The organism is Acetivibrio cellulolyticus CD2 (genome assembly GCF_000179595.2).
Lineage (GTDB): Bacteria > Bacillota > Clostridia > Acetivibrionales > Acetivibrionaceae > Acetivibrio > Acetivibrio cellulolyticus.
This window is the reverse complement of the sequence record NZ_JH556657.1, coordinates 807,359-865,029: the sequence shown is the minus strand read 5'-3', so window position 1 is coordinate 865,029 and position 57,671 is coordinate 807,359. Positions and strand designations below refer to the sequence as shown.

Below are 57,671 nucleotides of genomic sequence, written 5' to 3'. Positions count from 1 at the left end.
TCCTTACCCAAAAATGCTTAAATGTGTCATTATTTCATTATAAGGGGTGTGTTGTCCCCTCCCGAATCGATTTCAATAACATTATCTACAGTAGCCCTGTATTTCCAGTAATAGAATAGCACCGATCCTTTGGAATTTGGACCACGAAGGTCTTTTGCATTCCAGTATTGGGTCAGTGTAACTGTATAAACCCAATCGCTTTCCTTTTCAACCTTTGTCTCGAATTCTGCGGGGATGCTGAGGCCTGAGCTTTGCCACCGGCATTCAAAATGCCGCTTACTTTTCCCGGGCTATCAGGGAAACCACTGTGGGAATTCATTTCCAATACCTTTTTAATTGCGTCAAACTGGCTGAAAATACTGTATGAAATTGATTGGAGTTCTTTTCTGGTATTTGCGTCAATAAACACATTGGTGTCTGCAATTACCCCTTTTGACTCCTGTACGCCATATGCATTTTTAGGTCCGGCGTGGTTAGTCAGGTAGAGATTATCTCCTGAAGAATGTATTCAGCGTCTTCCCTGGAAAAAGTCATTTTATATATAAAATTATAAACAGTTGCTTTGCCGTGAACTTTTCGTTACTTCTGGCACATGCCTGCTGATTTTATAGGTTAAGTACATGTTTTCCCGTTTTCTGGAAAGTAACCATTAATATGAAGGGTAATAATTTCTACACCCATATAATAGACTAGACTATTATAAGGGGGGATTATGCTGAGTATGGTATTAATCATAATAAATAGAAAGTTACTAAAAGCTAGTGTAATTATATTGTTAGCAATTTCTCTTTGTGTTAACATCTACAACCATTACCATAGCATGGAACTTACTAACAAATATGAGTCATTGGTATGTTTATCAAATCAATTCTATCAAACCAGCCTTATAGCTTTTTTGGCTTCAGCACAAGAACTTGATACTCCAAATAAACCTATTGAGATTTTTGACATTACCAAAGGTGAAGTAATAAAAAAAGTGCATTCCACCAGAGTAATACAGAATGAAGCTATAAGTTACCTTAATGGGATATCAAGCATGTATATTAAGGTAAAAGCTTTTCCAGAGAAAGGCTATATAGTAAGAATTCCAATAACTCCCTCAGTTCAGGTAAAGAACCATTGGCTTAATGACTATAACATCAATTCTGTTGATGAAGTTTTCATTTTGCTACCAGAACAAGGGAATACATACTTGCTGGTATTAGATAACAAACTCAGACCATACTTCTACAACTTTATAGGAAATGTAGATGTATTACTAAAAAACTTGGAGTTTTTTCCTGTACCAACATAATCACAAGGTAAAATCAGGATTGTGTAATGGAAGGAAAAAACTAAATTATGGAAGCCAGTTACTAATATTATTTAGCTTTCATATAATGCAGTAGTGATTATATAGCATTATTTGAGGAGTAACCTATGATAATTGATATGAAAGTCGGAGACGTAAATGGCGATTTGATTCCAGATAAGGTGTACTTGACTGGTAATAAGAACCAAAATTCCTTTTATAGTGATTTCATGCTAGTCATTGATGATGGAAAGACCGGATATAGATATACGATACCTCTTTCACCTGATTATAACTACAGTGCGGCTCCATGGATTTTTCTCGGAGACTTCACCGGCAACATGGTGGAGGATATTTTTATAAGCTTGCCTTTAGGAGGAGCTAGAGCTGTTTACTATATGGTCTCTTTTTTAAATAATCAGGCAGTTTTTCTTATTGCTCCCGACAAACCACCTTTTGACTATGATACTCTTTCCAAAACACTGGGTTTTGATGTAATCTATAAGGATTTTTACAAGGTTGATATAACCAGTAAAGTGTTAAATCAAACCATTACTCTTGATGTAAGCGATAGGAAAGAAGTGTATGAAGGTGTGGTTTACAATAAAGATGGGACATTAATTAAGCCGTATAAAGGGTTTGTCCTATACTCGCCGTACCTTTATCCCATTAAAATCGATAGAAGTGTGCCATATAAATTGATGGCAATGGATGACATTGCAGGAATGTCTCACGCAGATCAGTTAGGGTCTCTGGTATATTACTGGAGATATTCAAACAGCCAGCAAACATGGCTACTTGATCCACAAATGGCTCAAGTGTTGATCGAATAGTGACACATAAAAGAGCAACTAATATTTAAACATATTTTTAAAGAGATTCTATACCGGTAACATCTTATGTTGATTTGAATATACTGCTAACAGGGGAGGTGATTCCATATGCCTTGGCAGCAAAAACTTCAGTTTTTAATAAATCAGCCTGTAGGGGTGTCTCTAATTAACGGGCAAGGTGTTTCAGGTATACTTTGCAACGTTGCCAACGGAGAAATATATTTACTGGAGTATTTATATCAAGCCCAATTCGCAACAAAGCATTATTCCTTTGGACAGATACAAGATATAAATCCATTTCCATCGTGTTATATTGGGCCATTGGTCTATTAACTTTGTTACAATATCTGGAGACTAAACATTGTGTTGTTAATGCAAAATTTAAGTAAAATGCTCCGGGTAGACCGACACGTCCTCAGAGCATTCAAAAAAGCATCAATATCCAATTATAAAAAAACCATTCCAAAAGTCGGTACGTCTGCTGCATATCGGCTTTTGTTTATATATTTATTATAACTCTTTTGATCTTCGTAATAGGTTTGTCACAAACCATTTCCAAGTCCTTTATAAGGCTGTCAAAAGGGAAATTTTTGCCCGGGCAATTAATGCTGGGTTTTGAAACCACTAGCTTGGATGAAGGCTTGTTGACTTTACCTGCATGCCATGCTGCATTTACCTCATCTACAAACTTAACTACCGTGCCATCCCTACAAACCAGATAATGTGCGCACTTACTTTCGATGCGGGATTACAAAACCAACTCTCTACACCGGATTTTTGTCCTGCTGTAATGTGGTTGACTATTGCCAGTATTCTTTGGTCATGCCTGCTGCCGTAATTTGAGCATTTTGGGGTTAAATCCTTGATTTTTAGTTCGTTCATATCTTTGACCTCCTTAGGGTTTGTAGTTATAATTTACAAATGTCTGAAAAGTTCATCAAATGATTCGTGAATTATACAGCCATAAGACAAATATTACCCAAATTATTGTCCTATGGCTGTATATATCAAACTAATTCATAAACGAGTTTTCCTCAGTTCAACAGCCTTAATTAAGAAACATTTGAAAAAAGGCTAGTTAATAAAAATGAGGTTCATTATAGTTGTTTTTGTGTTGAGATAGTCATTAAAGAAATCAGCTTACCTTTATTATCATACAATTCTGCTGTATCAGCATCATTGTTCCAAATGTTTGCGTTAGTCCATTTTAATGAAATGGATCCGTTATCATAAGCAGATTTTCCAGATGTAATTTTAACTGATGCTCTGGCCTTTAAAATAAATCCATTTGGGAAATTGTAATTCTGGTTGCCTATAACAGATACAAGTTTCCAACCGGTCATATTTACATCTGAAGTTGAATTATTTGTTATTAGTGCAACTTCACCATTTAAATCTATACTACTAATTATAACATCTAAACCCTGACTGACTTGGTCTGGTGAAGATTTTCTTGTTGTTACTTTTTCATCAGAAAATGGATAGTCTTTTTGTACTCCAAGTATCCAACCAACTGAATCTGTTGATGTCCCTGCTATAAGTTCTTGAGGTGGATTTAATGCTATGGTTACTGTTGAACTGGAAGAATCGCTTTTCACAGAATGTGAATAGGATGATTCGCTTCCACTAATTCCTAATGGAATCCCAAGGAAGGTGAGTCCAACTGAAGCTGATTGTTCAAAAGTTTTAGCAATTTGTTCGTATTCAGAACTCTGAATCTCTATGACCATACTTGGATAATTGCTTATAGCTGCTCCAGTTAAAAATCCAAAAGGCCCTGAAGCAGAAAAATCAATATGTGGATCAGGGTCGAACTTATAACCAGATACATCACCAGTGCCATTTTCAATAGATTTTGAAATCGGGTCTTCCCAGTACCAGTTCTTTTTCGTAGCTAAATCAAAATGTACAGGTCCGAAATTGACCAGTGTAACACCAGTGAATGTCATATTAATAGTCGTCTTTGTATCGGATACTGCCATTTTATCCTCAAAATAGCTTGCATTACCGCTTACATTTATATTGATGAAATCCAGCACAGGAATGTTAAATGAAGTACCGCCATTTATTTTAACCTGAAACTCCGATTCATTATGACGCTTTACAGTCATTGACAGATTGATTGAGTTTGACGACTTTAACCCATTTATTATATCGCTTAAAGGCGTTGATACAGCAAATGCAGGGTGATATGTTGTGTCACTGTCATTCAATATCATGCCCCCATTATCTTTGCCTGCCGATTGAAGTGCGGCAAGTGCCATTTCTTTATATGCATTATTCATTGTAGTACTGTTTTCAAGTGAAATGACCGAACTAATTGCATTAAGCCAATTTGCAAATACCGCAATAACGGGCTTGCCGCTGGCGGGAGTCAAGTTTAGCAATTTATACAAATTCACTGAGTTTTGTATATCTATCAGTGTTGTTGATGGTTTAGCCCATTTAGTACAAATTTCACTACAAATATTGTCGATTGGTTGCCCGGTTCCTTCCGGAAAACTTCCAAAAGCTTCTTCCCATGCCCTGAGTACGCTTCCTTGCTGATCGGTTGCATCACTCTTTGCCTTATTCAATTTTTCGATATCAGCTTTTGAAAGAAAATAAGATATTTTGCTAAAAGCTTGTAAAAAGAGATTTGTAAAGGGTTGATCAGTTTGCAGCGGATACGAATTAGCTTTTAGACTTGAATTTATCCAGTCATATGTCTTTTTGTTAAAACTAAGGTTTCTAGGATCCTGCCAATAATACGGCAGATTTCCTGAAGATCCTATACAGAAACTTTCAAGCTTTTTCGAGCCCAAAGACGTAGAAAGAATTTCATTTGCCTGTTTTTTTAATTCACTTATAATTTCATTTCCTTTTAATGTTTCACTCATAATTAATCACCTCAAATTATTTATTTTTAATTTCTGGATTAAAGATTCACAGCCTTACTGCTCACATTTTAAAAAATATACTCCAGCGGAGCGGAAACTGTATTGGTTGCACCTATAAAATTGATATTAGTATTTTGTGTAGTTTTGATAGTCAAAAAAGTTCCTCCTTTTTTATTGAGTAATTTATAAGAATTTGAAGGCCTTCGATAAACATTATACGAAATATAAATTCCAAATAATAGTAATGGTTGTCATTTGATACACAGTATATAATCATGGGTTCATGTGACAAACATCATACATGTTAATAATTTTGTAACAACTACTTGAATAAAACCCAATATAAATATAATATGGTAATAATAGTTATTTAAATGTAAAATTAAATAAGGGAGGTTACTATGTCAGAATTGAGATTAGCATTAATTGTAGGTATTGATGATTATCCTGGTAATAACAAGCTGGATGGTTGTATTAATGATGCAAAAGCCATGAATGATATTTTAAGGTTTCATGGAGATGAAAACGAAGGAGCAAATTTTGAAACTATCCTTAAGACATCCGATAGAGATTATATCAATCTTCCCATGTTAAAAAAGGAAATACAAGAACTCTTCAAAAGTCAGGTAAATATGGCCTTGTTCTATTTTTCCGGTCATGGAATTGTTGATGCTAATGGAGGCTATCTAGTAACTATGGACCAAACAGAGTATAATCAAGGAATTTCAATGAGAGACATTCTTGATTATATTAATCAGTCAAAAATTGAAAACAAAATAGTCATACTTGACTGTTGCCATGCTGGTAACTTTGGAAATCCGTCTTTAAGCGAAATGAATACATGCCATATTGGAGAAGGAACAATTATATTTTCTTCTTGTCATCATACTGAAACATCCAAAATAGAAAAAGATAAGAGCAACAGTGTGTTCACAAGGCAGCTTTTAGACGGGTTAAGAGGAGAGGCTGCCGACATTCTTGGTCATGTAACCCCTGGATACTTATATGCACTTATTGATGAATCAATGGGAGCTGCTACAGGACAAAGACCGATTTTCAAAGCTAATGTAAAAAGGTTTATTTCACTACGTGATTGTCCACCTCATATTGATTTAAAAACACTTAAAACAACTATGGGATATTTTGAAGCAGCAGATAGCAATTATATTTTGGATGCTGAACATGAGCCTACCTATGCTAACTGTATCAAGGAAAAGACTACTCGTTTTGCAAACCTGCAGAAATGCACTCGATTGAGACTTGTTGAGCCTATTGACTATGATCACATGTATGATGCAGCAATGAATAACGGTGCATGTCGTTTGACATCACTTGGAAAGCATTACTGGAAGGGTATAAAAGAAGGAAGACTCCGCCGCTAATATTATATGGAAAAGGATGATTGGGACATGTATAAAACTTATGAAATTAATATTACTTATCCAACCTATTTTACAGATGATGAAAAACAGGATATCAATAGTTTGTTTCAGGTGGAAACCTCTATTACGAAAGAAACAAAAGGGTTTGAAAGCTTTGTTGATTATTTAATGTCTTCACCTGTATCTGTCGTAATCTCTTTTGGTAGCGTAGCTATTGCATCATCCTTATTTAGTCAATTAGGAAAAGATTTGTACAATTGCACAAAGCAAAGAATCGAAAAATGCTTTAGTAAAAAGAATGATGCTCAAATGCAGTTTTTAGTTCCTATTGGCAAAGGCGAGATAATTATTATGGTTGATGCAAAAAATCAGGAACAAATTGATTTTTTCTTTAAAAATATTAATTCACTCATATCACATTATGAAACACAAGGTCTTGGAGACAGAACCATAGTAAGATTGATCACCGATGGCACACGTTGGGTTGAGGGAAAATCTTTGTCAGCACCAAATCTGGAAGAAAACTTGAAAGTTATCTTGTCAGAACAAAAGCCCTCAGATAATACCAATGATGAAGAACAACAATCCAAGTTTCTAAGACAATTTGCCATAACTGATAACCCTTTCAAAATTAAAATTCTTAATAAGAACCATGGTGATCAATTTGAAAAAATGCTTGAAATGAGAAAGAAAGTTTACATAGATGAATTGCATTGGATTGAAAATGAAGATAGTTTTTACGACAATAACGATGCTGTATATATATGTGTCAGCGATCCTGATGAAAAAAATATACTTGGAAGCATGCGTATATTAAAGTCTGAGAGTGACTGGATGATCAACAGGGAATTTAAGGAATTGCTTGGAGCAGAAAATATCAATAAAACAGGAGGCATTGAAATTACTCGATTGGCTGTTTCGGGCAGTAATCGTCATCATTTGGAATCAATGCAGATTAGTGTTTGCTTGTTCCGCGGCATGTATAGGTGGATGACTGAAAACAGTTACAGGTTTATTTATATGGTGGTAAGGAAGCCGTATTTTAGATTCTTTGATATCCAAGGATTTTGTCCAGTTTTACTTGGTACTACTTCTGAAAAATTTGGGGATGCGGTAGCCGGAAAAATTGATTTGGCAATTGCTATGAATTATATGAGGGAAAATAACAGAAATCTATGGCAATGGTTAATGGCTTAGTTTATTAAGGAGAGGGATCGTATAATGAAAAAAATAAAAATATTTCTTGCATCTTCTGAGGAATTTGCTGAAGAAAGAATTAAAATTGGAGACTTTATACGTAAGGAAAGTGATAAATATATTAATAAAGGAGTTTATTTGAGTTTAGTAAAATGGGAAGAGTTAACGCATTCTTTTAACTCAAATCGAGTTCAGGATAGTTTTAACGAGAAATTACTAGAATGTGATATTTTACTATGCCTGTTCTATAAAAAAGTGGGTATTCATACTAAGGAAGAACTTTATAGAGCAGTTGAAAACCTCAAGGAAGGTAAAAATCCCAAATACATTTATGTATTTTTCAAAAAGCCTCCTATAGATGACGAAAGTTTCAATGCAATTCAGGATTTTAAAGAACAAATCATTGAAGCTCAACAAATGTACAATGAGTATACTTATATTGATAATTTATTAATGCAGTTTGGAGATCAGCTTAGTTTAATTATTCCTCGGTATATAAATGAAATGGCAACTGAAACTCCTAAAGATTTAATAATTAATAAAGGAAGCCAGAATAAACATCATTTCTTATTTCTAAAAAATACTGTCTTTTGCAAATATTTGAGGATAATTACTGCAATACTCATTATTATAATCCTTGGTACATCATGTTTGTATGTTTTTTACAAACCTGATAAATCAAGTTTCATTCCAATGGCTACACCTAGCAAGTCATCAACAATTTATCCTTTAAATACTGTTCTACCTATAAGTATAGCTACAAGTAATTTACCAGTTAAATCAAGTACTCCTTCTAAAATGCTGTATAGTCTTGGTAGTGATTTTGATGGGCAGCCTATTGATTTGATGGATATCAAAATAGATAAAGATATTGATATTCTTGAAACGCCAATACTTAAATATTTCAATTACCACTGTTTTTGTTTAAAATTTCAATTAAAAATTGATACTTTGCCACAAGACTATTTAACTATATTCAAATGTGGGAAGTCGACAAATTGGTTTGAGTTGAGGATTAATAAGGATGGACAATTTATTCTAATAACTCACGATAAAAAAGTTCGTATATTAAAAAGTAGGGAAGGGGTACCATATAAAGTTGATGTAGGGAAAGATAATGATATATATTTTCAGAATCAGGGATTTAGTGTCGAAAGTGAAACAGATATAACTTTTCAAAGTGAAATGCTGATTGATAGGATCTCACCGTATAAGTTAGAACCTGACGAGGCAGTCTTTCAATTTTATGGTGATGTTAAAAATGTTTATGTGCATTCTGGCTGATTTTTTGACTAAAACTATTCATTAAGTTTATTGATCTAGTTTTTCAGATAGTAGAAATTACATATTACGTGCCTAAATTGCTGCATTTTAATTCGAAAAAGTCATAATTAAATAAAATGGAGATTATCATGAAAATAGGAATTGATTATTTCTTTGTAATACTAACTTTGTTTTTTGTAATATATTTTATCTACAGAATCATAGATACAAAGCACAAAACAGCCGTACACCTCACATTTTTGAGCTTTTTGGCTGCATTGGCACTATGGTTTTCCGGAGATATCTTATACTATTTTTATTCATATAATCCGTTATGCCAATACATATTTAACAACATTCGTTATATGGGTATTATCCTTGTACCTCCATCATTTTTTATGACAGCATATTCTTTTTTAAATAAAGATTTTAAATTTCATCTTTTGCATTTGTCTATTCTGGCGATACCTTTAATATCCATTATAATCCTTTGGACCAACCCAATACACCAACTGATGTTTGTTCATAACTCTTCAATATCAACAGATGCTCAATATGGTGAATATTTCTATTTACATACGCTATATTCCTATTTATTGCTTGTTTTAGCATATATAATTTTTATTTATTCAAGTATAAAAGACAGCGGTGTTTTATCCAAACAGTCTATGCTTATATTCCTAGGGTGTTTTGTTCCTTTTGTTACAAACATTTTAATTACTTTTAAGTTGATATCCGTTAACATAAATTATACTCTTATCACTATGGGAATTACAATGATATGCTACTGGGTAGCCATATTTAAATATGGCTACCTCAATATTATGCCGCTTGCTATTAAAATGATGATGGACAATATTCAAGAAGCTTTTGTGGCTATGGATTATAAAATGTTTATCATTGAAAACAACACTGCTTTCAACATTTGTTTTCTAAGACCAGAAAGATTAGGCCAAGCTCATAAACTTTCATTGAAGGACATTTTTCCATCTGAAGGGAATGCAGATATTGATTTTTCAGAATTTGAACAAAGTATTGATAAATCTATTCAAGAAAAAGCCCCTGTTACCATAGAAAAGTACTTTAAATCTATAGATAGGCACTTTGACGTAGAAGTAAGTGCTATACAAGCTAAAAATCACCATGTTGGAACTATTGTTATATTTAAAGATATTACTCAATTAAGAAAGTTATTAGATACGCTGCAGGAGAAAAATGAAAAGCTTACATTTATGAATAAACAATTGTCTGATTACGCTGCTACTGTCAGGGAACTGGTACTTCGGAAAGAACGAAGCAGACTTGAAACTGAAATACATAACCTAATGAGCCATAATTTAGTTGTTTTGCTAAGACTAATGGAAGTATGCACTATTACAATCGAGACAGAGCCTCAAAAAGCAGTATCTGTGATAAAAAATGCTGGAGATATAATTCGAAATACAATGAGTGATGTTAGAAAAATAGCTCGTGAAATTGCTAAAAGTGAAGAGGATCTCAACATGGAAAATAGTAAATTTCATCCACTTTCGAATATAGAGTTACTTATAGGAAATTTTATAAAAAACTCTGGGTTGAATGTTGAGTATTCTTTTGAAGGTGAATTTAACGAACTATCTCAGCTTCAGTTAAATGTTCTCTATAATTTATGTCAGGAGGCAATGACTAATGCTGTCAAACACGGTAAAGCAACATCTATTACAATTCTTTTAAGAACTCAACAAAACAATATCCAGCTGACTATTTTGGATGATGGCAGAGGATGTAATGTGATAAATAATTCAGGTTTGGGACTTAAAGGAATGACAGATATGGTTCAAAATTTATACGGAAGTATTGAATTCAAATCCGAAGAGAATGATGGATTCAAAATATTTGTTACAATGCCAATGAAGGAGTGTGTTGCTTAATGATTAGGATTATGCTTGCCGATGACCACAAAATACTTACTGAAAGCATGAAACTGCTTTTGGAAAAAACAGCAGAAGTTCTTGTGGCTAATATCAGTCACACTGCGGAAGATGCTATTAAAGCATATTCCGATGTAAAGCCTGATGTAGTATTAATGGACATTCATTTTTTTGATGAGAAAAACCGTACTTCCCTTATGAATGGAATAGAATGCACAAATCGCCTCAAGGCACTAAATCCAGAAGTAAAAGTTCTTATTCTTACTTCAGAAGTATCCTCTGATTTTCTTTCGCAGATTATAGCAGTAGCAGATGGCTATGTAGTTAAGGATGCTAGCATTGATGAACTAATCAATGCCATCAAATGTTGTCATAATGGTATGAAAATTTTTGATTCTACTGCCTTATCCAGAGTTCTGACTCCGCAAAGAGAAAAACTTAAGGACGAGCTTGAGGAAAAAATAAAAAGGCTTACAGAAAAAGAAATAGCTATAGTCAATTTCCTTGCCAAAGGACTTACGTGCAAGGAAATTGCAGAAAAGTATGATTCTACTGAAGGTTATATTCGTAATATTCTAATGAATTTATATGACAAGTTAGATATTGAATCTCGTAAGAGTACAGCATTAGTTGGGTTTGCTGCAAGAAATGGTATCTTAACTAATTAAACATTACTTCTTGGGGTACAGGCAACTTTTTAATTGCAAAAATCTGCCTGTACCCCTTGAATAGTATTCTATTTGCTATGCAATTTTCTATTTTTTATAGTGTGTAGGTCCTGCTGCTTTGCCTACTGTTAAATCAAATTTAGTGCCTTCATAAGAGATTCTTATAAGAATCTCTTATAAGAATCTCTGTAAATATCCATTACGTTCTTAACTGATATTTTCTTATCTGGCTTTACAGAAAAGGGATAAGCTTTGGTATAACCATTTTCAACCCATGGAGGCATGAAAAATTATTCATTTTATAAATCCGTTGACATATCAAATGCTGGAAATTATAATTTCATTTGTCTGGAATAGCTCTTATTGCATAGAGTTTTCCATCATAGCCAAAATCATTTATTAGGGGGATAACAATGAAAAACAAGATCTATCTATTCGTTTTAGTACTAGCAGTTGCAATCATTGGTTTTTGCAATATAGTTATGGCACAATCCTATGGAGATACAAAGGTTGTTGCTTCCATTGAAAATCTGGATGAAGAATGGATTGTAGTAGAAAAAAGTGAACAAAATTACACAATTAAGTATGTAGGAGGCGCAAAATACGGAGACATTGAAAGCACTATAAATAAGGACATGCTGCCTGAAAACTGGGTAGTTGTTGATCTCGGCAACACAAAGACTACAAGCTATATTATAAAGTATATCGAAGGGGCTGCTAATGGAGCTATACAGCCGGTTCGCTTTCTTGAGAATATTCCGAAGGAATGGAAAGAATACATAACGATAGACGGATATTGCACTATAAAATATGAAGGGCAGACCCCGGTAAATATAAATTCAGATACTGGGTTATACCGCTATAAATATGGAGATAAAGATGAAGGTTATGCTAACGATTGCGAAAACTATCATAATTTTTGGCTTGAGTATGGGTTTTATGATTATAAATTCATAGGCAATGTAAGTTATGGGACAATTGAGAAATTGGCACGTGAATGGTTAAAGTCCGGATGGATAAGCATCGGAGTTGATGAGTCTAATAACGAGTCAAAAATGAAGTGTATAAAAAATGCAAAACAAGGAGATATCGAATATTCAAAATTAACTGGTTATTATGATTATCGTGATTATGATTATTACTTGTCTGACGGATGGGTTGTTACACATTATAATTCAACTACAAGGGAAGCAGTTATTAAATACCTTGGAAAGGATTCATCGAAACAATACGCCTATGGAGACACACTGACTTCCCCACATATTAAACTAGCAAGTGATGGAACGCCCCTTCCTGAAAATTGGGTATCTATTTCGGCAGATAAAATCATGTACATAGGCGGTCGAAAGTCAATCGGAACAAAACTGGATATATATTTTTCAGAGGGTGAAGAATTTCGATTACCGAATTCTAAGAATTGGGTATGGTTTAAATACGGTAAAACAATCCTGTATGTAGGAACTCCCGCCTATGGTACGAAAATTGATATTGACGGATATAATAATTATTCCTTCTGGCGTTCTATTGATGAAATTCCTAAAGGGTGGGTTTACACTTTTGATGATAAAAGTGATTCCGAGAAGTTTACTATCAAATTTCTTAACGGTGCCAAATATGGTGATCAGGAAACCATAAGCTATGAATATACAGATGATTACTGTTATAATAAATTGCCAGAAGGATGGATTATTGACGATTATGATGAGGTCAAAAAAACATGCAGCATTAAATACATATTGGGTGGTGCTGATTATGGAACACAAATTATAATTAAAAATTATGTAGGAGATAAAGCCTCCCCAAAGCTTCCTATTGGATGGATTGTCACTACTGTTGATAGTGAGAGCTTAACAATTACCTGCATTGAGGGTGCCAAATTTGGTGATGTTCAATATATGTACTCTGAAACGATAAACACTGATATATTACCTGATGGATGGGTATGTCAGTCTTATGACGAATTAACCAGTCAACTTAAACTAACTTATATTAAAGGGGATGTACCACTTTATACTGAAGTATCTGCTTTTCATAACGGCTGCATAAAAAAATTCTGGGATGTCCTGCCTGATGGATGGGTTAGCTTTGCACGAAATGACAGTTATTATTTATCGGACTTAAAATATTTTGGTGAAAATTATCCTGAAATTGGCCAAACTATTGATTTTACATTAAAGGACTTGAACGGAAATGATGTTGATTTAAATACTTTCAAAGGAAGAAATACAATTATTGCATATAATTGGCAAAATACAAATTTAAATAGCATAATTGAAGAATTACCTGATGTGCAAGTTATCAATATATCCTCTTCAGAAGAGGAAGAGGACGAGGATATCTTTTCAGCAGTCAATTATATGCTAAAAGACACCGAAAGGGCATTTGCAGAAAAATACACATATGTTCGGGATAATGAAACTACAAACGGATATGCATATACAAATTGGTATGTTAACCCTGCGTATTTATTTGTAGATAAGGATATGAAAATTCTTTCAAAAAAAGTTCAGATATCTGAGAAAGAAGCAACAGTTGAAGGAAAAAGGCTGTTTGCCCCATCAACACCTGAAGAAGAGGAAACAAGTATTATATTAGGTGATATTGATAATACCGGTTCAGCAAACTCTATAGACTTTGGATTAATGAGACAATATTTGCTTGGTATCATTAATGAGTTTTCCTATGAAAACGGTCTTGAATCTGCTGATGTTGACGGCAATGGAAGTTTTAACTCCATTGATTTTGCTTTTATGAGACAGTACCTGCTTGGAATAATTAAAGAATTCCCAGCACAAAACAAACTTGTTGCTACACCTAAAGCAACTGCTACACCAACAATTACACCAACAATTACTCCAACGCCTTCCCCTTCAGGCGGATTGCAAATAGATTCTGTAAAAGCAAACCCTGATGCTTTGTTTGTCAACCAAGCAGAGGATGTTATTTTTACTGCTGGTATTTCTAATTTTGAGTATGATTCTGAACTGACAATAGAACTAAACAAGAGCGATGAAAATGGTAATATAATTGAAAAACTTGGTATTTTGAATGATGCTGGAGTAGACGGAGATGAAAAGGCTGGCGATAACATATACAGTTTTAAAAAGAACATGTCATATAGCACAACACAAACCTTGCATTTTACTGTAACAGCTACACAGGACAAAGTCCAAAGGACAGCAGGTGTTGACTTGCGTGTACTTAATAAGGTAACTGATGAGGAAATGAAAGAAAACTGTGCCTTCCAGGAAGAACAAGTGAAAAGGTATGTTGAATTAATAGCTTCTGAAGGGATAGAAAGTGCAAAAAATGTAATGCTTTCTGAGTTGAATAGCAATACCAAAATACAACAGGCAGGTGTGTCTGATGGCAGCGATAGTATATGGTTTGAATATAAAAACGGTATACTTGGAGCTATTTCCATAAGGAAGAAGGATGAGACTGACAGTACATCGGAAGAATCAGTTAATACACCTACAACTGACCAAACCTCAGCAGAAACTGTCACTACGGTTGACAGTAATGTTGAAAATACCGATACCTTAAGCAGTTCAGGCAGTAATGATAAATCCATATTATTCAGTCCCGAATCTCCTGCTGAGGTCAAAGGTCCAAGGATAGCAAACAGGAAAGTATTGATGTTATCACCAATGTTGCATGAGTTTGGAATTAATGATTCTAATGACATGAATTCATATACGCCTAATGTATATGAGACATTAAAGAAATATAAATATAACGACGCTGATGTGTTTAGAGATTCTGATATAACCTATCTTAAGGATAAGGAAGTAACAATAAGTTTTCTTAGAACAGAGCTTTATAAATACGGTGTTATCAGTTTATCTTCTCATGGAGAAAATTTATTTCAGACCCTCAGAAGTGAACCTTTATGGGGAATGCGTGATGGTGCTGTAGGAGGACAGGTTGGTTTTTTCTTGGCTCAAAGCTATGAAGACAGTGCTTCAACAGTTGAAAAGGACAAAATCTTGAGGGATTTGCAAATGCACAGGCTGGCAATTTTTACACTATATGATGAAGACAAAGAGAAAATAATTGGATCAAATTATTTTGTGCTTCCTTCGTTTATAGAAAAATATTTTCAAAACATATACGTAAATAACTTAGTATTAATGGGATGCTGTAAATCTGCATATAACGAAACCATGGCAAATGCCTTTATAAAATCCGGTGCAAGGACATACCTTGGTTTTTCCGACTATGTTGAACATTATATTGCAAGGGATAGAACAAGCCTCTTTTTGAGTAAATTTCTGGAGCAATCGGCTACAGCTAAATCTGCATATGATGCAGCAGAGGCTTCAGTATCCAGTAAGATGCCAACTCATCCTGGACAACCTCCAGCACAGAGCTTTCGCATTAAATTCTTAGGTGAGCCCAACTTAAAGCCCCCTGTACCTTTTCTTGATTTAGGGACTCTCGGAGGTAACTCTGAGGCCCGTAGCATAAACTGTAAGGGACAAGTGGTTGGAATGTCAAAAGTAGGTGATCAGGAATTTCCGGTTTTATGGGAAGATGGAGATATTTGCAAGTTGAACGATGATACTTCATGGGCTCAAGTAATTAATGATCAGAGTGAGATTTTTATGAGTTACGAGGGATTTGTTGATTGGGATGCGGATTATTTTGATTATTATTCCAAAATGTATACTAGAGGCTATATATGGAATAAAGGAGAGGTTTCATATTATAGTGATCACAGATATATTGACATTAATGACAAAGGTCAGAAAATCGGGTATTATACCGATCCTTTCACATATCAGATTACAGGCTTTTTAATAGATAATGGCACGTATAAAGATTTGGGAAATTTCATACCAACTGACATTAATAATAAAGGCCAAATAGTTGGAATTGCAAGAATTGCGGGATATGAAGGCGTAAGTGAACAGTATAGGAGCTTTTTATATGAAAATGGTGTTTTTACCGATTTGGGCTCATTAAATAGTAAAGTCAAAAAAGTCTCTTTCCCTGATGATTCTATAGAATCACAATTTAATTACATTTATTTCTCTCCATATGTGTCGTATCCCGATACATATGGAGATACATGTGCTGAAGCAATAAATGAGAAGGGACAAATCGTAGGAGCATCATACATTGGAGATGACTCTATGACACAGCATGCTTTTCTTTGGGAAAATGGAGTTATGAAAGATTTAAGTACACTGGGCGGTGAAAATAATTGGTCACAAGCTTATGACATAAATAATGAGGGAGTTATTGTTGGTGGGGCAGGAGATAGCTTTCTCACATGTCATCCTTGCATGTGGAAAAACTCTGTAATGACTGATTTAAGGGATGTTGGTACTTTTGGTGGTATATATTACAATAATTCTATAGCTTATTCGATTAATGATCTTGGGCAGATTGCAGGTAAAGGCTATTCGGGTAAAGCTGTTTTGTGGACTCCATAGAGTCAGGTTTTAGGTAAAAAACAAAACTTTTTTATAAGAAGACGGAGCTGTTCACTAATTCTTAGTGTTACAGCTCCTGATTTTTATAGTTTTATTTTACATGTCGGTTGCAAAGATGAATTACTTTCCAGAATATAAATCCGTTGACATATAAAATGCTGGAAATTATAATTTCATTTGTCGGGAATAACTCTTATTGCATAGAGTTTTCCATCATAGCCAAAATCATTTATTAGGGGGAGAACAATGAAAAACAAGATCTATCTATTCGTTTTAGTACTAGCAGTTGCAATCATTGGTTTTTGCAATACGGTTATGGCACAATCCTATGGTGATATAAAGGTTGTCGCTTCCATCGAAAATCTGGATGAGGAATGGATTGTAGTAGAAAAGAGTGATCAAAATTACACAATTAAGTATGTAGGAGGCGCAAAATACGGAGACATCGAAAGCACTATAAATAAGGACGTGCTGCCTGAAAACTGGGTAGTTGTTGATCTCGGCAACACAAAAACTACAAGCTATATTATAAAGTATATCAAAGGGGCTGCTAATGGAACTATACAGCCGGTACGCTTTCTTGAGAATATTCCGAATGAATGGAAAGAATACATAACCATAGACGGATATTACACTATAAAATATGAAGGTCAGACCCCGGTAAATATAAATTCAGATACTGGGTTATACCGCTATAAATATGGAGATGAAGGTTATTCTCAAGATTGCTATAAATATCATAATTTTTGGCTTCTTGTTGATGGGGATCGTAAATTTATAGGCGATGTAAGTTATGGGACAATTGAGAAATTGGAACGTGAATGGTTAAAGTCCGGATGGATAAGCATTGGAGTTGATGAGTCTAATAATGAGTCAAAAATGAAGTGTATAAGAAATGCAAAACCAGGAGATATCGAATATTCAAAATTAACTGAACTTAGTTATGATTATTACTTGTCTGACGGATGGATTGTTACACATTATAATTCAACTACAAGGGAAGCAGTTATTAAATACCTTGGAAAGGATGCATCGAAACAATACGCCTATGGAGACACACTGACTTCACCACACATAAAACTTACATATAGTGGAACACCCCTTCCTGAAAATTGGGTATCCATCTCGGCAGATAAAATCATGTACATAGGTGGTCGAAAGTCAATCGGAACAAAACTGGATATATATTTTTCAGAGGATGAAGATATTCGATTACCGAATTCCAAGAATTGGGTATGGCTTGAATACGGTAAAACAATCCTGTATGTTGGAACTCCTGCCTATGGTACAGAAATTGATATTGACGAAAATCCGAGCGGCAATTACCTCTGGGGGGCTATTAAACACATCCCTGAAGGGTGGGTTTTTACTACTTATAATAAAAATGCTTCAGTGAAGCCAACTATCAAATTTCTTAATGGTGCCAAATACGGTGATCATGAAAACATAATCTATGATTATATAACTTGTAGCCCTAATAGCTGTTATAATGAATTGCCAAAAGGATGGATTGTTGACAATTATGATGAGATAAAAAAATTATGCAGTATTAAATATATATCCGGTGGTGCTGGTTACGGAACACAAATGACACTCAAAAGATTCCCTAAAAATTCTTCAGGAGATATCGAAAACCCGAAGCTCCCTATGGGATGGATTCTAACTACTGTCGATAGTGAGACCTGTACAATTACCTGCCTTGAGGGTGCCAAATTTGGCGATGTGCAATATATGTACGCTAAAAGGTTTGAAACTGATATATTGCCTGAGGGATGGGTACCTCTGTCTTATGACACATTAACCAGTCAAGTTAAACTTACTTATATTAAAGGGGATGTACCACTTTATACAAAAGTAACTGCTCAACAATACTTCTGCATAAATGACTTCTGGGATCTCCTGCCTGATGGCTGGGTTTGCAATTCACGATGTGATGGTTCTGATTTATTAGACTTAAAATATTATGGTGAAAATTATCCTGAAATTGGTCAAACTATTGATTTTACATTAAAGGATCAGGGTGGACATGATGTTAATTTAAATACTTTTAAGGGAAGAAATATGCTAATCGTATATAATTGGTATGACGAAAATTTAAATAGCATAATTGAAGAATTACCTGATGTGCAGGTTATCAATATATCCTATTCAGAAGAGAACGAGTATCACTATGATGCAGTCAATTATATGCTAAAAGACACCAACAGCGCATTTGCAAAAAAATATACAGTTGTTCGGGATAATGAAACCACAAACGAATACGCATATACATATTGGTATCTTAACCCTACTTATTTATTTGTAGACAAGGATATGAAAATTCTTTCAAAAAAAGTCCAGATATCCGAGAAAGAAGCAATAAAAGAGGCAAAAAGGCTGTTTGACCAATCAACACCTGAAGAAGAGGAAACAGGTATTATATTCGGTGATATTGATAATAGCAGTTCAGCAAACTCTATAGACTTTGGATTAATGAGACAATATTTGCTTGGAAATATAAATGAGTTTTCCTATGAAAACGGTCTTAAAGCTGCTGATGTTGACGGCAATGGAAGTTTTAACTCCATTGATTTTGCTTTTATGAGACAGTACCTGCTTGGAATAATTAACGAATTCCCAGCACAAAACAAGCTTGTTGCTACACCTACACCAACAATTACACCAACAATTACTCCAACACCTTCAGGCGGATTGCAGATAGATTCTGTAAAAGCAAACCCTGATGCTTTGTTTGTAAACCAAGCAGAAGATGTTATTTTTACTGCCGGTATTTCTAATTTTGAGTATGATTCCGAACTGACAATAGAACTGAACAAGACCGATGAAAAGGGTAATATAATTGAAAAACTTGGTATTTTGAATGATGCTGGAGTAGACGGAGATGAAAAGGCCGGCGATAACATATACAGTTTTAAAAAGAACATGTCCTATAGCACAACACAAACCTTGCATTTTACTGTAACAGCTACACAGGACAAAGTCCAAAGGACAGCAGGTGTTGACTTGCGTGTACTTAATAAGGTAACTGATGAAGAAATGAAAGAAAACTGTGCCTTCCAGGAAGAACAAGTGAAAAGGTATGTTGAATTAATAGCTTCCGAAGGGATAGAAAGTGCAAAAAATGTAATGCTTTCTGAGTTGAATAGCAATCCCAAAATACAACAGGCTGGTGTGTCTGATGGCAGCGATAGTATATGGTTTGAATATAAAAACGGTATACTTGGAGCTATTTCCATAAGGAAGAAGGATGAGACTGACAGTACATCGGAAGAATCGGTTAATACACCTACAACTGACCAAACCTCAGCAGAAATTGTCACTACTGTTGACAGTAATGCTCAAAACTCAGATACCTTAAGCAGTTCAGGAAGTAATGATAAATCCATATTATTCAGTGCTGAATCTCCTACTGAGGTCAAAGGCCCAAGGATAGCCAACAGGAAAGTATTGATGTTATCACCAATGTTGCATGAGTTTGGAATTAATGATTCTAATGACATGAATTCATATACGCCTAATGTATATGAGACTTTAAAGAAATATAAATATAACGACGCTGATGTGTTTAGAGATTCTGATATAACCTATCTTAAGGATAAGGAAGTAACAATAAGTTTTCTTAGAACAGAGCTTTATAAATATGGTGTTATCAGTTTATCTTCTCATGGAGAAAATTTATTTCAGACCCTCAGAAGTGAACCTTTATGGGGAATGCGTGATGGCGCTGTAGGAGGACAGGTTGGTTTTTTCTTGGCTCAAAGCTATGAAGACAGTGCTTCAACAGTTGAAAAGGACAAAATCTTGAGGGATTTGCAAATGCACAGGCTGGCAATTTTTACACTATATGATGAAGACAAAGAGAAAATAATTGGATCAAATTATTTTGTGCTTCCTTCATTTATAGAAAAATATTTTCAAAACATCTATGTAAATAACTTAGTATTAATGGGATGCTGTAAATCTGCATATAACGAAACCATGGCAAATGCCTTTATAAAATCCGGTGCAAGGACATACCTTGGTTATTCCGACTATGTTCCAAATTATATTGCAAGGGATAGAACAAGCCTTTTTTTGAGTAAATTTCTGGAGCAATCGACTACAGCTAAATCTGCATATGATGCAGCAGATGCTTCAGTATCCAGTAAGAAGCCAACTCATCCTGGACAACCTCCAGCACAGGACCTTTTCATAAAATTCTTAGGTGAGCCCAACTTAAAGCCCCCTGTACCTTTTCTTGATTTAGGGACTCTCGGAGGTAACTCTGAGGCACGTAGCATAAACTGTAAAGGACAAGTGGTTGGGAAGTCAAAAGTAGGTGATCAGGAATTTCCGGTTTTATGGGAAGAAGGAGACATTTGCAAGTTGAACGATTATACTTCATGGGCTTTTAGAATTAATGATCAGAGTGAGATTTTTATGAGTTACGAGGGATATGTTGATTGGGATGCGGAGTATTTTGATTATTATTCCACAATGTATACTATAGGTTACATATGGAATAAAGGAGATGTTTCATATTATAGTGATCACAGGTATCTTGACATTAACGACAAAGGTCAGAAAATCGGATATTATACCAATCCTGGCACATATAAGATTACAGGCTTTTTAATAGATAATGGCACCTATAAAGATTTAGGAAATTTCATACCAATTGACATTAATAATAAAGGTCAAATAGTTGGAGATGCATTAATTGAAGAAACAGAAGGCGTGGATAGACAGCGTCGCAGCTTTTTATATGAAAATGGTGTTTTTACCGATTTGGGTTCGTTAAACAGTAAAGCCAAAAAAGTCTCTTTCCCTGGTAATTCGATAGAATCGGAATTAAATTATTTGGCTTGCCGTGAAAATGTGTGGTATCGCGATACATTTGGACGTACAGATGCTGAAGCAATAAATGAGAAGGGACAAATTGTAGGATCCTCATACATTGGAGATGACTCTATCACAAAGCATGCTTTTCTTTGGGAAAATGGAGTTATGAAAGATTTAGGAACACTAGGCGGTCAAAATAATAATTCATACGCATATGACATAAATAACGAAGGAGTTATTGTTGGAGGGTCAGGCAGCAGCATAGAAACATTTCATCCTTTTTTGTGGAAAGACTCTGTAATGACTAATTTAAGTGATGTTGGCACTTTTGGTATTTTAGATTACAAATCTTCTGCAGCTTATTCGATTAATGATCTTGGGCAGGTTGCAGGTAATGACTATTCGGGTAAAGCTGTTTTGTGGACTCCATAGATTAAGTTTATATCTGATTTAGAGTTCTATATTCACTTGGTTTTATTAGGTATACTAAAGGAGCGGTTCACTGTAAACCGCTCCTGATTTTTATAGTTTTATTTTCATCGTAAGATTATGCTATACGCTCTTAGAATGTAATGTTACGGATTGACCTCAGCATTGTAGTATTTTTATGATAATTTCTAAGATGAATTACTTTCCAGAATATAAATCCGTTGACATATCAAATACTGGAAATTATAATTTCATTTGTCGGGAATAACTCTTATTGCATAGAGTTTTCCATCATAGCCAAAATCATTTATTAGGGGGATAACAATGAAAAACAAGATCTATCTATTCGTTTTAGTACTAGCAGTTGCAATCATTGGTTTTTGCAATACAGTTATGGCACAATCCTATGGTGATACAAAGGTTGTCGCTTCCATTGAAAATCTGGATGAAGAATGGATTGTAGTAGAAAAAAGTGAACAAAATTACACAATTAAGTATGTAGGAGGAGCAAAATACGGAGACATCGAAAGCACTATAAATAAGGACATGCTGCCTGAAAACTGGGTAGTTGTTGATATCAGCAACACAAAAACTACAAGCTATATTATAAAGTATGTCAAAGGGGCTGCTAGTGGATCTATACAGCCGGTTCGCTTTCTTGAGAATATTCCGAAGGAATGGAAAGAATACATAACGATAGACGGATATTACACTATAAAATATGAAGGTCAAACCCCGGTAAATATAAATTCAGATACTGGGTTATACCGCTATAAATATGGAGATAAAGCTTATTCTGAAGATTGCTATAAATATCATAATTTTTGGCTTCCCTGTGAATATAGTGATAAATTTATAGGCGATGCAAGTTATGGGACAATTGAGAAATTGGCACGTGAATGGTTAAAGTCCGGATGGATAAGCATCGGAGTTGATAAGTCTAATAATGAGTCAAAAATGAAGTGTATAAAAAATGCAAAACCAGGAGATATCGAATATTCAAAATTAACTGGTTATTATGATTATCGTGATTATGATTATTACTTGTCTGACGGATGGATTGTTACACATTATAATTCAACTACAAGGGAAGCAGTTATTAAATACCTTGGAAAGTATTCATCGAAACAATACGCCTATGGAGACACACTGACTTCCCCACATATTAAACTAGCAAGTGATGGAACGCCCCTTCCTGAAAATTGGGTATCTATTTCGGCAGATAAAATCATGTACATAGGTGGTCGAAAGTCAATCGGAACAAAACTGGATATATATTTTTCAGAGGGTGAAGAATTTCGATTACCTAATTCTAAGAATTGGGTATGGTTTGAATACGGTAAAACAATCCAATATGCAGGAACCCCAGCCTACGGTACAGAAATTGATATTGACGAAGATAAGAGCTACTATTCCCTCACGAGTTCTATTGAAGACATCCCTGAAGGGTGGGTTTTTACTACTTATGATAAAAAAGCTTCAGGGAAGCTAACTATCAAATTTCTTAATGGTGCCAAATACGGTGATCAGGAAACCATAAGCTATGAATATATAGCTGATAGCTGTAATAATTCATTGCCAAAAGGATGGATTGTTGACAATTATGATGAGGTAAAAAAAATATGCAATATTAAATATATATCTGGTGGTGCTGGTTATGGAACACAAATGACAATTAAAAAATTACCTAAAAATTATTTAGGATATATTTTACCTCCCAAGATACCTATGGGATGGATTCTAACTACTATGGATAGTGAGACCTTCACAATTACCTGCCTTGAGGGTGCCAAATTTGGCGATGTGCAATATATGTACTCTAAAACGTTCGAAACTGATGTATTGCCTGAGGGATGGGTACCTCTGTCTTATGACGAATTAACCAGTCAAGTTAAACTTACTTATATTAAAGGGGATGTACCACTTTATACAAAAGTAACTGCTCATCAATACTTCTGCATAAATGACTTCTGGGATCTCCTGCCTGATGGCTGGGTATGCAATTCACGAAATGACGGTTCTGATTTATTGGACTTAAAACATTATGGTGAAAATTACCCTGAAATTGGTCAAACTATTGATTTTACATTAAAGGATCCGGATGGGAAGGATGTTAATTTAAATACTTTCAAGGGAAGAAATATGCTTATTGCATATAATTGGTATGACGAAAATTTAAATAGCATAATTGAAGAATTACCTGATGTACAGGTTATAAATATAACTCATTCGGAAAAGGAATACGAAGGGTATGATGCCGTCAATTATATGCTAAAAGACACCGACAGGGCATTTGCAGAAAAATATACATATGTTCGGGATAATGAAACCACAAACGGATATGCATATACAAATTGGTATTTTACGCCTACTTATTTATTTGTAGACAAGGATATGAAGATTCTTTCAAAAAAAGTCCAGATATCCGAAAAAGAAGCAATAAAAGAGGCAAAAAGGCTGTTTGACCAATCAACACCTGAAGAAGAGGAAACAAGTATTATATTCGGTGATATTGATAATAGCAGTTCAGCAAACTCTATAGACTTTGGATTAATGAGACAATATTTGCTTGGAAATATAAATGAGTTTTCCTATGAAAACGGTCTTAAAGCTGCTGATGTTGACGGCAATGGAAGTTTTAACTCCATTGATTTTGCTTTTATGAGACAGTACCTGCTTGGAATAATTAACGAATTCCCAGCACAAAACAAACTAGTTTCTACACCTAAAGCAACTGCTACACCAACTATTACTCCAACACCTTCCCCTTCAGGCGGATTGCAGATAGATTCTGTAAAAGCAAACCCTGATGCTTTGTTTGTCAACCAAGCAGAGGATGTTATTTTTACTGCTGGTATTTCTAATTTTGAGTATGATTCCGAACTGACAATAGAACTGAACAAGACCGATGAAAATGGTACTATAATTGAAAAACTTGGTGTTTTGAATGATGCTGGAGTAGACGGAGATGAAAAGGCCGGCGATAACATATACAGTTTTAAAAAGAACATGTCATATAGCACAACACAAACTTTGCATTTTACTGTAAAAGCTACACAGGACAAAGTCCAAAGGACAGCAGGTGTTGACTTGCGTGTACTTAATAAGGTAACTGATGAGGAAATGAAAGAAAACTGTGCCTTCCAGGAAGAACAAGTGAAAAGGTATGTTGAATTAATAGTCTCCGAAGGGATAGAAAGTGCAAAAAATGTAATGCTTTCTGAGTTGAATAGCAATCCCAAAATACAACAGGCAGGTGTATCTGATGGCAGCGATAGTATATGGTTTGAATATAAAAACGGTATACTTGGAGCTATTTCCATAAGGAAGAAGGATGAGACTGACAGTACATCTGAAGAATCGGTTAATACACCTACAACTGACCAAACCTCAGCAGAAATTGTCACTACGGTTGACAGTAATGCTCAAAACTCATATACCTTAAGCAGCTCAGGCAGTAATGATAAATCTATATTATTCAGTCCCGAATCTCCTGCTGAGGTCAAAGGTCCAAGGATAGCCAACAGGAAAGTATTGATGTTATCACCGATGTTGCATGAGTTTGGAATTAATGATTCTAATGACATGAATTCATATAAGCCTAATGTATATGAGACTTTAAAGAAATATAAATATAACGACGCTGATGTGTTTAGAGATTCTGATATAACCTATCTTAAGGATAAGGAAGTAACAATAAGTTTTCTTAGAACAGAGCTTTATAAATATGGTGTTATCAGTGTATCTTCTCATGGAGAAAATTTATTTCAGACCCTCAGAAGTGAACCTTTATGGGGAATGCGTGATGGTGCTGTAGGAGGACAGGTTGGTTTTTTCTTGGCTCAAAGCTATGAAGACAGTGCTTCAACAGTTGAAAAGGACAAAATCTTGAGGGATTTGCAAATGCACAGGCTGGCAATTTTTACACTATATGATGAAGACAAAGAGAAAATAATTGGATCAAATTATTTTGTGCTTCCTTCGTTTATAGAAAAATATTTTCAAAACATCTATGTAAATAATTTGGTATTAATGGGATGCTGTAAATCTGCATATAACGAAACCATGGCAAATGCCTTTATAAAATCCGGTGCAAGGACATACCTTGGTTTTTCCGACTATGTTGAACATTATATTGCAAGGGATAGAACAAGCCTTTTTTTGAGTAAATTTCTGGAGCAATCGACTACAGCTAAATCTGCATATGATGCAGCAGATGCTTCAGTATCCAGTAAGATGCCAACTCATCCTGGACAACCTCCAGCACAGTCCTTTCGCATTAAATTCTTAGGTGAGCCCAACTTAAAGCCCCCTGTACCTTTTCTTGATTTAGGGACTCTCGGAGGTAACTCTGAGGCACGTAGCATAAACTGTAAAGGACAAGTGGTTGGGAGGTCATATGTAGGTGATTGTTATTATCCGGTTTTATGGGAAGATGGAGATGTTTGTAAGTTGAACAATGAAGCTTCATGGGCTTGTAGAATTAATGATCAGAGTGAGTTTTTTATGAGTTACGAGGGATTCGTTGATTGGGATGCGGATTATTTTGATTATTATTCCACAATGTATACAAGAGGTTACATATGGAATAAAGGAGATGTTTCATCCAGTGATTACAGGTATTTTTATACTAATGACAAAGGTCAGAAAATCGGATATTATACCGATCCTGTCACTTATAAGATTACAGGTTTTTTAATAGATAATGGCACCTATAAAGATTTAGGAAATTTCATACCAATTGACATTAATAATAAAGGCCAAATAGTTGGAATTGCAAGAATTGAAGCAACTGAAGGCATGGATAGACAGTGTCGTAGCTTTTTATATGAAAACGGTGTTTTTACTGATTTGGGTTCGTTAAACAGTAAATCCAAAAAAGTCTCTTTCCCTAGTGAATTCACAGAATGGGAATATAATAATTATATTTACGGTCCATACGTGTCGTATCCCGATACATATGGATCTACAGGTCCTGAAGCAATAAATGAGAAGGGACAAATTGTAGGATACTCATACATTGGAGATGACTCTTTATCACAGCATGCTTTTCTTTGGGAAAATGGAGTTATGAAAGATTTAGGTACACTAGGCGGTCAAAATAATAATTCACACGCATATGACATAAATAACGAAGGAGTTATTGTTGGAGGGTCAGGCAGCAGCATAGAAACATTTCATCCTTTTTTGTGGAAAGACTCTGTAATGACTGATTTAAGTAATGTTGGAACTTTTGGTATTATAGATTACACATCTTCTGCAGCTTATTCGATTAATGATCTTGGGCAGGTTGCAGGTAATGACTATTCGGGTAAAGCTGTTTTGTGGACTCCATAGAGTATGTTTATGCAATTATCTGATTTAGAAAGCTATATTCACTTGGTTTTATTAGGTATACTAAAGGAGCGGTTCACAGTGAACCGCTCCTTCTCCATTATTTAGTCTGCTGGCTTGTTTATTAGTTGACATGTAGGCATCACCCTCCTTTCAGATGGAGAAATTACTCTTCTCAACAAGAGATGGAGTGTTTTGTATACCCTATTCTCTATAAGCATACAGCCATAGATAAAAGAAGGATTACACCTTTTACAGCATGCCATAAAATGTTATGATTTTAATGTGCTTAAAAAGACACTAAAATTGATTTTAAAGAAACTTATTAGAAATGTTTTTAGTCTAATAAAGAGAAAATAAAAATGGAGATGATAAAGAAGTTCATTATCCCTATGCTTTTAGCAATATGCTTTTTATTTGCTGTTGCTTTTTCAGGCTGTTCAGATAATCAGAGTACAGAAAATGCAAAAGAAAGTTCTATAGTCCTGAAAACAACACCAATATCAGAAAATGCAACTTCTCAAAATACAGAACTTGTTAAGGTTACAGTCAAAGGGAGAAATGATAGTGAAAATGTTTTTGACAAGCCTGATGACATTAAGATTTTTATAACTGCCATTGAAACAGGAACACCAATAAATAATATTCCATCAGAATTAAAGGCACCCCCATATTTTGTGTATTTCCAATACTCTGATAATCAAAAAGTGGAATACTTTCTTTACATTAGTCAAAGCAATGGTTGGATATACAAAAATGGGACAAGAGAAGCATACACACTTTCCAAAGGTTCTGTTGAAGACTTAAACCAATTATTATTGCAATTTACAAACCACTAAATGAATAATTTGTATATTGACTGGCAAAGTTATCCGTATTAAAATAAAATGTAATACTACTAATGCAATGATGAGAAGAGTAAGCTGTTAACGTCTTTTCCAGAGAACCCCGGGAAGCTGAGAAGGGGTAAAGAATAGATAGCTGAACATGGTCTCGGAGCACTCGCACCGAATGTTTAATTGACTTAGGCTGCGACGGTTGCACCCGTTATAGTGCCAGAGTATAACCAGAATTCATTTGTTCTGACGTACTTGTTGAGGCTGATGTTCGTAAGTCATCAGTGAACCGGGGTGGTAACACGAAGTATAATGCTCTCGTCCCCAGGATAATACCTGGAGGTGAGGGTTTTTTTATTTGCATTTTTGACGACTAATATAGCATGTAAATTTTAGGAGGTGTAATCAATGGACGTATTTATTGGAGGAGCTTGGCCTTATGCAAATGGGTCACTCCATATCGGTCATATTGCTGCTTTGTTGCCAGGTGATATTCTCGCAAGATATTTCAGATTGAAAGGATATAATGTGTGCTATGTGTCAGGAAGTGATTGCCACGGTACACCAATTCAGATTAGGGCTAACAAGGAAGGTGTCTCACCTGAACAAATTGCTAACCGTTACCACAATGACTTCAAGGGGTGTTTTGACAAACTCGGATTTTCTTATGACTTGTATAATCAAACAAATGATCCCTATCATAGTAGTTTTGTTCAGGACTTCTTCACTAATCTATTAAACAGTGGATATATTTATAAGAAAACCATAGAACAAGCCTACTGTGAATCATGCGATCAGTTCCTGCCGGATAGGTTTGTTGTTGGGAAATGTCCCAATTGTGGTTTTTATTGGGACATTTTGCACTTAACACATCAAGATAAGTATATGAAGTTACTGCAGCAAATTATTAAATACTTCAATTTTTGTATTTGGATTTAGTATACCAATGTCTTAATCGGAATATTAAATAGTGCTTTATTGTGGAGGTTATATACACGCATATTTCAAAAATAGGAATGGGATTAAAGATAAAGTACTTGATGAATATCTGGATTTCAGGATATAATGTCTTTGGAGATTGATAATTTATGGATGGGAAAATTTTAAAAATACTTGAGGAATTGTCAAGTGACGTTAAAGAGATAAAAATTGATGTGTCCGATATAAAGCAGAAGGTAATTGCTATTAATGAGCAAACAGCTGATTTAACTGAATTCCGTACTGAGACAAGGCAAAAACTTGAAAAAATAGAGAATGGCATTGAAGTATTGGGTAAGGAAGATTTTAAGAATAAGGTTGAATTAGTTGAAATAAAAAAGAAAATTGCTAAGTAATGCTATGTTTGATAATTTTCATGTTGTTATTATCTCTCATTTTTGTGTAATAAAAGAGAGGTGCCGATTGTGAAAAAAGGTTAAAAGGAGATGAATAAATGGTACATCTTGTTTATTGCGATGATAAGGAAATGGTCCTGGAAAAAATTCTAAATGGTTCAAAAACTATGATCATACGTGGAGCATCAGGTAGAAAAATTCCTCATAGCCGGGTTTTTCAAGGTGAAGTCTTGTACTTCATGAAAAAAGGAACCGGGAAAATTTCTGCTAAGGCAAAAGTTGTAAATGTACAGAATTATACAAAGCTAACTGATGATGAGATAATTAAAATCCTTGAGGCTAATCAAGACAAACTTAGTTTATCAGAGAAGCAAAAATCAAGGTGGCATAAAAAATGTCTGTGTTTAGTTGAATTTTCAGAGGTAGAAGAAATAAAGCCTTTGGATTTTGACCATCAAGGGAATATGGATGATTGGCTGATAATTAATAAAATCGAAGATGTAGTTATTGGAACAAGCATACCATTTAACTATGAAAACTCAAGATTCAAAAATTAATATCAACTGAAGAAATTATTGTTCATGCTTAAAACTCAAAAGATCAAAAAGTATTTACAAGGGTTGTCTTTGTGTTTTTATCTATACCTACTCTCCAAGAACTTTTCATAAAAATTGTTGCTCTACAATAAATACACACACTCCTACTGCTGTTACAGTTATGCCTATATATGTTGAATATATGTCAATAAATAAGAAACCAATAAGAGCGGATATTTGATTATGAAATATAATCTCAGATACCCAAGTCAGCAACCATACCGTATTATCCAGACACTTTGTCAAGGAATTTTATTATATCTATGCTTTTGGTAAAAATCAGCATTAATTGTTCTCCTTTAGTTCTTGACTTTTAATATGAATGAATTCTTTTCCGTCCCATTTGAATATGTCTTCAAAATTTTTCTGCTTTGAATTATCGTAGTACTGTTTACTGAATGTTATGTTGCTAACCTTTGTAAGTTTTGTAGAATAATAACCGGTTTTTTTGCTTATGAATAATGTTGGGTAATCCTTAATAGATAGCTCTTCTACATTTCCATTTTTCCTTAAAGTAAACAATTTGAAGTCATTACCATTACTTGTAGCATACTGACCTAAAGTAAAATCTAAATCCCCATCGTTATTATAATCATCAAATTGAATGTCAAATGAAGAATTAAAAACTAAAGGTTCTTTAAAATATTTACTTAAGTCAGTTTGGGTAATAGTGTTTCCACTTTCATCTGCTAGTTCAATAATATATTTGCCTTCCCAGAGAGTACCCATATAAGCTCCTGGGTTCCAGTCCTCTGAGTATTTTCCCGCAACCATTCTCAGTCTAAGATACTGGTTATTGCCATTTAAAGGGTACATATTGTTGCTTGATAAAGTCATAGGAGAATATATAGATATCTTAGCATCTTTAGAAGATTCTTCAACAGTTTTATTTGTAGGTTCAGGAGTGTTTGGAAGGGTTTCAGAGCATGATACAAGCAATAATATTAATGTTAAAATTACACATGTAAAGAGGATTGCTTCTTTCATAAAAATACCACCATTCACAATTTTTAGATAAGTATTGTGGTTTATTATATCATAGGTATTTTAAAAGTGTAAATAGTAAACTGCAGCAGATGAGCAAGGTCTGCCTCTTGAAGTACTTGATTGGTTGCATTAGCAATATATCGGCTATATCCTTTAAAGCTATTAAAACTATTTGTCAAAGACATACTGGCTTTCAAATCGATAGCATTATCATCATTTATATCTCCAGCCCATATAGAGGTATATCGATACGGCTTGTAATTTGCCGTTTGGTATTTAGTTTGCCTTCAAAGCTAACGGAAAACCATCCTCTTTTTTAGTTCACCCTACATCATATAAATTTTTGCCCTTATTTCGGGATAAAAAAGACAAAAAATCATTTTACTAAAAGATAACATAAACTTTACCAAACTTGCCTTTTAGATTTCTATAAGCCCCCATATAATTAAAAATGTAAATTGAAAATAAGGAGAGTATATATGAAAAAATTACTTACTTTTGGAATCATCTCGGCACTTGCATTATCAATGGCAGCATGCAATAGTAACATACTGTCAACCAGTAACAACTCAAAGACAAACGAAAAATTCACAGTAGCTTATCTTCCTAATGAATCAACTGAACAAAACGCAGATGCTCGTCAAGGTATGGCAAAAGATCTAGGAGCGGCACTTGGCATGGAAGTTGTTGAATATCAGGCAAGCGATTACAACGCTGTTATTGAGGGTATGAGAACAAAAAAAATTGATATGGCATACTTTGGTCCTCTCTCTTTCTGTTTAGCTTATGACAGGGCAAAAGCAGAGGCTGTTGGTATGAAAGCGAAGGGTGGTGACAAAGCAAACGCTACATATAAATCTGTTTTAATTGTTAAGGCAAGCAGTGCCATTCAATCAATTAAAGATATTAAAGGAAAGACTATGGCATTCGTTGACCCTAACTCTACAAGCGGTAATATGATACCTTCCGCTGAAATTATGAAAAACTTTCCCAATGAAAAGTTAGATATGGATAGCCTTCATACAAACGGTAAATTTTTCAGTGCAGTTAGTTTTTCTGGCAAACACCAAGCAGGACTTCAAGCTGTTATCAAGGGTGATGTTGATATAGCACCAATCTCTAATGCAATTTTAGCCTCTGAAATCAAAGCCGGCAATGCAAAGGAAAGCGATGTAAGAGTTATTTATTCCTCCGAACCTATTCCCTCTGAGCCAATGGCAATTCGCAGTGATTTACCAAACGAAGTTAAGGAAAAGGTTAAAAACTTTATCCTATCATATGCAAATGAAAATTATTTTGAAAAAGTAATTGGTGATAAAACAGCTCGATTTGTGCCTTGCACCGTAGATGATTACAAAAACATTATTGAACTTAACAGACAGTTGAACAAATAATAAAAGCTACGGGTGGGGATGCTGCCCCACCTGAAATTTTGAGGTGACTTATGCAAAAAAAAGTTTTAGCAGCTAAAAATATAACAAAAAAATACCCAAATGGTGTTGTTGCATTAAATGATATTTCATTTGATATTGGAGAAGGTGAATTTGTGGTTGTTATCGGTCCATCAGGTTCCGGTAAGTCAACACTGCTTCGATCTCTTAATAAGCTGATTGAATTATCATCAGGTACTATTACTGTTGATGGAGATGAAATCACCAACAAAAAGGGTAAATTCCTCAGAATTCTAAGGCTTAAGGTTGCTATGATTTTCCAGCACTATAACCTTGTTTATAGGCTTTCTGTTATTCAAAATGTTCTGCACGGACGGCTCGGATATATGAAAGGTATAAAAGGTGTATTTGGTTTTTACAGTGAAGAAGATAAATTAAAAGCCATTGAGCTGCTAAATGAAATTGAGCTTGGTGATTACATTTACAATCGTGCCTCCGAACTTTCGGGTGGTCAAAAACAAAGAGTTGGAATTGCAAGAGCTATTATGCAAGACCCAAAAATTATTCTTTGTGATGAGCCTATTGCTTCTCTTGACCCTTCAACCTCTAAAATCATAATGGATATGGTTTTTAATATGGCAAAAAAGCGAAATATCACTTGCATAGTAAATCTGCATCAAATTGACGTGGCACTTAAATACGCAACTAGAATTATCGGACTTTCAAAAGGCAAAATTGTATTTGATGGTACACCGGATAAACTTGACAATGCAACCATTGAACGAATTTATAGTACCAAAATAGAAAACTTAATGATACGCGAGGAACTAAAACATGCGTAAAACAAATAAAGTTTCTCTTATAAATAACCGTGAAAAAAACTTTTATACTTACTTTTTGCTTGTAGTGACAGCACTTTTTTGTATTGCTACATACTTAATAAAATTTAATCCCATTAAAGTAGTTATGTCCTCATCAGAGGTTTTCCGTTTTATTGCAAATGACTTTTTGCCACCAACACTTACAAAGCCTACGGGAATATTTGAGGCAATATTTGTTACCCTTTGCTTAGCTATAAGCTCTACATTTGTAGCCGGAATATTTGCATTTGTAGCCTCACTATTTGGCAGTGAAAAGGTCTCACCTTTCCCAAAAGCAAGTATGGTAATTCGGGCAATCGCAACCTTTCTCCGTAACATTCCCGATCTTGTATGGGCATTTATATTGTTTTCAGCCTTGGGTATTGGTACGGGTGTTGGTTTTATGGCTCTTGTGATTACCACCTTTGCATTTATGACAAGAGCATTCATTGAAAGTATTGACGAGGTTTCTACCGACAGCACGGAAGGACTATTGGTTGTAGGTTCAACCTTTCCACAAAGAGTATTTCAAAGCATTATACCCTCTTGTATGCAGCACTTTTTATCGTGGTTTTTGTACTGCATTGAGGTAAATATAAGAGCCTCTACCATTGTTGGTATGGTGGGCGGAGGTGGTATTGGACTTGTACTGTTTTCATATCTGAAATCATTTAAGTATCAGACAGCTGCAGGCATTATTTTAATAATTGCCGCAACGATAATTATCGTTGATTTATTAACAGGATATTTAAGAAAGAAGGTAATGGAAAATGAGTGAAATTGCAATAAAAGCAATAAACATTTTGCCACAAACAAAGGTATGTAAAAGGGGAAAAATAAGAATCAAGAAACAATCGCAAGACAGAGTTATTAACACATTTTTAATAGCAACTCTTGCTATTTCATTGTTATCCTTTATACCTCTTGATGTAAATTGGATAAAGCTTATATCCCGTATAGGAGACCTTGGTATTATATTTGGAAAGCTATCTCAGTTATCACTAAAAAACTTTGACTTTACTTTAATTGCGTTTTTAGAAACTCTTTCTATCACTATATTAGCAACGATATATAGCATTATTATCGGAATCATATTCGGTGCTTTTTCCGCAAGAAACCTGGTAAAAAACAGAATTGTTACAACACTTCTCTCTTCCTTTTTTACATTCCTTAGAGCTGTTCCAACTCCTGTATGGGTGTTGTTAGCTCTTGTTTGTCTTGGACTGGGTCCCGTGCCGGGTGTTGTAGGCTTATCAGTCCACGCAATTGCATTTTTTTCAAAGGCATTTTCACAGAGCTTTGAAAATGTACCAAATGAAACCATAGAAGCTTTAGAAGTTACAGGTGCAAGTAAATTGCAAATTTTCTTTTCTGCTGTTTTACCATCTGCACTTAGTCAAATCATCGCCTGGAGCGGACTTCGTTTTGAAATCAACTTTAAGGAAAGTGCAATTTTAGGTATGGTAGGAGCAGGTGGTATTGGCTATGCAATTACAAACTCAATGCAAGGGTATGAATACGGAACAGCAGGACTTGCCATTTTGTTGGTGTTCGTATACGCCTATTTAATTGAGCTTTTATTTACTACTATTAAGAAAAAATATATTTAATAAGGTGCAGATTATGACAAAACAACGATTATTTAAAATTATGGCAAATGCCAAAAGCAAGATAATAGCCAAAATGGCTGACAAAATAAAGGAAAATTATAATATTACCATTATAAAAGAGCCAACCAAAACCTTAACCATGATAAAGATGCGTGAACCTGTTAAGCAAAGCCTTTTTTACATTGGAGAGGTAATTGTTACTGAGTGCATTATAGAACTTTACGGCACAAAAGGTTTCGCTGTATGTATGGGGGATGATTTTGACAAAACCTTAAATATGGCAATCATTGATGCAGCTTATAACAAAGGTGTTTTTACTGATGAAAACCTCTTACTTGAGCTTGAATGTGAGCAATTATTAAGGTTACAAAAGGAAAATGCCATGCACCTTAAAACAATGGTTAGCTTTAAATCAATGGATAGTGAGGTTGTATAATGAAAAAAATACATAGCTTTGACGAAGTATTTGACAGTCAAAAACTGTTTCGTCTTATTCTCTCTGCTCTTTCTAATCCACTTAAAACAGTAAATATAAAAGAGTTTGCAGACAAGCTGTTTGGAAATAACAGTGATTTTTTGGCTGTTGCGATGGTACTGCTTGACAATGAAGTAAGCTTTAATACCTGTGAAAACAGAGAGCTTTCCGATGAAATGCTTTCACTTACACTGTCCAAAAGAGAGACCATATCAAATGCAGATTACATTTTTGTTGAAGATCCAAACAACTTAAAGGAAGTAATAGAAAATGCCAAGTGCGGCACACTTATTGATCCTCACAAATCGGCAACAGTAATTGTTAAAATTCCAGGTGATAAAAATTCAAAACTAACACTAATTGGGGCTGGAATTGACGTAAAGGTATGTGTGTATACAAGTGAGGTTGTTTTAAATGTTTTAACTCTCCGGGACAGCAGGTTTTTTGAATATCCAGAAGGGATTGATCTCTTCTTTATTGATGATAGTTTTAATTTGTTTGCAATTCCAAGATTGACAAGGCTGGAGGTATAAAACATGGCTTATGTTGCAGTATCAGGTGGTAAGGAAGCAATTGAAGAAAGCATAAAACTTTTGGACTATTACAGAAGTGGCACAAAAAAAGATGTGGAACTTGAAGCAATTGAAAACAAAATGGGATTGCTTGTAGATAGAGTAATGAGCGAAGCAGGGCTTTACTGTAAGCGTTATGCTGCACTTGCATTAAAACAGTGCGAGGGCTGTATTGAAGAAGCAGTATTTTTACTTAGGGCATATCGTTCTACCCTGACAAGAAACTACTATACTAAAACGGTTAATACCGATAATATGCGTATTGTTCGCCGTATTTCTGCAGCGTTTAAGGATATTTTGGGCGGACAAATTTTAGGTGCAACCTACGACTATACCCACCGCCTTATAAACTTTGAAATAGAAAATGAGGACAGCAAAGCACTTTATTATGCCATGCAAAGCATTTGTGACAACGAGTTACCCCAAGAAATTAATCCTTGTACAAGGGTATCTGATGAATTAAAAAAAGAGGGCTTAATTGATAAATATTCTGAGAACAACGAGAAGCCTTATGATGTAACTGAAAACATGCTGCAATTCCCAAGTGCAAGAAGTGCTCGACTACAAACTTTATCAAGGGCAGACACAGGATTTATTTCAGGGCTTGCATATTCGGCCTTGCGTGGATTTGGGCAGGTACATCCTACCGTTGGTGAGCTTCGTACAGGTTATGTGGAACTTGAAGTCCCATATCTTTTTGATGAGAATGAAAGTATTTATATAGGCGAAATTTTAATTACAGAAGTAGAATGCTTTAATGAAGCTGATGATAAAAACAAATTAAAATTGGCAGTGGGTTACGGTGCGGTTTTTGGAAGAAATGAAAACAAGGCAATAGCCATTAGTGTTATCGACCGTGAGCTTGACAATTACGGCGACTTCCCTACCCAAAACGAAGAATTTGTTCTAATGCACGGCGATAGCTTGGAAATGAATGGTTTTATTTCTCACTTAAAACTCCCTCACTATGTTACCTTTCAGTCCAAATTAGATGCAGTGAGAAAGACAAGGAGGACTGAAAATGAATAAAAACTATAATTTTGCATTTTTAGATGAAGGCTCAAAAAGAGAAATTCGCCGCTCTACCTTAAAAGCTGTTGCTATTCCCGGATATCAAGTACCCTTTGGCTCTCGTGAACTGCCCATAGGCAGAGGTTGGGGAACTGGCGGCATACAGCTTACCCTTTCTTTAATAGGCACAGATGATATGCTAAAGGTAATTGACCAAGGCAGTGATGATAGTGTTAATGCGGTAAATATTAAAAAATTCATTGGACTTTGCACTGATGTTAAAACCACAACAAAAACACAGGAAGCCACCATAATTCAGACAAGACACAGAATACCTGAAATACCAATGACCAGCAACCAAATTTTGGTACTTCAGGTACCACTCCCTGAGCCGCTTCGTATTGTTGAACCTCGTGAAGAAGTTACCAAAAAAATGCACGCTGAAAAGGACTATGCTCCTGTTTGGTTACGACTGTACGAAAGCATAATTAAATACAAAAAGGTTACAATCTCAACCGAATACCCTTGTATGGTGGAAGACAGATATATGATGAGTCCAAGCCCTATTCCAAAATTTGATAATCCAAAGCTACATAAATCCGAATGCCTATACCTTTTCGGTGCAGGGCGTGAAAAGAAAATTTATGCTATCCCACCACACACTGAGGTTATATCTCTTGCCTTTGATGATATGCCCTTTGAAAAGGAAAGCTTTAAGGGAATATGCTGTCGTTTGTGCAAAAGTACAAATACTTACTTAGATGAAATGTTTGACAGTGTCACAGGCGAGGTTTTTTATCAATGCTCAGATACATCTTATTGTAAGGAGGTGTGCAGCCAATGTATCTAAATGACAATCCTGTACTTTCAGTAAAAAATTTAACCGTTAGATATGGTAACGGTTGTCCACACTGCTTTGAAAACCTGGAGAAAAATCGCTGCAAACTTTGCGGAAGTGTTTGGGCGGCAAATGACCTATCCTTTGAGGTTTATGAGGGTGAAGTTTTAGGGATTGTTGGCGAAAGTGGCTCTGGCAAATCAACACTGATGAAAAGTCTATATTTTGATATTGAACCAACAAACGGTGAAGGATACCTAAAGGACTATAAAAACGGAACGAAAAATATATGGGCATCAAGTAGTGCTGAAAGGCGAATGATTAAAAACAATATTATGGGAATGGTTTATCAAAATCCGATTTTAGGGCTTAGAATGAACTACTCGGCTGCTTCTAACATTGCGGAAAAAATTATTGCCGCAGGCAGCCGCAATGCAGGACAAATGACAGCAAGGGCAACAGAGTTACTCGAAACGGTTGAAATATTAACCTCAAGAATTGCAGAAGCTCCTAAAAACTTTTCCGGCGGTATGCAACAGCGTGTGCAAATTTCAAAGGCATTGGCAAATAACCCGTCCTTACTTCTTTTAGACGAGGTTACCACAGGTCTTGATTTGTCCGTACAAGCAAAGGTACTCGACTTAATCCGTAAAATCAAAGCTAAATTTGGCATATCAATCTTATTGGTATCTCACGATTTGGCGGTAATCCGCATGCTTTCCGACCGAACAATTGTAATGCTTGACGGAAAAATTATAGAAAACGGCCTAACCGATCAAATATTAGAAGACCCACAGCACGCATATACTCAACAGTTAGTTAGTTCGCTGATTTAGGAGGAGAATAATTTGATACATATAAAAAACGGGAAAATAGTTACACCCACAGAGATAATAGAAGGTAAGGTTCTGTTAATAGAAGGTGATAGAATTATAGGTTTTGCAGATAGCACAAATGGTGCTGAAAAGGTAATTGATGCACATGGCAGATACATAACACCTGGATTTATTGATACTCATTCGGACAAAATTGAGCAGTTTATCCGCCCTCGTCCAACCTCGCTAATGGATTATGAGCTTGCCCTCAAAGAATGTGAAAGAGAGCTGTTAGTCCAAGGTATAACTACAATGTATCATTCCTTGACACTCTATAAAAATGATTTTTTTGGAGAATCGCCAATTCGCACAAAGAATAGTGTGCTTGCACTTGCCAACCTAATTGACAGCTTGCATAAACGCAACCATTTAATACATCATCGCTTCCATCTTCGGATTGAAATTGATAACCTGGAAGCATTTGATATTGCAAAAGCAATGATTGTAGAAAAAAAGGTACATCAAATTTCTTTTATGGATCATACCCCCGGGCAGGGTCAGTATAAAAACCTTGAAATTTACAGAAAAACCATATCTGGTTATCACGGCAAGGAAATTGAAACTTACGGCTTTGAGGGGGTTCTACAATATCACCAATCAAAGGTAATGTTATCCTTTGAACAATTAAAAGAGCTTGCTGACTTGGCACATCAAAACGGTATTTCTGTTGCTTCACATGATGATGATTGCATAGAGAAATTATATATCAATCACGATTTGGGTGTAGATATTTCGGAATTTCCAATCAATATTGAAACTGCAAAGGCAGCAAAGGAAATGGGTTTTTATACGGTTGTCGGTGCTCCAAACATTTTGCTAGGAGGCTCACATTCGGGTAATATGTCGGCTTCAGAAGCAATTTGCGGGGATTGTGCGGACATTTTATGCTCCGATTACTACCCTTCCGCCATTCTGCATAGTATTTTTATTATGCACCAAAAATATAATATTCCACTTAACCAAATGATAAACAGAGCAACTCTTAATCCTGCAATAGCAATGAAAATTGATGATGAATGCGGTTCAATAGAAATTGGCAAAAAAGCTGATATTCTAATTATTGATATTTTAGACGGTTATCCGGTTATCACGCACTGTTTGGTTGATGGTAAAGCCACTTGCCGAATACAGTACAGGAGGTCGTTATGATATTAAAAATTGATAACTTGGCAAAAAACTTTTACCTTTACAATTTGGGTAAAGAAATAAAATCCTGCCAAAACATCAGCTTCACTTTGAACAAAGGCGAATTTATCGGAATTGTGGGTCTGTCCGGAGCGGGCAAATCTACTATCTTGAAATGCATTAACCGCACCTATCTTCCCATGCAGGGCGATATTTATTATGATAGTGAAGCCTTTGGCAATATCAACCTGACAACAGCAAGTGAGCGTGAAATATTGTATCTTAGAAAATACGAAATTGGGTATGTATCACAGTTTTTAAATGTTATGCCAAGAACAACTGCAAAACAGCATGTAATGAGTGCTTTAATTGATATGGGTGAGGATGAAAAGGCGGCTGAGGAACAGGCAAAAGAAATGCTTAACTATTTTAAACTTGCTGAAAATTTATGGGACATCTACCCTAACACCTTTTCGGGTGGAGAACGACTTCGCCTTAATCTAGCACACTCTATGGTAAAAAGGCCAAGACTATTACTGCTTGACGAGCCAACGGCATCACTTGACAATAAAACTAAAATTTTAGTTAAAGAAATGCTAAAAAAATTAAAATCAAAGCAAACAAGTATGCTCGGAATATTCCACGACCTTCAATTTATGGATGGCGTGTGCGATAAGGTTTATAATATTTCTGAGGGGGCATTTACAGTATGAGGGCAGATTTACATATTCATTCCACTGTATCAGACGGAAGCAAAACAATACATGAAATTATAGATATGGCAACAAACAATGGACTTGATTTTATAGCCATCACAGACCACGACACGATGGCTCACGCCAAGCTATTGCCTAAAAGTCCTGCAATAAAGGTTATAGCAGGCATTGAAATATCTGCAATAGATAAAAAAACAGGAACAAAAGCCCACGTTTTGGGATACAAAATAAATAATGCCGATTATGTAGAAAATTTAACCTTGCCTCTTCTTAAAAAAAGACACGAAAACTCACTTAGGCAAATTGAAATATTGCAAAAAGACGGTATTGAAATTGATATAAATAAGCTTAACAAAGAAGATGGCAAGTACATTTATAAACAACACATTATGGAATATTTAGTAGAAACAAAACAAGTTATAGAAATGTTTGGCAGTTTCTATAAAACCGTTTTCAAAAGTGGTGGCATTTGCGATTTTGATATTGAATATATTGATGTTTACGATGCGGTGAATGTGATAAAAAGTGCAGGAGGTCTTGCCGTTCTTGCCCATCCTGGACAGCAGAAAAACTTTTATTTGATTGATAAAATTCCCTTTGATGGCATTGAATTCAATCATCTTGCCAACAGCGAAGGTGATAAAAAAATAATAAGGGAGTATGCTTCAAAATATAATTTGTTTTTAACAGGCGGCAGTGATTACCACGGTAAATATGAGGCTGTACCTGTAGATATTGGCGATTTCATATCAGAAGAAAGCGGTGTAAATGCATTATGTTAAATAAAGAACCTAATGTTGAACAAAATGTAGAATTAGTCAAAACAAAGCTCGGCAATTATACTCAAGTAAAAGCACACAGTGTTTTAAATGATGTCCAAATTGATGACTTTTCGTATTGTGCTGGCTACAATCAAATTTACTACGCAAAAATCGGGAAGTTTTGTTCTATTGCAAGTTTTGTCCGTATTAATCCGGGCAACCACCCTACTTATACGCGAATAGCACAGCATCATTTTACATATCGAAGCAAAATGTTTGGTTTTAGTGAGGATGACAAAGCATTTTTTGACTGGCGTAAGGACGATTTAGTAATTATTGGACACGATGTTTGGATTGGGCATAATTCGTGTATTATGCCGGGAGTAACCATTGGAAACGGTGCTGTTATAGGTGCAGGTGCGGTAGTTACTAAGAATATCGAACCTTATTCAATTGTGGTCGGAATACCTTCTAAAAAGATAAAAATGCGTTTTTCAGATAATTTAATAGAACGAATAGAAAAATCCCAATGGTGGAATTGGGATTATGAAACCATCAAAGAACGACTTGATGAGTTTAGAAATATTGATGAATTTGTGAGGAAATATTTATGATTCGATATGCAACCATAGACGATATGAAAATTGCATTTGAGCTTACGAAACTACTTGGAAGTGATACATTTACCTTTGAGGAATTTGAAAAATGCTTTATTCATAACTTATTTAACAATCACATTCTACTATATGAAGAAAATAGATCTGTACTAGGGCTTGGTGTACTCCATATATTTTATCCCCTTCATCATTCCAGAAAGATAGCTGAGATTATGGAACTTGTCATAGCAGGCGATGTTCGGGGTAAAGGAATTGGTAAGAAGTTACTTGATGAAATGACGATAATTGCTATACAAAATAAATGCGTTAGTATAGAGGTTGCATCCAACAGAAAAAGAGTGGATGCACATAGATTTTACAAACGAGAAGGCTTTTTGGTAAGCCATTTCAAATTTACAAAAAGAATTAATTAAAGCAACTTGGTGGATTGCTTTTCAAGATATTCTAATAGATATATTATTTCCTCCATCTCTTATCAGGTCATTGAATTTGAAGGATGAAGAAAAAGACGGAATACTGGGGAACAACACTAAAAAGCTTCTGAAAATTTGATTCGAAAAAAACTTCGGGACATCGAGTCCCTTTGTTTTTGCCTCTTTCATTTCACTCCAAGAGGCTAAATAAAAGACTCCATCGGTTTTATCGCCGATGAAGTCTCAAAAGCAAGTATATTAAAATTAATTAACCAAGAACGCTCTCATATGCCCATTCCAACCACTGGCATAGTATTTGGAGGTCAGACTTTTCTGCTGTTGCTCCACACCACACTCTCAAACCGGCAGGTGCTTCGCTGTAAGCTCCAATGTCATAAGCAACTTTTTCTTCAGCAAGTAATTTAATCATACTCTTCAATTTGTCTTCAGGCAAGTCAACAGTGAAGCATACACTGGTATTGGAACGGAATTGTTTCTCTTTGGCAAGGAAATGTATCCAATTGTGTTTAGCAACGAAATCTTCAAATACGCTAAGGTTTTCTTCACTTTTAGCAATTAAACTTTTCAGACCGCCTATGGATTCTGCCCAATTTAAAGCCTGTAAATAATCCTCATTGCAAAGCATGGATGGAGTATTGATAGTAGAACCCTGGAATACTGATTCGTCAAACTTTCCTTTTTTCTTTAACCTGAATATTTTAGGCATTGGCCATGCTGGATCATAGGATTCTATTCTTTCTACTACTCTAGGTGATATTATGAGCATACCATGAGCAGCTTCACCGCCAAGTACTTTTTGCCATGAGAATGTAACTGCATCAACTTTTTCCCATGGAATATCCATAGCGAATACAGCTGAGGTAGCATCACAAAGTGTTAATCCTTTTCTGTCATTAGGAATCCAATCACCGTTAGGGACTTTGACACCGCTTGTAGTACCGTTCCAGGTAAATACTACATCATTATCAAAGTTAACCTGACTAAGGTCAGGCAAGCTACCGTAATCAGCAGATAATACACGAACCTGCTCGAGCTTAAGTTCTTTCTGGATGTCATTAGCCCAGCCTTTTCCAAAGGATTCAAAAGCTATAACATCAACAGCTCTTGGACCTAAAACGCTCCACATGAGCATTTCAAATGCACCTGTATCAGAAGCTGGTACTATACCAACCCTGTAATCTTCGGGAATATTGAGTATTTGTTTTGTTCTTGTAATAGCCTGGGATAACTTATCCTTCCCGAGACTGCTTCTGTGTGACCTTCCAAGAGGTGCACCTTTTAGTTCATCAAGAGAATATCCGGGATGTTTTGCACATGGACCGGAGGAGAAACATGGACTTACTGGTTTGTTTGCTGGTTTCATTTTATTCACTCCTCATTTTATATTTTAAGATTATTAAATTATTTATAAATAAAAAAACCCTCATTCCTTAATCATTAAGGACGAGAGTTAATACCCGTGGTGCCACCCAAATTAGTTAGAATTATTCTAACTCACTTTATCGCAATAACCGTTGCAGCGGTTTGGCTCATCACCAACATCTCAGGGGCGGAATCTAAAGTGTACTCCGGTTGATTTGCACCGTCCATCAACTCTCTTATACAGAGTGTTCACCAATTTCCCCGTCATCAACTTACAATGTTTTTTTGAAAAGTCCAATATTTTTATATATTGTATTATATTATGCATTATAATGCAAGAGTATTCTTATAATCTTTCAAAACAAAATCCCGATAATTAATTATAAGGTAATAATTTTTATTAAAAGAGGTATATATTCAATGAAAATCAATAGAATACGGTAAATTTGATTCAATATGGGTAAAAAAAGGATTTGTATAAGTGATTTCCAGAGAATAGAATTGTATAAAATAATTAAGGATGAGGTGCGAAACCTATGATTAAAAAAATTATTGCAGTACTAACCACAATACTTATCCTCATGTCTTTTGCAGCAATTGGGGTTAATGCTGAAAGTGAAGACATCGCAGTTTGTATTGATGGTAAACAGATTAGCTTCCCAGATGCAAAACCTTTTATAAACGCTGATTCCAGGACTCTTTGCCCTATCCGTTTTATTGCAGAAAACCTGGGCGCAGGAGTTGAATGGAATGGTGATACCAAAGTTGTAGTGATAACTAATGGATCAGCTGTTATAAAATTGACTGTTGGAGAGAGTACAGCTGAGGTAAATGGTGTAGTTAAAACCTTTGATACCAAGGCTCAGATATTCCAAGGTAGAACTTATGTGCCGCTGAGATTTATCAGTGAAACCTTTGATATGACAGTAGGTTGGGACAATAAGACAAAGACTGTTTCAATTTCAAGACCTGATGTAAGTGATTTATTGAAGGATCAGGCTGCTTTAAGTGATGAGGAAAAGAAGATAGCAGAAAATCTTGACCAATACCTCGGATCTATAGAAAAGAACAAGAAATTTCATGGTTCTATCCTGGTGGCCAAAGAAGGAAAAGTATTACTGGATAAGGGATATGGAAATGCAAATTATGAACAGGAAATCAAAAATACACCACAAACCCGATTCCCAATTGGCTCTGTTACAAAACAATTTACTGCTATGGCAATAATGCAGCTCTATGAAAAGGGACTTTTAACACTAGATGATAAACTTTCAAAATACATATCTGGTTGGCCTGATGCTGAAACCATAACCATCAAGCAACTCCTGACTCACTCTTCGGGAATAGTGAACTGCACAGAAATACCAGAGTTTTTTTCGACCAAAACTGAAGACTTGTCTGAAGAGTACATTATAAATACTCTTAAGGGAAAAACACTTGAATTTGCACCTGGAACCAAGTGGAAATATAGCAATTCAGGATATGTTCTGCTTGGATATATTGTTGAAAAAGTAAGCGGATTAAGCCTTAATGAATATTTGGATAAAAATATTTTTAAACCTCTGGATATGAAGAATACAGGTATATGTTATAAAGGTGAAGAAAAAATGTACAACGCTACGGGGTATTTAGGATATTTGGATTTGACTGCAACAGATGATGAATTCCTCCTAAGAGGTGCTTATGGAGCAGGCTTTTTATGTTCAACAGTTGAAGACTTGTATAGGTGGGATAGGGCCCTATATACAGAAAAACTAGTTAAAAAAGAGACTATGAATATGATTTTTACAGGTTATGAAGATACTCAAACTATGGGAAAATATGGATTAGGGTGGTTTGTCCGTGATGACGAAAGCCTTGGTAAAGTAGTATTCCATGGTGGTAATACATTGAGTTTTACAGCCGATATTTCAAGGTATGTGGATAAGGATATAGCTATAATTATGACTATAAACAATGGTTACTATGATGTGGATACACTTACAGGTATTCTTGCAGGTATAGTTCAAGGAAAGAAATATGAGCTGCCTAGTGAACCAAAGGCTATAGAGCTCGAATCCGGAATAACTGACAAGTACGTGGGCACATACGAGTATGTGAAGGGGTATAATATAATTATTACTAAAAGCGGAGACCAACTATTTGCACAGGTCACAGGTCAGGCTAAGGCAGAGATATACCCTGAGGCGGAAGATGAGTTTTTCTACAGATCAGTTGACGCTCGAATTAGTTTTAAGAAGAATGAAAATAGTGAAGTGACAGGATTAGTGTTAAAACAGGGAAATGCTGATATTGAGGCAAAAAGAATAGGTTCTGCACCGGAAGAAAAGAAGGAAATTCAGTTGGATGCGAAAATATATGAAAGCTATGTTGGGGAATATGAGTTGATGAAGGGATTTGCAATTACTGTTTCAACTGATGGTGAGCACTTATACGCTCAAGCTACTGGACAGGAACAGTATGAGATATTTGCACAATCTGAAACTGAGTTTTTCTACAAGGTAGTTGATGCAGAGCTAAGCTTTGTTAAAAATGATGAAGGCAAAGTAACTGGGCTTCTCTTAAAGCAGGGAGGACAGAATTTAAATTTAAACAAGATCAAATAGAATTTTAAATTTTAAGGCTTCAGGTAGGTTTTTATAACTACCTGAAGTTTTTTTTGCCTTTTTGGCAATATACGTTAACATAATTGCTGATGGGAGAATATTATTATAATAGGGAGATTTATTAGGAGTGAGGGTTTATGCTCAGTTTTATAGAAGGAATTACAATTTTTTTTACAGGATTATTTAGTTTGCTTGGGGTCAGTACTATTAATGTCTTTTCCATGGATATAAAAGCTGTGTTTATGACAGGAGTTTTTTATGTTTTGCTCCCACTTATTCTGGTTTTTATTTTAGGGAAAATATTATTTGTTTTAATTGTAAAAATATCAGCAGGTACTGCAGGTGTTGGAATTAGTGTGGCTCAGAATAATGAAGAGTTGGACGATGCATTTGGAGTTGCCGGATATGACTATGACCCAAAACAGGATATTTTTTATTCAACATTAGATCCATGGCAGAGGAAATTTGGATATTGCGGGCTGTATGATGAATCTTTGGCACCTCTTGGAATGATAATTGATTGTGAACCGATTTGCTTTGAATATGGCGGCGAAAAATGGATGATTGAGTTCTGGAAAGGCCAATATGCTTTGAATACCGGCTGTGAAATAGGGATATATAAAGAGGTATTTAATTTGGGTATTCCTGGTGTCATTGATGGGCCTTTTTACAAAAGTGTTGAAAATGAAGATATGATGTATATGGCGTTTTCCTTAAAAAAGAATGGAAGAGAGCTTTTTAATAGAGAAGATACGCATTGGTGGTTAACCGGATTTAAACTGGGCGAGTTTTCAAACCCATCAGAATTAACTATGGATATTGGAATTGTCTTTAATGAGACAGAAATGTGTTATGCTTTTATTGATGCTTTAATTAAAGCAGGCTATCCGGATGGAGAAATAGCAAAGGTTGGAAATAGGGTATATTTTACGTTTGATAAACCTCATATGGAACAACCAGCTACAAGAACAAGAATTACGGACTGGATTATTCAAAAGAAAAATGAAGTGTTATGTGCGGAGTATAGAGAGGTTACTGCATCATATGACAATATCGAAGAAAAATTGGATACAGTTAAAAAGTATAAGCCCGGTATTTTTAAAAAGGCTATAAATGTTGGAAAAAGCCAGGAGGTATATAAGGCATATGATAAGCTTTCAAGCTACATTAACTAAGATATGCTGCGTATATCTATAATATAAAATGGTGAACTTTATAGTAAAAGTTTGATGACCTTAAGCCATCAAACTTTTATTACGCCTCTTTCGAACAATGTATTTATTTCTTATTTTCTATCATGTCGTTAATGGCTTCTATTATAACCTCGGGTTTTTCCTGGTGAATATTGTGCCCACTGTTGACAATTATGTGATTGCTTATTAAAGACAATGAGGCAATATCTTTCTGCCACAAACCCCATTTTTCCTCAAAGTCGGTCCCCATCTTGTGGTCGTTTGCTGATATTACAGTAAGAGGAATATCCTTCAAAGCATATCTTGCTTCTTTTATCTGATCAATACTTTCAAGCAGATCCTCATAGGTGCCCTCTTTGCATATTTCTTTCTTATATAAATCCAGCATTTCCGGTGGCAAACAATTGATGGTATATTCATTTGTATCTTCATGTGTTGGATCTACTAAAATCAAACCTGCCAACTCATTACCAAACTGTTTGGCAAACATTCGGGACACCCAGCTTCCCATGGAATGGCTTACAATTATGTACGGGGCTTTAACCTTAGCTTCATTCAGCAACCTATGAAGTTCATATGCCTTGTTCGAGGATGTCCTCTTGACAGGGCTATTGTCGCTTAGACCTATTCCGGCCCGGTCGTACGATAATGTTGAATTATTACTTGATATTTCAGGTTGGATCAGTTGCCAGGACTCATGGGAATCGCTATGACCGGACTCAAATATTATTGACGGTTTACCTTTCCCTAGTATACAGGCATGCAGGCCAAATTCTCCTATGCATACTTCGCCTTCGAAATTCTGATGGTCATTGCATTTTTTGGAATAAACAGATTGGGCAAAAAAGCAAATTACACTAACAGAAACTAGGAAAACAAGAGCTGCTAAGGTAAGTGGCTTAGTGATTTTTTTCATGTGTTTACATTCCTCCCTTAAAAAATGGTCAAATACATTATAGAATATATATTGTTGTAAGATAATAGAAATAACAAAAATAATATCGTAGTATGTTCATATAAGCATAATAAAGCATTATAGATAAGTTTGTAGTTAATATATTTACGGGAAATATAGTTGCCAGGTCTGAATAAAAAATGTAACACAATGTTTAGTTAATGAATAATATGCTATTGAGGTTTTAATCAGCGCTTATATTTATTTAGTTGAAAGGAGAGATTTAATATGACTGATGAAAGAGGCGGTTGCGGATTTGGGTTCGGTAACGACTGGATATTCTGGATAATAATAATACTTGTAATTTTATGTGTCTGCTGTCCAGGATTTTTAGGCGGATTCGGTTGCGGACCAAAATGCTAATTACATACTAAAGGCTATAAAAGGGAGGTTAATCCTCCCTTTTATGCTGCAATAATATATTTAAAAGTAATCACATTCGGAAGAAGTCCTTTAATATAATGCATATATATCTTTAAGGTGTGATGGTAATGTATATTTCTGAGGATAAACAGAAGTGTATCTTGTTTATTATAGCTGCAGCTATATTCCTTATTTTTACTGCGGGTCTGGCGGCAGTTCCTGGGGCTGGTGTAAGCGGTGCACCTGTAGTTATTCAACCAATATAATCAGGCTATAAGGAGGAAAAGATGTGTTTTCAACAGATCAATCGAATTCCCTCTTAAAAACTATTATGGAGAAGCTTGGTGCTAGTGACGCCAGAAATTGCAGCTCAGATAAAACACCTGATATCAATATGGACAAAATAAACCTGACACCTGCGGAAGCACTCGTGATATTGGGTATTATAGTTGGTTCTCTTGATGTGAACTCCATTCTAATTGGAAGAGAGCAGAACGTTGAAATTTTGCTGGTAGGTTCACTAAAGCAGAAGACTGAGCTGGAGAAAACCGTTGCTGATATAGGCAAGCTGCCATTTGGGGATGTTCTAAAAGCGATCATTGGAAACATGTAATATTAAGATATTATTAAATACTACCCATATAAATTGACACTTGAGTTATACAGGCTTAAAATTATAATATAGTGATTTTTTCATAAAAGTATGTCTTTATATTAAATGGTAAACCTTGTATATTTGTCTTTTCTGTCTGATACCTTTATTACAATCAGAGTATGTACTTTGCCAGCTGACACATTGCTAAACAGTTAGTGTATATGGTATTTATGGGGGTGCAACCATGAAAAGGGCTTTTGTTTTATTGCCTATAATCTTATTATTTCTTACAGCCTGTGATAAAAAAACTGATAATAATATTGCAGTGAGAAATGAGGTGTATAACGAAGTATACAATTCCGAGAGCGAACACGATAGAATTGTTACACCGGATACTAATGTCACGGCCGAGCCTTTGAAGGGTGAAGCAGAAGAAAAGAATGTTACGGAATCGGATGTAATCGTTGATCAGAAAGAGCTTGAAAGCGGGAAGGGCGATCTGACGGAATATAGAGAAATTATGCTGAAAACATTTGAATCGAAGGTTCCTGAAGAAGTTGTAATAAATAAAAAGTACAGCAAGTATGAAGTTCCAACTGATTACCTGCTGATTCTAAGTGATGAGATTAATATAAGGGAAAAGCCTTCTTCATCGGCAAAGGTAATAGGAAAAGCCCAATATTTTGAGAAAGTTAATCTCGTAGCAGAGGTTCAAGGAGAATATCTTGAAAAGTATAAGACGGATAAATGGTACAAAATAGCGTGGAAGGTAGATAATAAAGTCCAAAATGGTTACATACTGTCGATACTGGCAGAGAAAAGAGAGTTTCAATTCGATAAGATGTTTGAGGCTGTTAACACAGCCCAAAATGAGCTGGATAAAAACACATCAGCTTATATTACAAACTATAAAAATCGTGCGGGTACAGCTCCTTTATATAAGGGCAGAACAAAAGATAAATTCGGGATACAAAGGAATCAGGCTGCACCTGCATATTATGAGCCGAATTTAGGAGCTGAGTTCAGGTACATTTCCGACGGGGCTTTGGTATCTATAATTGCAGAGACAGATAGTTTCTATAAGATACATGCATTGAATTTTGAAGGGGAATACTATGTTCCTAAAAAGTATATTTCTTTTAGGGAATCAATAGAAAAACTAAGTAAAGTAGTTGTAGTTGATAGAAAGAACCAAAATGAGGGTGTTTTTGAATTAATAGATGGGAAGTGGAATTTGATATCCTACACTTATGCTACAACTGGTGAAAATTCCAAACACAAACTGCCTACAGACCTTGGGTATTATATGGCAATACAAAAGGTAGCGAAGTTTACATACCTGGATGATGCTACAAAGCAAATTGCCGGGTATGCACCGTATGCCATAAGATTTAACGGTGGAGCATATATCCATGGTGTACCTGTGGATTACATAAAAAAAGGTGGAAAACGTGTAGATCCCGGTATGCAGGAGTACTTGTCTACAGTTGGTACTGTTCCGAGATCGCATAAGTGCGTAAGAAACTATACCAGTCATGCGAAATTTTTATATAATTGGGTAGAGATTGGTAAAAGTGCTGTTATAGTCATTGAGTAAACTATTGCAAATTTCTTAAAAATAGCAAAAGGGACCATATTCTACTTTAAAGTATGATATGATCCCTTTTTGCTCTGAATCTAAGAAATTAGCTCAGTAAAATGTTATAAAGGCTTGATAAACATCTGAGTCCAATACATTCTTCCGTTTTTGTCTTTTGCGAGACCTACACCGATTTGTGTAAATGAAGGACTCAAAATATTGTTTCTATGGCCTGGGGAATTCATCCAAGCGTTCATTACTTCAGTTGGGCTTTGCTGACCCATGGCAATGTTTTCGCCTGCGGCAGAGTATCTAATGCCAAAGGATTCCATCATCTTGAACGGAGATCCGTAAGTAGGAGAGGTATGAGAGAAATAGCCTTTGTCTATCATATCCTGTGACTTATACCTTGCAACTCTTGACAACTGCCAGTTTTGAGTTAAGGGTTGAAGTCCGGCTTTTGCCCTCTCAGCATTAACAAGCCTTATTACTTCATTCTCCTGGGTCTTAACAGTTACGCTTGGTATTGCTAATTTCTGTCCAGGATAAATGAGAGCTGGGTTTTTGACCTGGGGGTTTGCTGAGATTATTTCACTAGTTCCTACCTGGAATTTACTGGCGATTTTCCACATCGTATCACCGGATTTCACTGTGTAGGTCTGTGATTGAGCAAAAACGCTTACTGAAAACATAAAAACAAACAAGAATATCAAACTTATTCTTTTTTTCATAGATTAATCACCTCATGAATATTTTGATAATTCAGTCAATATTTTATGTTGTGTATATTATGCCAGTATTGGTATTTTTCATATCTTGTGAATTTGATTAACAAATGAGGGGAAAATGAAATATTAATTTCTATAGCACATTTATTTATTTTGACATACCTATAATATTATTTTAAACTTTTATTAAAGCTTTCTATTGTAACTATTATGAGTGAAAGGTTTTATAGGGAATAGTAATATGAAAATAAATCAGGTGATGGAAATAGCTGTGAAGGCGGGCAAAATCCTGTTGACCAATGGCTCAGAGATTTACAGGGTTGAGGATACAATTGGAAGAATTTGTAGGTGCTATGGTGTTGACGCTGAATGCTTTGTACTTCCAACAGGAATATTTATAACTGTTATTGGGAAGGATGGAGAACCGCTCTCCTTTGTTAAGCGAATTAATGATAGGACAGTGGATTTAAGCTGTATAGAAAAAGTTAATTCGTTTTCTAGAGGCCTTCAGGAGAATATAATGTCTTATGAAGATGCTATTAGAATTTTAGACAGTATAGAGAAAGAGAAGGGCTATAGATTTGGATTAAGACTTATTGTTGCGGGCATTACTGCTTTAGTATATACTCTCCTTTTTAAGGGCACTGTTCAGGATTCTATAGCTGCTTTTTTTATTGGAATGCTGATATATTTCGCTAATGAGAAGATATCTCGGGCAGGGATATTTAGATTTTTTGAATATTTTGCATCTGGTTTGATAGCTGCAAGCGTGAGTATTATAGCTGTAAAGTTATTTCCTGTTTTAAATATATACAGAATAATTATTTCCTCAATTATAATGATGCTTCCCGGAGTTGCAATAACAAATGCTTTAAAAGATGCGCTTCATGGTGATATTGTATCAAGCCAGTTCGGAATTGCAGAAGCAATATTTATCGTTGTAGCTTTAAGTGCAGGAGTCGCTATCATATTATCATTTGGATTAAGGTGGATTTAACAATGGAAGAGATTATTTTAGCTTTTATAGCGAGTCTATGTCCAGCAATAATGTACAATGTAACAAGAAAGAATCTGTTATGGGTTGGGTTATCCGGTATGCTGGGGTGGATTACATATGCCTGGATACTTGAATCTACAGGCAATGTTGTAATATCGAGCTTTTTAGGTGCTGTCGTAGTGGGGTTGTACAGCGAAAGCGTTGCAAGATTGATAAAAGCTCCTGCTATGGTATTTTCCATTCCGGGAATTTTTCCTCTGGTTCCAGGAATTGCGATTTATAATTCTACACAATATATTTCTGAAAATAAGCTGTTTGAAGCTGCAAATACGGGAATACAAGCTATAGCCAGTGCGGCTGCTATTGCTTTTGGAATATTGCTGATATCAGCTGTCTTTCGGTTGTTAAAAAAGAGAAAAAATAAAAATCTGAGGAGTATTTAGCCTAACTTGATATTAGGATATTTGTTTTTTCAAACTTTTCAAAAAAAAGCCGCCTAAATTCTTAGGCAGCTTCTTGCTTGTTGTTCTAAAGATTCTCTAATTTCTTTTTGTAAAGTGCATATTTCTTTTGATAGCTTCCCTAATGTAAACAACAGTTTTGTGTTTGCATCACAGGTAGGTATCTTTGATTTCATAATCGATGAAAAAAGGTAAATATCATTGAGGCTTTCAAGTATCAAATATGATGCACCAAACTTGCTAATATTAGTTGACTCAAATGCTTCACTTGTGGAAATTCTTACTACTTCCTGATTCTCAATTAAGTCAGCCAGCTGTTTCTTTATTGTGTATATGTTTTTTCTTGTGTTGTTGGAGATATACTCCTTGACATGATTGTAACTATGTTGTAAATTTGGGAGTAGAAAGTCTCTTACGAAAGATTCCATATCATCAGGTTCTAACTTTTCAATTTCTAAAACGGAATCAATTCTAGAGCTTTCCCATTCAGCTTTAGTAATACTTAAATCCTTCACATGAATCAGTCCTTTTTTAGTTATTTGAATGAAAAAATATGCAAGGTATAATTGAGACGCTATACTGAAATGAAACCTAAGCATTCTAAAAAAAGTTTTAGCATTTTATTTCCAAGAAAATTATATTATAATATTTTCAAATAATCAACATAGGTTTTTAACAAAATTTTAAAAAAAATTACTTACGAATTTATTTACTATTTTAGGACAAATGTAGGAAAGATTGGATCTGTTGCATCCTTGACTTGACACGAACATTAGTTTGATGTAAGCTGATTTTTGGGGGTAACATCCCGTATCAAGGCAGAATTTTCTGATAGGAGTGTGCTTTACGAATATGTCAAAGCAAAGTAAAGTTGAACAGTATGGCAATGAGAGTATTACCTCTTTAAAAGGTGCTGATAGGGTAAGGCTAAGGCCTTCAGTTATATTTGGATCTGATGGTATTGAGGGGTGCGAGCATTCTGTTTTTGAGATACTTTCAAATTCAATAGATGAAGCAAGAGAAGGCTTTGGAAGGGTAATTGAGGTTTCAAGGTTTAAGGATAATTCTGTGATGATAAAGGATCATGGAAGAGGAATACCCCTCGATTATAATGAAAAAGAGCAGAGATACAACTGGGAATTGGTTTTTTGTGAGCTTTATGCAGGTGGTAAGTACAAGAACAATTCCGGAGAGAATTATGAATTCAGTCTCGGCTTAAACGGACTTGGAAGCTGTGCTACGCAATATAGTTCTGAATATATGGATGTCACTGTTTACAGAGATGGGTTCAAATACGATTTGCATTTTGAAAAGGGTGAAAATGTAGGTGGGCTCCTAAAGCAAAAGTGCAATTATGAGGGAACAGGAACCATTATAAAATGGAAACCTGATCTTGACGTATTTACAGATATTAATATACCGCTTGAGTATTATTCAAATATTCTTAAAAAGCAGGCGGTTGTAAATGCCGGTTTGAAGTTTGTCCTTTTTGATGAGGAGTCAACAGAGACGTTTGAATACTGCTATGAGAATGGAATTGTTGACTATATAACTGAAGTGTCTAGTGAAAAGTCCTTTACAGGTATTCAATTTTATGAAACAAGTACAAAGGGAAGAGACAGGGAAGATAAACCGGAATACAAAGTAAAGATGCAGATAGCGTTCAGTTTTAATAACGAGATCAATATGATGGAATATTATCATAATTCAAGTTTTCTTGAACATGGAGGAGCTCCTGACAAGGCTGTCAAAAACGCTTTTGTATACGAAATAGACAAGTGTATAAAAGCACGCGGCAAGTATACCAAGGATGAAGCCAAGATAACATTTCAGGACATCCAGGACAGCTTGATACTTGTTACAAATTCATTCTCAACAATTACAAGCTACGAAAACCAGACCAAAAAGTCAATAACAAACAAGTTTATTCAGGAAGCGATGACTGATTTTTTGAAGCAGCAGCTTGAGGTATACTTCATTGAAAACAAGATGGAAAGTGACAAGATAATTGAGCAGATCATTGTGAACAAGAGAAGCCGTGAGACTGCTGAAAAGACAAGAATTAATATAAAAAAGAAGCTTACCGGAAATATTGATATATCCAATAGGGTTAAGAAATTTGTTGACTGTAGGACGAAAGATATCAACAGAAGAGAGATTTATATAGTGGAGGGAGATTCAGCGTTAGGTGCATGTAAGCTGGGCAGAGATGCTGAGTTTCAGGCGATAATACCTGTAAGAGGTAAGATACTGAACTGCTTGAAAGCAGACTATGATAATATTTTTAAGAGTGAAATAATCGTAGATCTTTTAAAGGTTTTGGGCTGTGGTGTAGAAATTAAGAGCAAGCATAACAAGGAGCTTAATACATTTGATATCAACAACTTCAGATGGAGTAAGATAATTATCTGTACAGATGCCGATGTAGACGGCTTCCAGATCAGGACTCTTATACTTGCCATGATTTACAGGTTAGTACCTACACTGATTAATTTAGGAAAGGTTTTTATAGCTGAGTCACCGCTTTTTGAAATAACACACAAGGATAAAACATATTTTGCGTATTCCGATAAGGAAAAAAACGATATAGTTGCAAAACTCAATGGAAAGTATAGCGTTCAACGTTCAAAGGGACTTGGTGAAAACCAGCCGGAGATGATGTGGGAGACAACCATGAATCCCGAATCAAGAAAGCTTATTAAGGTAATGCCAGATGATGTGGAAAGCACCGAGAGAATGTTTGATGTCCTGCTGGGGGACAATCTTCCGGGGAGAAAGAATTTTATTGAAGAAAACGGCTACAGGTATCTGGATATGATAGACGTATCGTAGAGGGTAAATGAAATGTTGAACTTTAGCAAAGATGAGTATTTTGGAAAGGTGAATTTTTATTATGTCCAAAAGTCGATTAATTGAACAGAAGATTGTTGATACACTTGAAAAAAATTATATGCCCTATGCCATGAGCGTAATTGTTTCAAGGGCAATACCTGAAATAGACGGTCTTAAGCCATCGCACAGGAAACTCCTGTATACCATGTATAAAATGGGCTTATTGACAGGGGGACGAACCAAATCGGCCAATGTTGTCGGTCAGACTATGAAGCTTAATCCTCATGGAGATATGGCAATTTACGAGACAATGGTAAGGCTGACAAGGGGTAATGATGCGCTTTTGCACCCTTATGTCGACTCTAAGGGAAACTTCGGAAAACAGTATTCAAGGGATATGCACTTTGCAGCGCCCCGTTATACGGAAGTTAAGCTTGATAAGATATGTGAGGAGCTTTTTAGAGACCTTGACAAGGATGCCGTTGATTTTGTAGACAATTATGACGGAACAATGAAAGAGCCTACTCTTCTTCCGATAACTTTTCCTAATATTCTGGTAAGTGCAAATCAGGGAATAGCTGTTGGAATGGCCAGTAATATTTGCAGTTTCAATCTGAATGAGGTTTGCGAGACTGCCATTCAATTTATAAACAATGAAAATATAGAGGTCTCAGATTACTTAAAGGCACCGGATTTTACATCAGGCGGGCAGCTTATATATAAAGAGAAGGATATTAAAGAAATATATAACACCGGCAGAGGAAGCTTTAAAGTAAGAGGGAAATACAGGTATGACAAGGAAAACAACTGCATCGAAATCTATGAAATACCGTACACTACAACTACTGAAGCTATCATAGATTCAATTATTGAGCTTGTTAAGAATAATAAGATTAAAGATATTTTGGATGTAAGGGATGAAACTGATCTCGACGGTCTTAAGGTCACCATCGATATAAGAAGGAATACCGATCCGGATGCCTTAATGAATAAGCTTTACAAGCTGACACCGCTCGAAGACAGTTTTGGGTGCAACTTTAATCTTTTGATAAATGGCCGACCTAAGGTGCTTGGCATAAAAGGTATATTGGCTAATTGGATTGAATTCAGGGTAGATTGTATTAAGAGGCAAACTCTGTTCGATATAAATAAAAAGTCGGATAGGCTCCATTTATTAGTCGGTTTGAAGAAAATACTTTTGGATATAGATAAGGCAATAAGATTAATCAGGGAAACTGAAGAGGATGCAATGGTTATACCAAACCTTATGGACGGTTTTGGGGTAGACCATGTGCAGGCGGAATTTATCGCGGAAATAAAGCTGAGAAATTTAAACAAGGAATACATTTTAGACAAGGTCAGCGAGATTGACAAGCTTGAGAAAGAAATTGCAGAGTTAAAAGATATATATGGAAATGACAAAAAGATAAAGAAAATAATAGTCAAGCAGCTGGGCGAGGTTTCAAAAAAATACGGCAAGCCGAGACGTACTGATATACTGCATGAAGAGCATG

48 protein-coding genes and 2 other annotated features (1 of these 50 cut by a window edge) are annotated in these 57,671 nt (G+C 35.3%); of the genes, 39 read left to right on the top strand and 9 right to left on the bottom strand.

Annotated features, from left to right (window positions below):
• Nucleotides 1–172 precede the first annotated feature (172 nt).
• On the bottom strand, nt 173–409 hold the full coding sequence (locus ACECE_RS0215520; RefSeq protein ID WP_010248880.1) for a hypothetical protein: 237 nt from the start codon (nt 407–409) through the stop codon (nt 173–175).
• A gap of 312 nt (nt 410–721) precedes the next feature.
• On the opposite strand from ACECE_RS0215520, the gene ACECE_RS0215515 reads away from it, so the two are divergent.
• From ACECE_RS0215515 to ACECE_RS0215505, 3 genes are all read left to right on the top strand, one after another.
• The gene (locus ACECE_RS0215515) at nt 722–1,294 is read left to right on the top strand and encodes a hypothetical protein (RefSeq protein ID WP_010248878.1); all 573 of its coding nucleotides are present in this window, start codon (nt 722–724) and stop codon (nt 1,292–1,294) included.
• 125 nt (nt 1,295–1,419) lie between these two features.
• Nucleotides 1,420–2,124: a hypothetical protein gene (locus ACECE_RS27760; RefSeq protein ID WP_010248876.1), complete on the top strand. Its 705-nt coding sequence runs from the start codon at nt 1,420–1,422 to the stop codon at nt 2,122–2,124.
• Nucleotides 2,125–2,232: 108 nt separating this feature from the next.
• A complete protein-coding gene (locus tag ACECE_RS0215505) occupies nt 2,233–2,457 on the top strand; it encodes a hypothetical protein (RefSeq protein ID WP_010248873.1) in 225 nt (74 codons plus the stop codon).
• 166 nt (nt 2,458–2,623) lie between these two features.
• Here ACECE_RS0215505 and ACECE_RS32380 read toward each other — a convergent pair whose 3' ends face one another.
• From ACECE_RS32380 to ACECE_RS0215495, 3 genes are all read right to left on the bottom strand, one after another.
• Nucleotides 2,624–2,842: a hypothetical protein gene (locus ACECE_RS32380; RefSeq protein ID WP_407636669.1), complete on the bottom strand. Its 219-nt coding sequence runs from the start codon at nt 2,840–2,842 to the stop codon at nt 2,624–2,626.
• The gene (locus tag ACECE_RS0215500) at nt 2,818–3,006 is read right to left on the bottom strand and encodes a hypothetical protein (protein WP_010248872.1); all 189 of its coding nucleotides are present in this window, start codon (nt 3,004–3,006) and stop codon (nt 2,818–2,820) included. Before ACECE_RS0215500 ends, ACECE_RS32380 begins: the two co-directional genes overlap by 25 nt.
• Before the next feature lie 215 nt (nt 3,007–3,221).
• Entirely contained in the window at nt 3,222–5,003 is a 1,782-nt protein-coding gene (locus tag ACECE_RS0215495) for a lamin tail domain-containing protein (RefSeq protein ID WP_010248871.1), read from the bottom strand.
• A 401-nt stretch (nt 5,004–5,404) separates the two neighbouring features.
• Here ACECE_RS0215495 and ACECE_RS0215485 point away from each other — a divergent pair, with 401 nt between their 5' ends.
• The 12 genes from ACECE_RS0215485 to ACECE_RS0215430 all read left to right on the top strand — a co-directional run bounded on the left by ACECE_RS0215485 (nt 5,405) and on the right by ACECE_RS0215430 (nt 30,175).
• Entirely contained in the window at nt 5,405–6,385 is a 981-nt protein-coding gene (locus ACECE_RS0215485; RefSeq protein WP_010248869.1) for a caspase family protein, read from the top strand.
• A 6-nt stretch (nt 6,386–6,391) separates the two neighbouring features.
• Complete coding sequence (locus ACECE_RS0215480; protein WP_010248867.1) at nt 6,392–7,582, top strand: acyl-homoserine-lactone synthase; 1,191 nt, start codon at nt 6,392–6,394, stop codon at nt 7,580–7,582.
• Nucleotides 7,583–7,606: 24 nt separating this feature from the next.
• A complete protein-coding gene (locus ACECE_RS0215475; protein ID WP_010248865.1) occupies nt 7,607–8,866 on the top strand; it encodes a hypothetical protein in 1,260 nt (419 codons plus the stop codon).
• Nucleotides 8,867–8,994: 128 nt separating this feature from the next.
• Entirely contained in the window at nt 8,995–10,755 is a 1,761-nt protein-coding gene (locus tag ACECE_RS32100) for a histidine kinase N-terminal 7TM domain-containing protein (RefSeq protein WP_010248863.1), read from the top strand.
• On the top strand, nt 10,755–11,423 hold the full coding sequence (locus tag ACECE_RS0215465) for a response regulator transcription factor (RefSeq protein WP_010248861.1): 669 nt from the start codon (nt 10,755–10,757) through the stop codon (nt 11,421–11,423). Before ACECE_RS32100 ends, ACECE_RS0215465 begins: the two co-directional genes overlap by 1 nt.
• 413 nt (nt 11,424–11,836) lie before the next feature.
• Nucleotides 11,837–16,864: an HAF repeat-containing protein gene (locus ACECE_RS29490; RefSeq protein WP_010248859.1), complete on the top strand. Its 5,028-nt coding sequence runs from the start codon at nt 11,837–11,839 to the stop codon at nt 16,862–16,864.
• A gap of 246 nt (nt 16,865–17,110) precedes the next feature.
• Complete coding sequence (locus ACECE_RS0215455) at nt 17,111–22,117, top strand: dockerin type I domain-containing protein (RefSeq protein ID WP_010248858.1); 5,007 nt, start codon at nt 17,111–17,113, stop codon at nt 22,115–22,117.
• A 321-nt stretch (nt 22,118–22,438) separates the two neighbouring features.
• Nucleotides 22,439–27,451 (top strand): HAF repeat-containing protein, encoded by a 5,013-nt coding sequence (locus tag ACECE_RS29485; RefSeq protein ID WP_010248856.1) that lies wholly within the window; start codon nt 22,439–22,441, stop codon nt 27,449–27,451.
• 359 nt (nt 27,452–27,810) lie between these two features.
• Nucleotides 27,811–28,287, top strand: a complete 477-nt coding sequence (locus tag ACECE_RS0215445) for a hypothetical protein (protein ID WP_010248854.1) — start codon at nt 27,811–27,813, stop codon at nt 28,285–28,287.
• A gap of 58 nt (nt 28,288–28,345) precedes the next feature.
• Nucleotides 28,346–28,613 (top strand) — a binding site (T-box leader).
• A 79-nt stretch (nt 28,614–28,692) separates the two neighbouring features.
• Nucleotides 28,693–29,223 carry a class I tRNA ligase family protein gene (locus tag ACECE_RS0215440; RefSeq protein ID WP_010248852.1) on the top strand — a complete coding sequence of 177 codons (531 nt, stop codon included), beginning with the start codon at nt 28,693–28,695 and terminating at the stop codon, nt 29,221–29,223.
• A gap of 149 nt (nt 29,224–29,372) precedes the next feature.
• Nucleotides 29,373–29,618 carry a hypothetical protein gene (locus ACECE_RS0215435; RefSeq protein ID WP_010248850.1) on the top strand — a complete coding sequence of 82 codons (246 nt, stop codon included), beginning with the start codon at nt 29,373–29,375 and terminating at the stop codon, nt 29,616–29,618.
• 98 nt (nt 29,619–29,716) lie between these two features.
• Nucleotides 29,717–30,175, top strand: coding sequence for a hypothetical protein (locus ACECE_RS0215430; protein WP_010248848.1), 459 nt, complete (start codon nt 29,717–29,719; stop codon nt 30,173–30,175).
• Between the two features lie 324 nt (nt 30,176–30,499).
• On the opposite strand, the gene ACECE_RS0215425 is transcribed toward ACECE_RS0215430, so the two are convergent.
• Nucleotides 30,500–31,201: a hypothetical protein gene (locus tag ACECE_RS0215425; protein WP_010248846.1), complete on the bottom strand. Its 702-nt coding sequence runs from the start codon at nt 31,199–31,201 to the stop codon at nt 30,500–30,502.
• A 479-nt stretch (nt 31,202–31,680) separates the two neighbouring features.
• On the opposite strand from ACECE_RS0215425, the gene ACECE_RS0215420 reads away from it, so the two are divergent.
• The 14 genes from ACECE_RS0215420 to ACECE_RS27745 are packed head-to-tail and all read left to right on the top strand — an operon-like array spanning nt 31,681 to nt 42,465.
• A complete protein-coding gene (locus tag ACECE_RS0215420; RefSeq protein WP_010248844.1) occupies nt 31,681–32,595 on the top strand; it encodes a phosphate/phosphite/phosphonate ABC transporter substrate-binding protein in 915 nt (304 codons plus the stop codon).
• Between the two features lie 50 nt (nt 32,596–32,645).
• Nucleotides 32,646–33,434 carry a phosphonate ABC transporter ATP-binding protein gene (gene phnC, locus ACECE_RS0215415; protein WP_010248842.1) on the top strand — a complete coding sequence of 263 codons (789 nt, stop codon included), beginning with the start codon at nt 32,646–32,648 and terminating at the stop codon, nt 33,432–33,434.
• Entirely contained in the window at nt 33,427–34,230 is an 804-nt protein-coding gene (locus ACECE_RS0215410) for a PhnE/PtxC family ABC transporter permease (RefSeq protein WP_010248840.1), read from the top strand. Before phnC ends, ACECE_RS0215410 begins: the two co-directional genes overlap by 8 nt.
• Nucleotides 34,223–35,062 (top strand): PhnE/PtxC family ABC transporter permease, encoded by an 840-nt coding sequence (locus ACECE_RS0215405; RefSeq protein WP_010248838.1) that lies wholly within the window; start codon nt 34,223–34,225, stop codon nt 35,060–35,062. The genes ACECE_RS0215410 and ACECE_RS0215405 overlap by 8 nt, the downstream gene beginning before the upstream one ends.
• 13 nt (nt 35,063–35,075) lie before the next feature.
• Nucleotides 35,076–35,498: a phosphonate C-P lyase system protein PhnG gene (locus ACECE_RS0215400; protein ID WP_010248836.1), complete on the top strand. Its 423-nt coding sequence runs from the start codon at nt 35,076–35,078 to the stop codon at nt 35,496–35,498.
• On the top strand, nt 35,498–36,070 hold the full coding sequence (gene phnH, locus ACECE_RS0215395; RefSeq protein ID WP_010248834.1) for a phosphonate C-P lyase system protein PhnH: 573 nt from the start codon (nt 35,498–35,500) through the stop codon (nt 36,068–36,070). The genes ACECE_RS0215400 and phnH overlap by 1 nt, the downstream gene beginning before the upstream one ends.
• A gap of 3 nt (nt 36,071–36,073) precedes the next feature.
• The gene (locus ACECE_RS0215390; protein WP_010248831.1) at nt 36,074–37,138 is read left to right on the top strand and encodes a carbon-phosphorus lyase complex subunit PhnI; all 1,065 of its coding nucleotides are present in this window, start codon (nt 36,074–36,076) and stop codon (nt 37,136–37,138) included.
• On the top strand, nt 37,131–37,970 hold the full coding sequence (locus tag ACECE_RS0215385; protein ID WP_010248828.1) for an alpha-D-ribose 1-methylphosphonate 5-phosphate C-P-lyase PhnJ: 840 nt from the start codon (nt 37,131–37,133) through the stop codon (nt 37,968–37,970). The genes ACECE_RS0215390 and ACECE_RS0215385 overlap by 8 nt, the downstream gene beginning before the upstream one ends.
• Nucleotides 37,961–38,794 carry an ATP-binding cassette domain-containing protein gene (locus ACECE_RS0215380; protein WP_010248827.1) on the top strand — a complete coding sequence of 278 codons (834 nt, stop codon included), beginning with the start codon at nt 37,961–37,963 and terminating at the stop codon, nt 38,792–38,794. Before ACECE_RS0215385 ends, ACECE_RS0215380 begins: the two co-directional genes overlap by 10 nt.
• A 12-nt stretch (nt 38,795–38,806) precedes the next feature.
• Complete coding sequence (locus ACECE_RS0215375; protein ID WP_010248824.1) at nt 38,807–39,982, top strand: alpha-D-ribose 1-methylphosphonate 5-triphosphate diphosphatase; 1,176 nt, start codon at nt 38,807–38,809, stop codon at nt 39,980–39,982.
• The gene (locus ACECE_RS0215370; protein ID WP_010248821.1) at nt 39,979–40,671 is read left to right on the top strand and encodes a phosphonate C-P lyase system protein PhnL; all 693 of its coding nucleotides are present in this window, start codon (nt 39,979–39,981) and stop codon (nt 40,669–40,671) included. The genes ACECE_RS0215375 and ACECE_RS0215370 overlap by 4 nt, the downstream gene beginning before the upstream one ends.
• The gene (locus ACECE_RS0215365; protein WP_010248820.1) at nt 40,668–41,456 is read left to right on the top strand and encodes a PHP domain-containing protein; all 789 of its coding nucleotides are present in this window, start codon (nt 40,668–40,670) and stop codon (nt 41,454–41,456) included. Before ACECE_RS0215370 ends, ACECE_RS0215365 begins: the two co-directional genes overlap by 4 nt.
• Complete coding sequence (locus tag ACECE_RS0215360; protein WP_010248818.1) at nt 41,450–42,049, top strand: DapH/DapD/GlmU-related protein; 600 nt, start codon at nt 41,450–41,452, stop codon at nt 42,047–42,049. The genes ACECE_RS0215365 and ACECE_RS0215360 overlap by 7 nt, the downstream gene beginning before the upstream one ends.
• Nucleotides 42,046–42,465: a GNAT family N-acetyltransferase gene (locus ACECE_RS27745; RefSeq protein ID WP_010248816.1), complete on the top strand. Its 420-nt coding sequence runs from the start codon at nt 42,046–42,048 to the stop codon at nt 42,463–42,465. Before ACECE_RS0215360 ends, ACECE_RS27745 begins: the two co-directional genes overlap by 4 nt.
• A 268-nt stretch (nt 42,466–42,733) precedes the next feature.
• On the opposite strand, the gene ACECE_RS0215350 is transcribed toward ACECE_RS27745, so the two are convergent.
• Entirely contained in the window at nt 42,734–43,849 is a 1,116-nt protein-coding gene (locus ACECE_RS0215350; protein ID WP_010248814.1) for a phosphoserine transaminase, read from the bottom strand.
• A 73-nt stretch (nt 43,850–43,922) separates the two neighbouring features.
• Nucleotides 43,923–44,125: a binding site (T-box leader), on the bottom strand.
• Between the two features lie 259 nt (nt 44,126–44,384).
• Between ACECE_RS0215350 and ACECE_RS27740 the strand changes: the two genes are divergently transcribed.
• Together ACECE_RS27740 and ACECE_RS0215340 are read left to right on the top strand one after the other, a co-directional pair.
• Nucleotides 44,385–46,454 (top strand): serine hydrolase, encoded by a 2,070-nt coding sequence (locus tag ACECE_RS27740; protein ID WP_010248813.1) that lies wholly within the window; start codon nt 44,385–44,387, stop codon nt 46,452–46,454.
• Between the two features lie 137 nt (nt 46,455–46,591).
• Nucleotides 46,592–47,629 (top strand): DUF4474 domain-containing protein, encoded by a 1,038-nt coding sequence (locus ACECE_RS0215340; protein ID WP_010248811.1) that lies wholly within the window; start codon nt 46,592–46,594, stop codon nt 47,627–47,629.
• A gap of 103 nt (nt 47,630–47,732) precedes the next feature.
• Here the strand turns inward: ACECE_RS0215340 and ACECE_RS0215335 are convergent, their stop codons facing one another.
• Complete coding sequence (locus ACECE_RS0215335; RefSeq protein ID WP_010248809.1) at nt 47,733–48,563, bottom strand: alpha/beta fold hydrolase; 831 nt, start codon at nt 48,561–48,563, stop codon at nt 47,733–47,735.
• Nucleotides 48,564–48,830: 267 nt separating this feature from the next.
• On the opposite strand from ACECE_RS0215335, the gene ACECE_RS32095 reads away from it, so the two are divergent.
• The 4 genes from ACECE_RS32095 (at nt 48,831) to ACECE_RS0215315 (ending at nt 51,157) form a co-directional block, all read left to right on the top strand.
• Nucleotides 48,831–48,965, top strand: coding sequence for a hypothetical protein (locus ACECE_RS32095; protein WP_268871018.1), 135 nt, complete (start codon nt 48,831–48,833; stop codon nt 48,963–48,965).
• A gap of 128 nt (nt 48,966–49,093) precedes the next feature.
• Nucleotides 49,094–49,231, top strand: a complete 138-nt coding sequence (locus ACECE_RS31195) for a hypothetical protein (protein ID WP_162862558.1) — start codon at nt 49,094–49,096, stop codon at nt 49,229–49,231.
• A gap of 23 nt (nt 49,232–49,254) precedes the next feature.
• Complete coding sequence (locus ACECE_RS29480; RefSeq protein WP_010248807.1) at nt 49,255–49,578, top strand: hypothetical protein; 324 nt, start codon at nt 49,255–49,257, stop codon at nt 49,576–49,578.
• Nucleotides 49,579–49,804: 226 nt separating this feature from the next.
• A complete protein-coding gene (locus ACECE_RS0215315; protein ID WP_010248805.1) occupies nt 49,805–51,157 on the top strand; it encodes a L,D-transpeptidase family protein in 1,353 nt (450 codons plus the stop codon).
• 104 nt (nt 51,158–51,261) lie between these two features.
• Here the strand turns inward: ACECE_RS0215315 and safA are convergent, their stop codons facing one another.
• A complete protein-coding gene (safA, locus tag ACECE_RS0215310; RefSeq protein WP_010248803.1) occupies nt 51,262–51,870 on the bottom strand; it encodes a SafA/ExsA family spore coat assembly protein in 609 nt (202 codons plus the stop codon).
• Nucleotides 51,871–52,108: 238 nt separating this feature from the next.
• On the opposite strand from safA, the gene ACECE_RS0215305 reads away from it, so the two are divergent.
• Both ACECE_RS0215305 and ACECE_RS0215300 read left to right on the top strand, forming a co-directional pair.
• On the top strand, nt 52,109–52,864 hold the full coding sequence (locus tag ACECE_RS0215305) for a threonine/serine exporter family protein (protein ID WP_010248801.1): 756 nt from the start codon (nt 52,109–52,111) through the stop codon (nt 52,862–52,864).
• 2 nt (nt 52,865–52,866) lie between these two features.
• Nucleotides 52,867–53,307: a threonine/serine exporter family protein gene (locus ACECE_RS0215300; protein ID WP_010248799.1), complete on the top strand. Its 441-nt coding sequence runs from the start codon at nt 52,867–52,869 to the stop codon at nt 53,305–53,307.
• Nucleotides 53,308–53,360: 53 nt separating this feature from the next.
• Here the strand turns inward: ACECE_RS0215300 and ACECE_RS0215295 are convergent, their stop codons facing one another.
• Nucleotides 53,361–53,840 carry a hypothetical protein gene (locus ACECE_RS0215295; RefSeq protein ID WP_010248797.1) on the bottom strand — a complete coding sequence of 160 codons (480 nt, stop codon included), beginning with the start codon at nt 53,838–53,840 and terminating at the stop codon, nt 53,361–53,363.
• Nucleotides 53,841–54,177: 337 nt separating this feature from the next.
• On the opposite strand from ACECE_RS0215295, the gene ACECE_RS0215290 reads away from it, so the two are divergent.
• Entirely contained in the window at nt 54,178–56,157 is a 1,980-nt protein-coding gene (locus ACECE_RS0215290; protein ID WP_010248794.1) for a DNA gyrase/topoisomerase IV subunit B, read from the top strand.
• Nucleotides 56,158–56,218: 61 nt separating this feature from the next.
• Nucleotides 56,219–57,671 carry the 5' portion of a DNA gyrase/topoisomerase IV subunit A gene (locus ACECE_RS0215285; protein ID WP_010248791.1) on the top strand. The gene runs 731 nt beyond the window's last position, so only the first 1,453 of its 2,184 coding nucleotides appear in the window; it begins with the start codon at nt 56,219–56,221; the stop codon falls past the right edge of the window.

Coding starts and splice junctions, on each gene's coding strand:
- ACECE_RS0215365 (WP_010248820.1), top strand. CDS start 40,668: ATGAGGGCAGATTTACATATTCATTCCACTGTATCAGACGGAAGCAAA.
- ACECE_RS0215515 (WP_010248878.1), top strand. CDS start 722: ATGGTATTAATCATAATAAATAGAAAGTTACTAAAAGCTAGTGTAATT.
- ACECE_RS0215405 (WP_010248838.1), top strand. CDS start 34,223: ATGAGTGAAATTGCAATAAAAGCAATAAACATTTTGCCACAAACAAAG.
- ACECE_RS0215440 (WP_010248852.1), top strand. CDS start 28,693: ATGGACGTATTTATTGGAGGAGCTTGGCCTTATGCAAATGGGTCACTC.
- phnH (WP_010248834.1), top strand. CDS start 35,498: ATGAAAAAAATACATAGCTTTGACGAAGTATTTGACAGTCAAAAACTG.
- ACECE_RS0215500 (WP_010248872.1), bottom strand. CDS start 3,006: ATGAACGAACTAAAAATCAAGGATTTAACCCCAAAATGCTCAAATTAC.
- ACECE_RS0215435 (WP_010248850.1), top strand. CDS start 29,373: ATGGATGGGAAAATTTTAAAAATACTTGAGGAATTGTCAAGTGACGTT.
- ACECE_RS0215335 (WP_010248809.1), bottom strand. CDS start 48,563: ATGAAAAAAATCACTAAGCCACTTACCTTAGCAGCTCTTGTTTTCCTA.
- ACECE_RS32100 (WP_010248863.1), top strand. CDS start 8,995: ATGAAAATAGGAATTGATTATTTCTTTGTAATACTAACTTTGTTTTTT.
- ACECE_RS27760 (WP_010248876.1), top strand. CDS start 1,420: ATGATAATTGATATGAAAGTCGGAGACGTAAATGGCGATTTGATTCCA.
- phnC (WP_010248842.1), top strand. CDS start 32,646: ATGCAAAAAAAAGTTTTAGCAGCTAAAAATATAACAAAAAAATACCCA.
- ACECE_RS0215360 (WP_010248818.1), top strand. CDS start 41,450: ATGTTAAATAAAGAACCTAATGTTGAACAAAATGTAGAATTAGTCAAA.
- ACECE_RS0215350 (WP_010248814.1), bottom strand. CDS start 43,849: ATGAAACCAGCAAACAAACCAGTAAGTCCATGTTTCTCCTCCGGTCCA.
- ACECE_RS0215290 (WP_010248794.1), top strand. CDS start 54,178: ATGTCAAAGCAAAGTAAAGTTGAACAGTATGGCAATGAGAGTATTACC.
- ACECE_RS0215430 (WP_010248848.1), top strand. CDS start 29,717: ATGGTACATCTTGTTTATTGCGATGATAAGGAAATGGTCCTGGAAAAA.
- ACECE_RS0215420 (WP_010248844.1), top strand. CDS start 31,681: ATGAAAAAATTACTTACTTTTGGAATCATCTCGGCACTTGCATTATCA.
- ACECE_RS0215390 (WP_010248831.1), top strand. CDS start 36,074: ATGGCTTATGTTGCAGTATCAGGTGGTAAGGAAGCAATTGAAGAAAGC.
- ACECE_RS0215455 (WP_010248858.1), top strand. CDS start 17,111: ATGAAAAACAAGATCTATCTATTCGTTTTAGTACTAGCAGTTGCAATC.
- ACECE_RS29490 (WP_010248859.1), top strand. CDS start 11,837: ATGAAAAACAAGATCTATCTATTCGTTTTAGTACTAGCAGTTGCAATC.
- ACECE_RS0215465 (WP_010248861.1), top strand. CDS start 10,755: ATGATTAGGATTATGCTTGCCGATGACCACAAAATACTTACTGAAAGC.
- ACECE_RS0215380 (WP_010248827.1), top strand. CDS start 37,961: ATGTATCTAAATGACAATCCTGTACTTTCAGTAAAAAATTTAACCGTT.
- ACECE_RS0215400 (WP_010248836.1), top strand. CDS start 35,076: ATGACAAAACAACGATTATTTAAAATTATGGCAAATGCCAAAAGCAAG.
- ACECE_RS32095 (WP_268871018.1), top strand. CDS start 48,831: ATGACTGATGAAAGAGGCGGTTGCGGATTTGGGTTCGGTAACGACTGG.
- ACECE_RS31195 (WP_162862558.1), top strand. CDS start 49,094: ATGTATATTTCTGAGGATAAACAGAAGTGTATCTTGTTTATTATAGCT.
- ACECE_RS0215315 (WP_010248805.1), top strand. CDS start 49,805: ATGAAAAGGGCTTTTGTTTTATTGCCTATAATCTTATTATTTCTTACA.
- ACECE_RS0215445 (WP_010248854.1), top strand. CDS start 27,811: ATGGAGATGATAAAGAAGTTCATTATCCCTATGCTTTTAGCAATATGC.
- ACECE_RS0215340 (WP_010248811.1), top strand. CDS start 46,592: ATGCTCAGTTTTATAGAAGGAATTACAATTTTTTTTACAGGATTATTT.
- ACECE_RS0215495 (WP_010248871.1), bottom strand. CDS start 5,003: ATGAGTGAAACATTAAAAGGAAATGAAATTATAAGTGAATTAAAAAAA.
- ACECE_RS0215480 (WP_010248867.1), top strand. CDS start 6,392: ATGGAAAAGGATGATTGGGACATGTATAAAACTTATGAAATTAATATT.
- ACECE_RS0215425 (WP_010248846.1), bottom strand. CDS start 31,201: ATGAAAGAAGCAATCCTCTTTACATGTGTAATTTTAACATTAATATTA.
- safA (WP_010248803.1), bottom strand. CDS start 51,870: ATGAAAAAAAGAATAAGTTTGATATTCTTGTTTGTTTTTATGTTTTCA.
- ACECE_RS0215300 (WP_010248799.1), top strand. CDS start 52,867: ATGGAAGAGATTATTTTAGCTTTTATAGCGAGTCTATGTCCAGCAATA.
- ACECE_RS0215410 (WP_010248840.1), top strand. CDS start 33,427: ATGCGTAAAACAAATAAAGTTTCTCTTATAAATAACCGTGAAAAAAAC.
- ACECE_RS0215385 (WP_010248828.1), top strand. CDS start 37,131: ATGAATAAAAACTATAATTTTGCATTTTTAGATGAAGGCTCAAAAAGA.
- ACECE_RS0215505 (WP_010248873.1), top strand. CDS start 2,233: ATGCCTTGGCAGCAAAAACTTCAGTTTTTAATAAATCAGCCTGTAGGG.
- ACECE_RS0215485 (WP_010248869.1), top strand. CDS start 5,405: ATGTCAGAATTGAGATTAGCATTAATTGTAGGTATTGATGATTATCCT.
- ACECE_RS0215475 (WP_010248865.1), top strand. CDS start 7,607: ATGAAAAAAATAAAAATATTTCTTGCATCTTCTGAGGAATTTGCTGAA.
- ACECE_RS0215370 (WP_010248821.1), top strand. CDS start 39,979: ATGATATTAAAAATTGATAACTTGGCAAAAAACTTTTACCTTTACAAT.
- ACECE_RS27745 (WP_010248816.1), top strand. CDS start 42,046: ATGATTCGATATGCAACCATAGACGATATGAAAATTGCATTTGAGCTT.
- ACECE_RS0215305 (WP_010248801.1), top strand. CDS start 52,109: ATGAAAATAAATCAGGTGATGGAAATAGCTGTGAAGGCGGGCAAAATC.
- ACECE_RS29485 (WP_010248856.1), top strand. CDS start 22,439: ATGAAAAACAAGATCTATCTATTCGTTTTAGTACTAGCAGTTGCAATC.
- ACECE_RS27740 (WP_010248813.1), top strand. CDS start 44,385: ATGATTAAAAAAATTATTGCAGTACTAACCACAATACTTATCCTCATG.